This is a genomic window from Pseudomonas sp. GW823-FHT05G12 (assembly GCF_058795575.1).
Genome location: NZ_CM179501.1, coordinates 5911203 through 5965975, shown reverse-complemented (window position 1 = coordinate 5965975; position 54773 = coordinate 5911203). Strand labels below are relative to the sequence as shown.

Annotated in this window: 53 protein-coding genes and 1 pseudogene; 25 read left to right on the top strand and 29 right to left on the bottom strand. The window is 62.4% G+C overall.

Annotated elements, in window-relative coordinates; translation table 11 throughout:
* Positions 1 to 94 precede the first annotated feature (94 nt).
* Positions 95 to 991 (bottom strand): D-hexose-6-phosphate mutarotase, encoded by an 897-nt coding sequence (locus AC3RCM_RS27110; RefSeq protein WP_492629290.1) that lies wholly within the window; start codon positions 989 to 991, stop codon positions 95 to 97.
* 71 nt (positions 992 to 1062) lie between these two features.
* Complete coding sequence (locus tag AC3RCM_RS27105) at positions 1063 to 1461, bottom strand: acyl-CoA thioesterase (protein WP_003253317.1); 399 nt, start codon at positions 1459 to 1461, stop codon at positions 1063 to 1065.
* Between the two features lie 361 nt (positions 1462 to 1822).
* On the opposite strand from AC3RCM_RS27105, the gene AC3RCM_RS27100 reads away from it, so the two are divergent.
* From AC3RCM_RS27100 to AC3RCM_RS27065, 8 genes are all read left to right on the top strand, one after another.
* Positions 1823 to 3112 (top strand): MFS transporter, encoded by a 1290-nt coding sequence (locus tag AC3RCM_RS27100; protein WP_014754877.1) that lies wholly within the window; start codon positions 1823 to 1825, stop codon positions 3110 to 3112.
* Positions 3113 to 3348: 236 nt separating this feature from the next.
* Positions 3349 to 4347 (top strand): phosphate ABC transporter substrate-binding protein PstS, encoded by a 999-nt coding sequence (locus tag AC3RCM_RS27095; protein ID WP_014754876.1) that lies wholly within the window; start codon positions 3349 to 3351, stop codon positions 4345 to 4347.
* A 138-nt stretch (positions 4348 to 4485) separates the two neighbouring features.
* Positions 4486 to 6774, top strand: a complete 2289-nt coding sequence (locus AC3RCM_RS27090) for an ABC transporter permease subunit (protein WP_492629289.1) — start codon at positions 4486 to 4488, stop codon at positions 6772 to 6774.
* 71 nt (positions 6775 to 6845) lie between these two features.
* Positions 6846 to 8462 carry a phosphate ABC transporter permease PstA gene (gene pstA, locus AC3RCM_RS27085; RefSeq protein ID WP_177410036.1) on the top strand — a complete coding sequence of 539 codons (1617 nt, stop codon included), beginning with the start codon at positions 6846 to 6848 and terminating at the stop codon, positions 8460 to 8462.
* Positions 8463 to 8534: 72 nt separating this feature from the next.
* Positions 8535 to 9368 (top strand): phosphate ABC transporter ATP-binding protein PstB, encoded by an 834-nt coding sequence (pstB, locus tag AC3RCM_RS27080; RefSeq protein ID WP_003253327.1) that lies wholly within the window; start codon positions 8535 to 8537, stop codon positions 9366 to 9368.
* A 101-nt stretch (positions 9369 to 9469) separates the two neighbouring features.
* A complete protein-coding gene (gene phoU / locus AC3RCM_RS27075; RefSeq protein WP_003253329.1) occupies positions 9470 to 10240 on the top strand; it encodes a phosphate signaling complex protein PhoU in 771 nt (256 codons plus the stop codon).
* Between the two features lie 162 nt (positions 10241 to 10402).
* Positions 10403 to 11293, top strand: a complete 891-nt coding sequence (locus AC3RCM_RS27070) for a response regulator (RefSeq protein WP_010955816.1) — start codon at positions 10403 to 10405, stop codon at positions 11291 to 11293.
* A 146-nt stretch (positions 11294 to 11439) separates the two neighbouring features.
* The gene (locus tag AC3RCM_RS27065) at positions 11440 to 12336 is read left to right on the top strand and encodes a peptidoglycan DD-metalloendopeptidase family protein (RefSeq protein ID WP_010955815.1); all 897 of its coding nucleotides are present in this window, start codon (positions 11440 to 11442) and stop codon (positions 12334 to 12336) included.
* A gap of 12 nt (positions 12337 to 12348) precedes the next feature.
* Here AC3RCM_RS27065 and AC3RCM_RS27060 read toward each other — a convergent pair whose 3' ends face one another.
* From AC3RCM_RS27060 to phoB, 3 genes are all read right to left on the bottom strand, one after another.
* Positions 12349 to 13689, bottom strand: coding sequence for a hemolysin family protein (locus AC3RCM_RS27060; protein ID WP_064491880.1), 1341 nt, complete (start codon positions 13687 to 13689; stop codon positions 12349 to 12351).
* Positions 13690 to 13862: 173 nt separating this feature from the next.
* The gene (phoR, locus tag AC3RCM_RS27055) at positions 13863 to 15170 is read right to left on the bottom strand and encodes a phosphate regulon sensor histidine kinase PhoR (RefSeq protein WP_492629288.1); all 1308 of its coding nucleotides are present in this window, start codon (positions 15168 to 15170) and stop codon (positions 13863 to 13865) included.
* 48 nt (positions 15171 to 15218) lie between these two features.
* Positions 15219 to 15908, bottom strand: coding sequence for a phosphate regulon transcriptional regulator PhoB (phoB, locus tag AC3RCM_RS27050; RefSeq protein WP_003253341.1), 690 nt, complete (start codon positions 15906 to 15908; stop codon positions 15219 to 15221).
* A 174-nt stretch (positions 15909 to 16082) separates the two neighbouring features.
* Here phoB and AC3RCM_RS27045 point away from each other — a divergent pair, with 174 nt between their 5' ends.
* A complete protein-coding gene (locus tag AC3RCM_RS27045) occupies positions 16083 to 16454 on the top strand; it encodes a COG4315 family predicted lipoprotein (protein ID WP_020190123.1) in 372 nt (123 codons plus the stop codon).
* A 120-nt stretch (positions 16455 to 16574) separates the two neighbouring features.
* Here the strand turns inward: AC3RCM_RS27045 and ubiA are convergent, their stop codons facing one another.
* Entirely contained in the window at positions 16575 to 17465 is an 891-nt protein-coding gene (gene ubiA, locus AC3RCM_RS27040) for a 4-hydroxybenzoate octaprenyltransferase (protein WP_064491882.1), read from the bottom strand.
* Positions 17465 to 18022, bottom strand: coding sequence for a chorismate--pyruvate lyase family protein (locus tag AC3RCM_RS27035; protein WP_012054112.1), 558 nt, complete (start codon positions 18020 to 18022; stop codon positions 17465 to 17467). The genes ubiA and AC3RCM_RS27035 overlap by 1 nt, the downstream gene beginning before the upstream one ends.
* 225 nt (positions 18023 to 18247) lie before the next feature.
* Between AC3RCM_RS27035 and AC3RCM_RS27030 the strand changes: the two genes are divergently transcribed.
* The 4 genes from AC3RCM_RS27030 to AC3RCM_RS27015 all read left to right on the top strand — a co-directional run bounded on the left by AC3RCM_RS27030 (position 18248) and on the right by AC3RCM_RS27015 (position 20590).
* Positions 18248 to 18415 (top strand): rubredoxin, encoded by a 168-nt coding sequence (locus AC3RCM_RS27030; RefSeq protein WP_003253349.1) that lies wholly within the window; start codon positions 18248 to 18250, stop codon positions 18413 to 18415.
* A 16-nt stretch (positions 18416 to 18431) separates the two neighbouring features.
* Complete coding sequence (locus AC3RCM_RS27025) at positions 18432 to 19580, top strand: NAD(P)/FAD-dependent oxidoreductase (protein WP_492629287.1); 1149 nt, start codon at positions 18432 to 18434, stop codon at positions 19578 to 19580.
* Positions 19581 to 19767: 187 nt separating this feature from the next.
* A complete protein-coding gene (locus AC3RCM_RS27020; protein ID WP_003253355.1) occupies positions 19768 to 20067 on the top strand; it encodes an HU family DNA-binding protein in 300 nt (99 codons plus the stop codon).
* Positions 20068 to 20215: 148 nt separating this feature from the next.
* Positions 20216 to 20590, top strand: coding sequence for an SCP2 sterol-binding domain-containing protein (locus AC3RCM_RS27015; RefSeq protein WP_010955807.1), 375 nt, complete (start codon positions 20216 to 20218; stop codon positions 20588 to 20590).
* Positions 20591 to 20768: 178 nt separating this feature from the next.
* Here the strand turns inward: AC3RCM_RS27015 and AC3RCM_RS27010 are convergent, their stop codons facing one another.
* The 6 genes from AC3RCM_RS27010 to exbB all read right to left on the bottom strand — a co-directional run bounded on the left by AC3RCM_RS27010 (position 20769) and on the right by exbB (position 27476).
* A complete protein-coding gene (locus AC3RCM_RS27010) occupies positions 20769 to 22172 on the bottom strand; it encodes an aminoacyl-tRNA deacylase and HDOD domain-containing protein (RefSeq protein WP_492629286.1) in 1404 nt (467 codons plus the stop codon).
* A 78-nt stretch (positions 22173 to 22250) separates the two neighbouring features.
* Entirely contained in the window at positions 22251 to 24329 is a 2079-nt protein-coding gene (gene recG, locus AC3RCM_RS27005; RefSeq protein WP_492629285.1) for an ATP-dependent DNA helicase RecG, read from the bottom strand.
* A gap of 3 nt (positions 24330 to 24332) precedes the next feature.
* Positions 24333 to 25259 carry a hydrogen peroxide-inducible genes activator gene (locus AC3RCM_RS27000; protein ID WP_003253362.1) on the bottom strand — a complete coding sequence of 309 codons (927 nt, stop codon included), beginning with the start codon at positions 25257 to 25259 and terminating at the stop codon, positions 24333 to 24335.
* A gap of 94 nt (positions 25260 to 25353) precedes the next feature.
* Positions 25354 to 26085 (bottom strand): energy transducer TonB, encoded by a 732-nt coding sequence (locus tag AC3RCM_RS26995; protein WP_010955804.1) that lies wholly within the window; start codon positions 26083 to 26085, stop codon positions 25354 to 25356.
* Positions 26082 to 26510 (bottom strand): TonB system transport protein ExbD, encoded by a 429-nt coding sequence (gene exbD, locus AC3RCM_RS26990; protein WP_003253367.1) that lies wholly within the window; start codon positions 26508 to 26510, stop codon positions 26082 to 26084. The genes AC3RCM_RS26995 and exbD overlap by 4 nt, the downstream gene beginning before the upstream one ends.
* 3 nt (positions 26511 to 26513) lie before the next feature.
* Positions 26514 to 27476: a tonB-system energizer ExbB gene (gene exbB, locus AC3RCM_RS26985; protein ID WP_020192139.1), complete on the bottom strand. Its 963-nt coding sequence runs from the start codon at positions 27474 to 27476 to the stop codon at positions 26514 to 26516.
* A gap of 189 nt (positions 27477 to 27665) precedes the next feature.
* On the opposite strand from exbB, the gene AC3RCM_RS26980 reads away from it, so the two are divergent.
* Positions 27666 to 28523, top strand: a complete 858-nt coding sequence (locus AC3RCM_RS26980; RefSeq protein ID WP_492629284.1) for an NAD-dependent epimerase/dehydratase family protein — start codon at positions 27666 to 27668, stop codon at positions 28521 to 28523.
* A 169-nt stretch (positions 28524 to 28692) separates the two neighbouring features.
* Here the strand turns inward: AC3RCM_RS26980 and AC3RCM_RS26975 are convergent, their stop codons facing one another.
* From AC3RCM_RS26975 to AC3RCM_RS26955, 5 genes are all read right to left on the bottom strand, one after another.
* Positions 28693 to 29424 (bottom strand): lipoprotein, encoded by a 732-nt coding sequence (locus AC3RCM_RS26975; RefSeq protein WP_010955801.1) that lies wholly within the window; start codon positions 29422 to 29424, stop codon positions 28693 to 28695.
* Between the two features lie 56 nt (positions 29425 to 29480).
* Entirely contained in the window at positions 29481 to 29861 is a 381-nt protein-coding gene (locus tag AC3RCM_RS26970) for a RidA family protein (RefSeq protein WP_009684531.1), read from the bottom strand.
* Positions 29862 to 29884: 23 nt separating this feature from the next.
* Positions 29885 to 31993: a bifunctional GTP diphosphokinase/guanosine-3',5'-bis pyrophosphate 3'-pyrophosphohydrolase gene (spoT, locus tag AC3RCM_RS26965; protein WP_010955800.1), complete on the bottom strand. Its 2109-nt coding sequence runs from the start codon at positions 31991 to 31993 to the stop codon at positions 29885 to 29887.
* Between the two features lie 59 nt (positions 31994 to 32052).
* The gene (gene rpoZ, locus AC3RCM_RS26960; protein ID WP_003253383.1) at positions 32053 to 32316 is read right to left on the bottom strand and encodes a DNA-directed RNA polymerase subunit omega; all 264 of its coding nucleotides are present in this window, start codon (positions 32314 to 32316) and stop codon (positions 32053 to 32055) included.
* 240 nt (positions 32317 to 32556) lie between these two features.
* Positions 32557 to 33429: a LysR family transcriptional regulator gene (locus tag AC3RCM_RS26955; RefSeq protein WP_003253385.1), complete on the bottom strand. Its 873-nt coding sequence runs from the start codon at positions 33427 to 33429 to the stop codon at positions 32557 to 32559.
* 205 nt (positions 33430 to 33634) lie between these two features.
* Here AC3RCM_RS26955 and AC3RCM_RS26950 point away from each other — a divergent pair, with 205 nt between their 5' ends.
* From AC3RCM_RS26950 to AC3RCM_RS26940, 3 genes are all read left to right on the top strand, one after another.
* A complete protein-coding gene (locus AC3RCM_RS26950; protein ID WP_064493085.1) occupies positions 33635 to 35017 on the top strand; it encodes a glutamine synthetase family protein in 1383 nt (460 codons plus the stop codon).
* 4 nt (positions 35018 to 35021) lie between these two features.
* Entirely contained in the window at positions 35022 to 35789 is a 768-nt protein-coding gene (locus tag AC3RCM_RS26945) for a gamma-glutamyl-gamma-aminobutyrate hydrolase family protein (protein WP_020192234.1), read from the top strand.
* A gap of 119 nt (positions 35790 to 35908) precedes the next feature.
* Positions 35909 to 37450: an APC family permease gene (locus AC3RCM_RS26940; protein ID WP_014592854.1), complete on the top strand. Its 1542-nt coding sequence runs from the start codon at positions 35909 to 35911 to the stop codon at positions 37448 to 37450.
* Positions 37451 to 37581: 131 nt separating this feature from the next.
* Here the strand turns inward: AC3RCM_RS26940 and gmk are convergent, their stop codons facing one another.
* Positions 37582 to 38202, bottom strand: coding sequence for a guanylate kinase (gmk, locus tag AC3RCM_RS26935; protein ID WP_010955795.1), 621 nt, complete (start codon positions 38200 to 38202; stop codon positions 37582 to 37584).
* Between the two features lie 13 nt (positions 38203 to 38215).
* Positions 38216 to 39079, bottom strand: a complete 864-nt coding sequence (locus AC3RCM_RS26930) for a YicC/YloC family endoribonuclease (protein ID WP_064493084.1) — start codon at positions 39077 to 39079, stop codon at positions 38216 to 38218.
* A 227-nt stretch (positions 39080 to 39306) separates the two neighbouring features.
* On the opposite strand from AC3RCM_RS26930, the gene rph reads away from it, so the two are divergent.
* Positions 39307 to 40029, top strand: coding sequence for a ribonuclease PH (gene rph / locus AC3RCM_RS26925; protein WP_003253397.1), 723 nt, complete (start codon positions 39307 to 39309; stop codon positions 40027 to 40029).
* A 23-nt stretch (positions 40030 to 40052) separates the two neighbouring features.
* Positions 40053 to 40421, top strand: a complete 369-nt coding sequence (locus AC3RCM_RS26920; protein WP_003253399.1) for a DUF4870 domain-containing protein — start codon at positions 40053 to 40055, stop codon at positions 40419 to 40421.
* 33 nt (positions 40422 to 40454) lie between these two features.
* On the opposite strand, the gene crc is transcribed toward AC3RCM_RS26920, so the two are convergent.
* A complete protein-coding gene (crc, locus tag AC3RCM_RS26915) occupies positions 40455 to 41234 on the bottom strand; it encodes a catabolite repression control protein Crc (RefSeq protein WP_003253401.1) in 780 nt (259 codons plus the stop codon).
* A gap of 80 nt (positions 41235 to 41314) precedes the next feature.
* On the opposite strand from crc, the gene pyrE reads away from it, so the two are divergent.
* On the top strand, positions 41315 to 41956 hold the full coding sequence (pyrE, locus tag AC3RCM_RS26910; RefSeq protein ID WP_003253405.1) for an orotate phosphoribosyltransferase: 642 nt from the start codon (positions 41315 to 41317) through the stop codon (positions 41954 to 41956).
* A 159-nt stretch (positions 41957 to 42115) separates the two neighbouring features.
* On the opposite strand, the gene argB is transcribed toward pyrE, so the two are convergent.
* The 4 genes and pseudogenes from argB to coaBC form a co-directional block, all read right to left on the bottom strand.
* Positions 42116 to 43021 (bottom strand): acetylglutamate kinase, encoded by a 906-nt coding sequence (gene argB, locus AC3RCM_RS26905; RefSeq protein ID WP_004575216.1) that lies wholly within the window; start codon positions 43019 to 43021, stop codon positions 42116 to 42118.
* Positions 43022 to 43051: 30 nt separating this feature from the next.
* Positions 43052 to 44419: pseudogene (locus AC3RCM_RS26900) on the bottom strand (phosphomannomutase/phosphoglucomutase); the annotation flags it as partial.
* 144 nt (positions 44420 to 44563) lie between these two features.
* The gene (gene dut / locus AC3RCM_RS26895) at positions 44564 to 45019 is read right to left on the bottom strand and encodes a dUTP diphosphatase (protein WP_064493082.1); all 456 of its coding nucleotides are present in this window, start codon (positions 45017 to 45019) and stop codon (positions 44564 to 44566) included.
* Between the two features lie 5 nt (positions 45020 to 45024).
* Positions 45025 to 46236 (bottom strand): bifunctional phosphopantothenoylcysteine decarboxylase/phosphopantothenate--cysteine ligase CoaBC, encoded by a 1212-nt coding sequence (gene coaBC / locus AC3RCM_RS26890; RefSeq protein ID WP_003253409.1) that lies wholly within the window; start codon positions 46234 to 46236, stop codon positions 45025 to 45027.
* Between the two features lie 125 nt (positions 46237 to 46361).
* Between coaBC and radC the strand changes: the two genes are divergently transcribed.
* The gene (gene radC, locus AC3RCM_RS26885) at positions 46362 to 47042 is read left to right on the top strand and encodes a RadC family protein (RefSeq protein ID WP_020190327.1); all 681 of its coding nucleotides are present in this window, start codon (positions 46362 to 46364) and stop codon (positions 47040 to 47042) included.
* Between the two features lie 134 nt (positions 47043 to 47176).
* Here the strand turns inward: radC and AC3RCM_RS26880 are convergent, their stop codons facing one another.
* The gene (locus tag AC3RCM_RS26880) at positions 47177 to 48766 is read right to left on the bottom strand and encodes an ABC transporter substrate-binding protein (RefSeq protein ID WP_064493080.1); all 1590 of its coding nucleotides are present in this window, start codon (positions 48764 to 48766) and stop codon (positions 47177 to 47179) included.
* Between the two features lie 361 nt (positions 48767 to 49127).
* On the opposite strand from AC3RCM_RS26880, the gene rpmB reads away from it, so the two are divergent.
* A complete protein-coding gene (rpmB, locus tag AC3RCM_RS26875; RefSeq protein WP_003253504.1) occupies positions 49128 to 49364 on the top strand; it encodes a 50S ribosomal protein L28 in 237 nt (78 codons plus the stop codon).
* Positions 49365 to 49375: 11 nt separating this feature from the next.
* Complete coding sequence (gene rpmG / locus AC3RCM_RS26870; RefSeq protein ID WP_003253507.1) at positions 49376 to 49531, top strand: 50S ribosomal protein L33; 156 nt, start codon at positions 49376 to 49378, stop codon at positions 49529 to 49531.
* 67 nt (positions 49532 to 49598) lie between these two features.
* Here the strand turns inward: rpmG and AC3RCM_RS26865 are convergent, their stop codons facing one another.
* Positions 49599 to 49802 carry a hypothetical protein gene (locus AC3RCM_RS26865; protein ID WP_064493079.1) on the bottom strand — a complete coding sequence of 68 codons (204 nt, stop codon included), beginning with the start codon at positions 49800 to 49802 and terminating at the stop codon, positions 49599 to 49601.
* Between the two features lie 83 nt (positions 49803 to 49885).
* Positions 49886 to 50245, bottom strand: a complete 360-nt coding sequence (locus AC3RCM_RS26860) for a cupin domain-containing protein (protein WP_492629283.1) — start codon at positions 50243 to 50245, stop codon at positions 49886 to 49888.
* A gap of 196 nt (positions 50246 to 50441) precedes the next feature.
* Here AC3RCM_RS26860 and AC3RCM_RS26855 point away from each other — a divergent pair, with 196 nt between their 5' ends.
* Complete coding sequence (locus AC3RCM_RS26855) at positions 50442 to 51935, top strand: aldehyde dehydrogenase (RefSeq protein ID WP_010955785.1); 1494 nt, start codon at positions 50442 to 50444, stop codon at positions 51933 to 51935.
* 110 nt (positions 51936 to 52045) lie between these two features.
* Entirely contained in the window at positions 52046 to 53185 is a 1140-nt protein-coding gene (locus tag AC3RCM_RS26850) for an MFS transporter (RefSeq protein ID WP_492629282.1), read from the top strand.
* Between the two features lie 34 nt (positions 53186 to 53219).
* On the opposite strand, the gene AC3RCM_RS26845 is transcribed toward AC3RCM_RS26850, so the two are convergent.
* On the bottom strand, positions 53220 to 54773 hold the full coding sequence (locus AC3RCM_RS26845) for a phospholipase D family protein (protein WP_064493077.1): 1554 nt from the start codon (positions 54771 to 54773) through the stop codon (positions 53220 to 53222).

Here is a 54773-nt window from a genome sequence, read left to right as displayed (position 1 = left end):
CCGCTCCCACAGGTAACCCACAATTTTCGAGGCTTGTGGAGAACCTGTGGGAGCGGGCAAGCCCGCGAAGAGGCCGGTAATAAAAGAGCAGGGCTCAGATATTTTCACAACCGATCTGGACGCCCAGCGAATGACTCGCCCCAGGCTTCAACTCCACCAGGTCATCCCACACATTCGCTGTCTCGATGCACAGCATCCGCTGCCATCCATCGTCAGCCATGTCCGCCAGCTCCTTGGCCCGCTCGGTCCACGGGTTCCAGATCACCGCCGAGCGCGAGCCGCTGCTGGTCAAGGTAATCCGCCGATTCCAATGCGGGTCGACGATGCTGAGGGTCTGCGGGGTGTTCAGGTAGATCCGGTCCGTCTCCCCGGCAAACATCAGTGCCCCTTGCTGCTGGCGCTGTTCCCAGTTCGCCAGGGTCTCGATATAACCCAGCCCGTCGACACCCTCGACCCGCGTCTGGCGCACATCGCTGACCGCGAAGTAGCTATGCAGGGCCTGGCTGATGGTCACGGGGGTATTGCCCATGTTGCGGCTGGTCAGGCTCAGTGTCAGGTCTGCGCCCATCTCCACCACCAGTTTCAGCTCGACATCATGGGGCCAACCGGGCAGGTCGCCCCGCGCTTCAGGCAGTTCGAACTCGATCCGCAGGGTTTCGCCCACTTCCTCGATACCCAGCAATTGCCAGTCACGCGTGCGCGCAAGCCCGTGGGCAGGCGCCGGTGTTCCCTGGTACATGGCCTGGACGGCTTGAGGGTTGCGCTGCAGGTTGCCAAACCATGGCCAGCACACCGGTACCCCGGCGCGTACCGACTTGCCCTGGCGGAAGATGGCCTGGTCGCTCAGCCACAGCAGCGGCGGTTCGCCTACCTGCTGGTAGCTGAGGACCTGTGCGCCCTGCTGGGCGATCAGGAGTTCGGCACGGTCACTGCTGATACGCCAGCAGTTGAGTTCGCCATGTTGCTCGGTTACGACCTGAAAGGTAGCCATTGCGTTCTTCTCATTGATTGCCAGTGGGCCTTGGACCCGGGCAGATGCAATGAGTTTACCGCCAGCGTGGCTCAGCGACGAGGCACCGAGCGGGTACGACCACTGCCGTCGATGGCGACGAAGACGAATACCGCTTCGGTGACCTTGCGCCATTCGCTGGACAGCGGGTCGTCGCTCCACACCTCGACCATCATCTGGATCGAGCTGCGGCCGATTTCCAGGGTCTGGGTATAGAAAGACAGCTGTGCGCCGACCGCGACGGGCACCAGGAAAGCCATGCGGTCGATGGCGACGGTGGCTACGCGGCCGCCGGCGACACGGCTGGCCATGGCCGTGCCTGCCAGGTCCATCTGCGCAACCAGCCAACCGCCGAAAATATCGCCAAACCCGTTGGTTTCTCGCGGCAATGCGGTGATTTGCAAGGCCAGGTCGCCTTGCGGGATTGGATCTTCTTGTTCGAGCTCAATCATGCGATGGGGCCTCTGACCCGTGACGCTTTTCGTTGGTGTGGCGCAAAGGCCGGGTAAACGATTCAGCTTGAAACATACTACGCCGATTTCGTTTCACTGGGCGGCCGTAGGGAAACTCTGCGAAACCGCCTGACAATAGTGACCGGCGTTTTCGCACAACATCCCACGTTAGGAGCAACATAATCCTACGAATTGCCAGTATATAGGGCATAACGGCCAGCGACGACCGCGCATTCACGAATATCTGTGTGGATTTTGTATCGCTTTCGGCGTAGCTCGGCAATTTGCTATCTTCGCCTGTCTCCAATCCAGAAGCCGCGCGCCAAGCGGCCTGCATGCCCTACAAAGAGAACAACGAGCGATGACTTCCGTGCCCAGCAGTATCGAGCAGCCCTCGCGGCCGCTGACCCGCAGCGACTACAAGACCCTCTCACTGTCCGCCCTGGGCGGTGCGCTGGAGTTCTACGATTTCATCATCTTCGTGTTCTTCGCCACGGTGGTGGGCAAGTTGTTCTTCCCGGCCGACATGCCCGAGTGGCTGCGGCTGATGCAAACGTTCGGCATCTTCGCCGCCGGCTACCTGGCGCGGCCGCTGGGCGGCATCATCATGGCCCATTTCGGCGACTTGCTCGGGCGCAAGAAGATGTTCACCCTGAGCATCTTCATGATGGCCCTGCCGACTTTGATCATGGGCCTGCTGCCGACGTATGCGCAGATCGGCATGTGGGCACCGATCCTGCTGTTGCTGATGCGTGTGATCCAGGGCGCGGCAATCGGCGGCGAAGTACCGGGCGCATGGGTGTTCGTCTCTGAACACGTGCCGGCTCGCAACACCGGCTATGCCTGCGGCACCCTGACCGCCGGCCTGACCGCCGGCATTCTGCTGGGCTCGCTGGTAGCGACCCTGATCAACAGCGTGTACAGCGCGGAAGAAGTGGCTGACTACGCCTGGCGTATCCCGTTCCTGCTTGGCGGTGTGTTCGGCCTGTTCTCGGTGTACCTGCGCCGCTGGCTGCACGAAACCCCGGTGTTCGCCGAAATGCAGCAACGCAAGGCACTGGCCGAGGAGTTGCCACTGCGCGCCGTGCTGCGTGACCACCGTGGTCCGATCATCCTGTCGATGCTGCTGACCTGGATGCTTTCGGCCGGCATCGTGGTGGTCATCCTGATGACCCCGGCGCTGCTGCAGAGCTTCTACCACATCAGCCCGACCGACTCGCTCAAAGCCAACAGCCTGGCCATCGTGTTGCTCAGCTTCGGCTGTATTGGTGCCGGCAGCCTGGCCGACCGCTATGGTGCGGGCCGGGTATTCGTGATCGGTAGCCTGCTTTTGCTGGCCAGCTCCTGGAGCTTCTACCACAGCCTGCCGACCCGCCCCGAGTTGCTGTTCCCACTGTATGCCGTGACCGGCCTGTGCGTGGGTGTGATTGGCGCGGTGCCTTATGTGATGGTCAAGGCATTCCCGGCGGTGGTGCGTTTCAGCGGGTTGTCGTTCTCGTACAACGTGGCCTACGCCATCTTTGGCGGCCTGACGCCGATGGTGGTGACCGCACTGCTGAAGGTGAGCCCGATGGCGCCTGCCTACTACGTGGCAGGCCTGTGCGCCGTCGGTCTGGCCGTGGGCCTGTACCTGCTCGCCAACAAGCGCTGATCTGCGCTTCGGCTACTGGCCTCTTCGCGGCTAAAGCCGCTCCTACAGGGTTTTGCACAAGCCTCAAGGCCGACACCAAACCTGTAGGAGCGGCTTTAGCCGCGAAGAGGCCAGACCTGCTTCCCGTGATGGCCTTTCATCCAATTGTCACAATGAAGTCATATCGTATTCATGCGGCCTGCCGATACTTGGGCCCGTTCCATCCAACACCCCAATATTCCTGCTAGGAGCAAGGCATGAAACTGAAGCGTTTGATGGCGGCCCTTACCTTTGCCGCCGCTGGCGTTGCAACCGCCAACGCGGTAGCCGCTGTCGATCCTGCGATCCCGACCTACACCAAGACCACCGGTGTTTCGGGCAACCTCTCCAGCGTTGGTTCCGACACCCTCGCGAACCTCATGACTCTGTGGGCCGAGGCCTACAAAAAGGAATATCCGAACGTAAACATCCAGATCCAGGCTGCCGGCTCCTCTACCGCGCCACCCGCGCTGACCGAAGGCACCGCCAACCTCGGCCCGATGAGCCGCAAGATGAAGGACGTCGAGCTGCAAGCCTTCGAGCAGAAGTACGGCTACAAGCCGACCGCCATCCCGGTCGCCGTCGACGCTCTGGCCGTGTTCGTGCACAAGGACAACCCAATCAAGGGCCTGACCATGGCTCAGGTCGACGCCATCTTCTCCTCCACTCGCCTGTGCGGTGGCAAGGCCGAGATCAAGACTTGGGGCGACGTCGGTGTGACCGGCGACCTGGCCAACAAGCCAATCCAGCTGTTCGGCCGCAACTCGGTATCGGGCACCTACGGCTACTTCAAGGAAGAAGCCCTGTGCAAAGGCGACTTCAAGCCTAACGTCAACGAACAGCCTGGCTCGGCTTCGGTCGTGCAGTCGATCAGCTCCTCGCTGAACGGCATCGGCTACTCGGGTATTGGTTACAAGACCGCCAGCGTCAAGACCGTAGCCCTGGCCAAGAAAGAAGGCGGCGAGTTTGTTGAAGACAACGAAGCCAACGCCCTGAACGGCACCTACCCGCTGTCGCGCTTCCTGTACGTCTACGTCAACAAGGCGCCGAACAAGCCTCTGGCTCCGCTGGAAGCCGAGTTCGTCAAGCTGGTGCTGTCGCAAGCGGGCCAGCAGGTGGTGGTGAAGGATGGCTACATCCCGCTGCCGGCCAAAGTCGTCGACAAGACCCTGGCTGACCTGGGCCTGTCGCACGCCGGTAACGTTGCAAAGAAGTAAGTAATTAAGAGGAGGCCGGTGCCACAGCCCGGCCTCTTCCACGAATTTCCAGTCCGAAGCCAGGTTCCCTGTGCGGCGGGCTTTCGCGCGTCACCACTTTGTAATGTTTTTGTCACACGGGACCGCTAGGGTGTGCGCATGAATGATCTGGCCAATTCCAACATGACCCAAAACTCCCAGCCCGTGCGCATTGATTTCAATACGCCCGAGTTGCAACGCAAGCGCCGCATGCGCGCGCTCAAGGACCGCCTGACCCGCTGGTATGTGCTGGTAGGCGGGCTTGCCGTATTGGCGGCAATCACGTTGATCTTCTTCTACCTGGCTTATGTGGTGTTGCCACTGTTCCAGGGCGCCGAGCTGACCAGCAAGAAAGCCCTGGAGCCGACATGGCTGCAGCAGGATGCCGGTAAGCCACTGATGATCGCGCTTGAAGAGCAGAATCAGGTGGGGATGCGTGTTTCGGACAAGGGCCAGGCATTGTTCTTCGATACCAAGACCGGTAACGAACTCAAGCGTGTCGAGCTACCCGTGCCGGCAGACACCCAGGTCACGTCCATCAGTACTGACCAGCCGGGCAGCGCGCTGGTGGTGCTGGGCCTGTCCAATGGCCAGGCGCTGGTTTTCCAGCACACCTACAAGATCACCTACCCGGACAACAAGAAAACCATCACCCCTGGCATCGACTACCCTTACGGCGAGCAATCGTTCGTGCTCGACGAACAGGGGCGTGCGCTGGACCACGTCAGCGTCAACGTCAATGGCGACACCCTGCTGCTGGCCGGTTCTACTGGTGCTCACCTGCAGGTGGTCGAGCTGACCCGCACGGAAAACATGATGACCGAAGAGGTCACCACCGAGCAGAACCGCATCGAACTGCCGCAAATGACCGAGACGGTGAAGAATATCTTCATCGACCCACGCCAGCACTGGCTGTACGTGATCAACGGCCGTGCCACGGCCGACGTGTTCAGCCTGCGCGACAAGAGCCTCAACGGCCGTTACAAGTTGTCTGATAGCGCCGACACCGACATCACTGCCACAGCCCAGCTGGTTGGCGGCATTTCGCTGATCATCGGTGATTCCAAGGGGGGGCTGGCCCAGTGGTTCATGGCCCGCGACCCGGATGGCGAATCGCGCTTCAAGCAGATCCGTACCTTCCAGATGGGCAAGGCGCCGATCGTGCAGATCGACGCCGAAGAGCGCCGCAAGGGCTTCATCGCCCTGGACGCCGAAGGCAAACTGGGCGTGTTCCACAGCACTGCACACCGAACCCTGCTGGTAGAGCCGGCTGCCGAAGGCCCTGGTACGCTGGCCCTGTCGCCACGCGCCAACCGCATCATCATCGAAGAAGGCGGCAAGTTGTTGCCGTTGAGCCTGCGCAACCCGCACCCGGAAATTTCGTTCAGCGCGCTATGGGGCAAGGTGTGGTACGAGAACTACGACGAGCCGAAATACGTCTGGCAATCGACCGCGTCAAACACTGACTTCGAGCCCAAACTGAGCCTGTCGCCGCTGACCTTCGGAACCCTGAAGGCCGCGTTCTACGCCATGATCCTGGCCGCCCCGCTGGCCATTGCCGCAGCCATCTACACCGCCTACTTCATGGCCCCGCGCATGCGCCGCAAGGTCAAGCCGGTGATCGAGCTGATGGAAGCGATGCCGACGGTGATCCTCGGCTTCTTCGCCGGCCTGTTCCTGGCCCCGTACCTGGAAGGCCACCTGCCCGGTGTGTTCAGCCTGTTCCTGCTGATGCCGATCGGTATCCTGCTGGCCGGCTTCTTCTGGAGCCGGTTGCCGGAGTCGATCCGCCTGCGTGTACCGGATGGTTGGGAAGCGGCGATCCTGATTCCGGTCATCCTGTTCACCGGCTGGTTCGCCCTGACCATGAGCCCGCATCTGGAAAGCTGGTTCTTCGGCGGCGACATGCGCCTGTGGATCACTAACGATTTAGGCATCACCTACGACCAGCGCAACGCCCTGGTAGTCGGTATCGCCATGGGCTTCGCGGTCATCCCGAACATCTACTCGATTGCCGAAGATGCCGTGTTCAGTGTGCCGCGCAGTCTGACCCTGGGCTCGCTGGCACTGGGCGCGACGCCTTGGCAGACCCTGACTCGCGTGGTCATCCTCACTGCCAGCCCGGGCATCTTCTCGGCGTTGATGATCGGCTTGGGCCGTGCGGTCGGCGAGACCATGATCGTGCTGATGGCCACCGGCAACACACCGGTGATGGAGATGAACCTGTTCGAGGGCATGCGCACCCTGGCCGCCAACGTGGCCGTGGAAATGCCGGAGTCGGAAGTCGGTGGCAGCCACTATCGCGTGCTGTTCCTGGCCGCCCTGGTGCTGCTGATGTTCACCTTCATCATGAATACCTTGGCCGAGCTGATTCGCCAGCGTCTGCGCAAGAAATACTCGTCGCTTTGATAGAAAGGTAGCGATCCGTGAAAAAGGATTCCCTCAAAGGCTGGTTCAAGAGCGGCGCCCCAGGCGTCTGGATGAGCGGCGGCGCGGTGGCCATGGCCGTGATCATGACCGTCGGCCTGCTGGCGGTGATCGCCGTGCGCGGCCTGGGCCACTTCTGGCCAGCCGATCTTGTCCAGGCCACCTACAAGGTGCCAGGCCAGGCCGATCACGTCGTCATTGGCGAAGTGGTGCAGAAGGAGGAAGTACCCCGAGCTCGTCTGAAGGGGGCTGGCCTGCCAGTGCCTGACCAGGGCCCGGAGTTCATGACCCGCGAGCTGATCAAGGTGGGTAACCGCGACCTCTACGGCAGCGACTTTACCTGGGTGGTCGGCGACTGGCTGGTCGACGAACAGCGCCCGGCTGACCTGATGGCCCTTGAGCGCCGCGAGTGGGGCAACTTCTATGGCTACCTGGTCAGCGTCAAGGAACAAGGCCGCGTGGTTGCCGAAGGCCCCGCTGCCTGGAACGAACTGCAGGCCCGCCTCAAGCGTGCCAACCAGCTCAACAGCGAGCTGCAGCAGCTGGAGAAAAAGGACATCGGTGCCATCAACCATGGCCTTGAGCGCCTGCGCTTGCAAGCGCGCAAGCTGGAGCTGGACGGCAAGCTGGACGCCGCCGCCCAGGCCGACATGGACGCCGACCGTGCCGAACTCAACAGCCGCTACAAGGCTATCGAAGACCGCCTGACCGGCCTGCACCAGGCGTTCTCCCGCGACAGCCTGGTGGCCCGGGATGGCAACGGCCGTGAAGTGGAAATCAACCTGAGCAAGGTGGTGCATGCCGTTCAGCCGAACGGCATGTCGGCGCTCACCAAGTTGGGCACCTACTTCGGCAAGGTCTGGGAGTTCCTCAGCGACGACCCGCGTGAAGCCAACACCGAGGGCGGTATCTTCCCGGCCATCTTCGGTACCGTGATGATGACCCTGATCATGGCCGTGATCGTTACCCCGTTCGGCGTGCTGGCTGCCGTGTACCTGCGTGAATACGCCAGGCAGGGCCCGGTCACCCGGCTTATCCGCATTGCGGTGAACAACCTGGCCGGTGTTCCTGCGATCGTCTACGGTGTGTTCGGTCTGGGCTTCTTCGTCTATGTGCTGGGCGGCTCGATCGACCGCCTGTTCTTCCCCGAAGCGCTGCCGGCGCCGACCCTGGGTACCCCGGGCCTGCTGTGGGCATCGCTGACCCTGGCATTGCTGGCGGTGCCGGTGGTGATCGTGGCCACCGAAGAAGGCCTGGCGCGAATCCCGCGCACCGTGCGTGAAGGCTCGCTGGCGTTGGGCGCAACCAAGGCCGAGACCCTGTGGAAAATCGTCCTGCCCATGGCCAGCCCGGCCATGATGACCGGCATGATCCTCGCCGTGGCCCGTGCCGCCGGCGAAGTGGCGCCGCTGATGCTGGTCGGTGTGGTGAAGCTGGCGCCGTCGCTGCCGGTGGATGGAAACTACCCGTACCTGCACCTGGACCAGAAGATCATGCACCTGGGCTTCCACATCTATGACGTCGGCTTCCAGAGCCCGAACGTCGAAGCCGCGCGGCCGCTGGTTTATGCCACTGCGCTGCTGCTGGTGCTGGTGATCGCGACCCTCAACCTCTCTGCCGTGTGGATTCGCAACCACCTGCGCGAGAAGTACAAGGCGCTGGACGGCTGACCCTGATTGCAAGCGTGCCGCCCGTAAGCCGGGCGGCCCTTTGAAACGACTTGATAGCGTATGGAGTTGACCATGCAGCAAGATTCCCACACCCATGGCATCGACATGTCTGCCCTGGGCCGCAACAAGCAGAGCCTGCGGATGGCTGAAGAAACCGTGGCCATCGAAGTGCCGGGCCTGAGCCTGTTCTATGGCGACAAGCAAGCGCTGTTCGACGTGCAGATGAACATCCCGAAGCAGCGCGTGACCGCCTTCATCGGCCCATCCGGCTGCGGCAAGTCGACCCTGCTGCGCACCTTCAACCGGATGAACGACCTGGTTGACGGTTGCCGTGTGGAAGGTGCCATCAACCTGTACGGCAACAATATCTACCGCAAGGGCGAAGACGTTGCCGAACTGCGCCGGCGTGTGGGCATGGTGTTCCAGAAGCCGAACCCGTTCCCCAAGACCATCTACGAGAACGTGGTCTACGGCCTGCGCATCCAGGGCATCAACAAGAAGCGCGTGCTCGATGAAGCCGTCGAGTGGGCGTTGAAGGGCGCGGCCTTGTGGGATGAGGTCAAGGACCGCCTGCACGAGTCGGCGCTGGGCCTGTCCGGTGGCCAGCAGCAGCGTCTGGTCATCGCCCGCACCATTGCCGTTGAACCGGAGGTGCTGCTGCTTGACGAACCCTGCTCGGCGCTGGACCCGATCTCGACCTTGAAGGTCGAAGAACTGATCTATGAATTGAAATCCAAGTACACCATCGTCATCGTGACCCACAACATGCAGCAAGCGGCGCGTGTTTCGGATTACACCGCGTTCATGTACATGGGCAAACTGGTCGAATTCGGTGATACCGATACCCTGTTCACCAACCCGGCGAAGAAGCAGACGGAAGACTACATCACCGGTCGCTACGGCTAAGCGCCGCTCGCGAAACAGGCACCTCGGTGTCTGGCACCGGCGTTGCCGGTGTTCGCGGGTGAACCCGCTCCTACAGGGCCGCGCTACCAAAGGACAAAACGATGATCAACAAAGAAAGCCTTACCCATCACATTTCCCAGCAGTTCAACGCCGAGCTCGAAGAGGTGCGCAGCCACCTGCTGGCCATGGGCGGGCTGGTGGAAAAGCAGGTCAACGACGCGGTTACCGCGCTGATCGAAGCCGACTCTGGTCTGGCCCAGCAGGTGCGCGAGGTTGACGAGCAGATCAACCAGATGGAGCGCAACATCGACGAGGAGTGCTTGCGCATCCTCGCCCGCCGCCAGCCAGCGGCCTCGGACCTGCGCCTGATCATCAGCATTTCCAAGTCGGTGATCGACCTGGAACGCATCGGTGACGAGTCGACCAAGATCGCCCGCCGCGCCATCCAGCTGTGCGAAGAGGGCGAGTCGCCGCGTGGTTATGTCGAGGTTCGCCACATTGGCGACCAGGTGCGCAACATGGTCCGGGATGCGCTGGATGCCTTTGCCCGCTTCGACGCCGACCTGGCGCTGTCGGTGGCCCAGTACGACAAGACCATCGACCGCGAATACAAGACCGCGCTGCGTGAGCTGGTGACCTACATGATGGAAGACCCGCGCTCTATCTCGCGGGTGCTGAGCGTGATCTGGGTGCTGCGCTCGCTGGAGCGTATTGGCGACCATGCGCGCAACATCTCCGAACTGGTGATCTACCTGGTGCGCGGCACCGACGTGCGCCACATGGGCCTCAAGCGCATGACGGCAGAAGTGCAGGGCACTGCTGTCGCCAACGGCGAAAAGGCTAATGTTCCGGGTGAATCTGACGATAAGTAAGGTTGCTCCCGAGCATCGACGCCCGGCCTTGGCCGGGCGTTTTCGTTTGCGGTCGAGAGCCGGCAGGCACCCGCGAACGATGTGAAGAAGTCCCGGCGTGACCAGGTTGTAGCAAGTGGCCATCATTGGCAGTAGGCTAGTCGGGATTCAAAAGGAGTATCGATGAGTAAAGTGAATGTGCTGGTCGTGGATGACGCCCCGTTTATCCGTGATCTGGTCCGCAAGTGTCTGCGTAATGCCTTCCCGGGTATGGCCATCGACGACGCTATCAACGGTCGCAAGGCCATGGCCATGCTCGGCAAGGAAGCGTTCGACCTGGTCCTGTGCGACTGGGAAATGCCGGAAATGTCTGGCTTGGAATTGCTGACCTGGTGCCGTCAGCAGCCTGCACTGAAGAACCTGCAGTTCATCATGGTGACCAGCCGTGGCGACAAGGAGAACGTCATTCAGGCGATCCAGGCGGGTGTTTCCGATTTTGTAGGCAAGCCGTTCACCAACGAGCAACTGCTGACCAAGGTAAAGAAAGCCCTGACCAAGATCGGTAAGCTCGACAGCCTGATGGCCATCGGCCCGGCGCGAGCCAACCCGGCGTTTGCCAACGACTCGTTGAACGCGCTGACTGCGGGCAAGCCCGAAGCGGTCAAGGTGGCGGCGCCGACACCGGCACCGGCCAAGCCTTTGGTCGCGGCGCCCGCACCTGCCGCCCCCGCGCCGAGCGGCCGTGGCCAGGGCCAGCTGCGCCTGGCCAGTGGCATGCAGCCATGCGTGATCAAGGCGTTGAGCCTGAAAGAGGCACTGCTGGTGGTACGCCGCAGCGAAGCGCTGCCACAGGTGCTGGAAGGTGCGGTGCTGGACCTGGAGCAGGGCGAAAGTGCCGAAGTCGCTCGCCTGAACGGCTACCTGCATGCTGTCGCGGCGCTGGAGCCAAAACCTGACAGTGACTGGTTGCAGTTGACGTTCAAGTTTGTCGACCAGGATGCCCAGAAGCTCGACTACCTGTCTCGGTTGATTGCCCGCGGCACAGCGCAGAAGCACTTCACCCCCGGTGCCTGACCCCGGCCCCGCGCCATGCTTTGGGCAGGAGCAGCACAAGGCTGCTTCTGCCCAAGCCCGAGTTGCCCCATCCGACCAACTGCAATACCTACCGTAAAACCCGCTGCTAGGCTTCGACAGATCATAACTGTCAAAAAGCCACTATCATGCCCGCGCGCCTGCTGCTGTTCTGTGCATTGCTCATGGCCTCAGCGTCGAGCCAGGGCGTGACCCTCTACAAGATCACCGACGATTCCGGTGTCATCTCCTATTCCGATCGACCTGGCCCCGGCGCCAAGCCCTTGGTGTTGCTCGAGCCCATGGTCGAAACGCTCGAAGGCCAGGTACTGCTGAACGCGAAAACCTTCGACGGTGGCGTGAGCTTTTCGGCACGAAACGAGCTGCATGTGCCGGTAGAGGTAGAGTTGCGGCTGGACAACCTGGTCAACGCACAAGGCGGCGATGCCCCGCGCATCGTGCGCCGGCTGCTGCCGCCGCGCACCACGCAGATGCTAAGTGTGCTCAGGGGGCGGCCCGGGCTGCTGCTGAACTACCGTTCGACCCTGCTGCAGGCCATGGGTGACCCGGGTAAACGGCCCCAGGGCTTCCGCTATGCGTTCCCGTGGATTGGCGGGCCGTTCCGCGTCACTCAGGGCCCCAATGGCCGCGTCAGCCATTTTGGACCCAAAGGGCGCTACGCCATGGATATCGCCATGCCCGAAGGCACGCCCATCATCGCAGCGCGGGAAGGGGTGGTGGTGAAGACGCAGAACAGCCAGAGCGGGCGCGGCCCCAACCCCTCGGGTAACTTTGTCAGGATTTTGCACCCGGATGGCACCATGGGCGTATACCTTCACCTGATGCGTGGTTCGGTGGTGGTGGCGGAGGGGCAACGGGTACGGCAGGGCCAGATGCTGGCCAAGTCGGGAAATACCGGCAACAGCACTGGGCCGCACCTGCATTTTGTGGTGCAGCGCAATGTGGGGTTGGCGCTGGAATCGATACCTTACCGCTTCGACAGACCGATCAGCGGATTGCCGGATTTCACTGCCGGCAACCCCTGACCGATTTGGCCATCAATCCAGCTTCAGCACTTTGGCCAGGACGATCTTGGGCCCTTTCATCTTCTTGATGATGATGCGCAGCCCTTCGACCTCCAGCACTTCCTCTTCTTCAGGCACGCGCTTGAGCGTCTCGTAGATCAACCCGGCCAGGGTTTCGGCCTCGATGTGGTCAAGGTCGATACCCAGCAGGCGCTCGACCTTGAACAGTGGGGTGTCGCCACGCACCAGCAGCTTGCCCGGCTGGTAGGCGAGAATGCCACGCTCGGTCTTGCGGTGCTCGTCCTGGATGTCGCCTACCAGCACTTCCAGCACGTCTTCCATGGTCAGGTAGCCGATCACCTTGCCATCGGCTTCCTCGACCAGCACGAAGTGCGCGCCGCCCTTACGGAACTGCTCCAGCAACTGTGCCAGCGGCATGTGCCGCGACACGCGTTCGAGTGGCCGGGCAAGGTCCTCCAGGTCGATGGTCTCTGGCAAGTGCTCCAGCTCAGCCAGCTCCAGCAGCAGGTCCTTGATGTGCAGCAGGCCGGTGAATTCTTCGCGCTCGGCGTCGTACACCGGGTAGCGGCTGAACTTGTGGCGGCGCACCAGGCCCAGGATCTGCTTCAGAGGCGCATGGGCGTCGATGCTGATCATGTCCTCACGCGAGTTGGCCCAGTCGACCACTTCCAGCTCGCCCATTTCCACGGCCGAGGCCAGCACGCGCATGCCTTGGTCGCTTGGGTCCTGACCACGGCTGGAGTGCAGGATCAGCTTGAGTTCTTCGCGGCTGTAGTGGTGCTCGTGGTGCGGGCCAGGCTCGCCCTGGCCAGCAATGCGCAGGATGGTGTTGGCGCTGGCATTGAGCAGGTAGATGGCCGGGTACATCGCCCAGTAGAACAGGTAAAGCGGCACGGCGGTCCACAGCGACAGCAGCTCTGGCTTGCGGATAGCCCAGGACTTGGGGGCCAGCTCGCCGACGACGATGTGCAGGTACGAGATGACGAAGAAGGCGACGAAGAACGAGATCGCCTTGACCAGCTCGGCGCTGTCCACGCCGAAATAGGCCAGCAATGGTTCCAGCAGGTGGGCGAAGGCGGGCTCACCCACCCAGCCCAGGCCCAGCGAGGCGAGGGTAATGCCCAATTGGCATGCCGACAGGTAGGCGTCGAGCTGGTTGTGAACCTTGCGCAGGATGTTGCCACGCCAGCCGTGCTTTTCGGCGATGGCCTCTACGCGTGTAGCGCGCAGCTTGACCATGGCGAACTCCGCAGCAACGAAGAAGCCGTTGAGCAGCACCAGCAGGAAGGCAAAGATGATCATGCCGAAGTCGGCGAATAACGAGGTGAGGCTAATACCAGAGGAAGGGTCCATGATGGAGTTTTTACGGGGTCCGTCTTTGAGATAGAGAGAAAAAAAGTGCCAGCTTTTGCTGGCACAGGGGATCCAATGTAGCGGCTGGGGCCGTAAAAGCAAAGGGCAGCGGACTCATGGCAGTCCCTGTGGGAGCAGGCATGCCCGCGAAGGCCCGCGCAGCAGCCCCAATCTCAAGCCTTTTCGTTGGCCAATTGTGCTGGCGGAAAGTGACAGGTAAAGGTGCTGCCATGCCCCGGTACACTGCTGATTTCCAGCTTGCCGCGGTGGCGCATCAGCACATGCTTGACGATTGCCAGCCCCAGCCCGGTACCGCCGGTATTCGATGCACGGCTGGAGTCTACCCGGTAGAAGCGCTCGGTCAGGCGTGGCAAGTGCTTGGCATCGATGCCCACCCCCGAGTCCTGCACCGACAGGTGTGCGCCCTGGGCATCGGCCCACCAGCGGATGCGGATGTTGCCTTCGTCCTGGGTGTACTTGACTGCATTGAACACCAGATTGGAAAAGGCACTGCGCAGTTCCGACTCGCTGCCCTTCAGCTTGATGCCAGGCGCAGCTTCCAGGCTGATGCGCTGGTTGCGCGGCCCGGACAGGGCCTGGGCGTCGTTCTTGATGGCGGCGAGCAGGGCATCGACTGCCACCGGCTGGTTGTCCGATGGGTAATCGGTGGCTTCCAGTTTGGCCAGTAGCAACAAATCGTTGAGCAGGGTTTGCATGCGCGAGCCTTGCTGGCTCATCTGCTGCAGGGCGCGGCTCCACCGCGGGTTCACGTCCTCGACGTTGTCCAGCAGGGTTTCCAGGTAGCCGGTGATTACCGTCAGCGGCGTGCGCAGCTCGTGGGACACGTTGGCGACGAAGTCCTTGCGCATCTGTTCCAGCTGGTGAATGCGGGTGACATCGCGCACCAGCATCAGGTGTTCATTGTTGCCGTAGCGGGTGATGTGCAACTGCACTCGCATGCGGTCATTGATCGGCGAAGGGATTTCCAGCGGTTCGAGGTAGTTTTCTGCCTCGAAGTACTCTTTGAAGAGCGGGTGGCGCACCAGATTGGTCACTTGCTGGCCGCCGTCCTGTGGGGTCTTGAAGCCCAGCAGAGTCTCGGCGGCGCGGTTCCACCATTCCAGGTTGCCGTCGCTGTCGAGCATGATCACCGCGTCACGCAGCGCAGCGGTGGACTCCTGCACCCGGTCGATCACTGCCTGCAGGCGGCCCCGTACGCGCTGGTCGCGGCGTTGCAGGTGGTAGATGCTATCGAATACCTCGCCCCACAGGCCGTAGCCATCGGGCGGTGCTTCGTCGGGTTGGTGATTGCGCAGCCAGTCGTGCAAGCGCAGCAGTTGCTTGAGGGTCCAGCCCAGATAGAGCGCCAGGCCAATGGCCAGGCTCCAGCCGTAGTAGCCGCTGACCAGCCCGCCGATCAGGCAGACGGTAATCAGCAACAGCAGATGGCGAATCAGGGTTGCGTGCCAGTTCTGGTTCAATTGACGGTCCTTGTACAACGACGTGCAGCTTGGCGCTCGGGAACTCGATCAGCTCTTGGTCGAGAAACGGTAGCCAGTGCCCCGGACGGTTTGTACCAGATTCTCGTAAGCTTCACCCAATGCCTTGCGCAGGCGACGGATGTGCACGTCGACGGTACGTTCCTCGACATAGACGTTGCCGCCCCACACCTGGTCCAGCAGTTGGCCGCGGGTATAGGCGCGCTCCTGGTGGGTCATGAAAAACTGCAGCAGGCGGTATTCGGTAGGGCCCATCTCGGCCGGCTTACCGTCGATGGTCACACGGTGGCTGATCGGGTCGAGCAGCAGGCCGCCGACCTCGATCGGCGCCTCGCTGTCGCTCGGGCCGGTGCGGCGCAGCACGGCTTTCAGTCGCGCTACCAGTTCACGCGGCGAGAACGGCTTGGTGATGTAGTCGTCGGCGCCCACTTCCAGGCCCTGGATCTTGTTGTCTTCTTCACCCTTGGCGGTGAGCATGATGATCGGAATATCACCGGTCAGCTCGTCGCGCTTCAGGCGGCGGGCCAGCTCGATGCCGGAGGTGCCCGGCAGCATCCAGTCGAGCAGGATCAGGTCCGGTTTGCGGTCGACGATGATCGCGTGGGCCTGTTGGGAGTTTTCCGCTTCCAGGCAGTCATAGCCGGCCATTTCCAGGGCAACGGCGATCATCTCGCGAATGGGCGCTTCGTCGTCGACGATCAGAATGTTCCTGCCTACCATGCTCAAAACCTCTCCTGGATTCGGTGTCTTGGCCCGCATTAGATAACGGAATTATTGCAGCTGTGTGACAGGGTGTTGGCCGTTCTGGCGACATTCCGTGACTGAACTAGGCTACAGAGGGCCGCTTTGATGGCAACCCGAACTCATTTCCCCCCCGAAACAATGGTGAATCCAATGACACGACATACGCTGAGCTGGATGGCCCTTTTCACTGCGTTGGCGCTGCCGGGGGTGGCGTTGGCCCACCATGCCATGGAGAAGGATGGCATGTGGGTCGATCATGCCGGCATGACCCTGTACACCTTTGACAAGGATGCGGGTGGCAAGTCGATGTGCAATGGCGAGTGCGCCAAGAACTGGCCACCGTTGATGGTCAAGAAAGAAGACGAAGCACCGAAGGATAAATGGACCCATGTAACGCGTGACGACGGTTCGATGCAGTGGGCTTACGACGGCAAGCCGCTGTATACCTTCATCAAGGACAAGAAGGCCGGTGACATGACCGGTGACGGCATGAAAGACGTCTGGCACGTTGCCAAGCCTTGAGATAGCCGGGGCCGCTGTGCGGCCCATCGCGACACAAGGCCGCTCCCACATGGTTCGACGTACGCCGATCAATGTGTGCGGCCTTGTGTCGCGATGGGCTGCGCAGCAGCCCCAAACTACTCAGCGCAACGCGTAATCCAGCACCACCCCGATAAACACCAGCATCCCCGCCCAGTGGTTGTGCAGAAACGCCTTGAAGCACGATTCCCGGTCCAGCTTGCGCGTTGACCAGTATTCCCAGGCAAAGCAAGCCGCCGCACCCAGCAACCCAAGGTGGAACCAGCCACCCAGGTCGAAGCGGCTACCGGCCAGCAACAGGCAGCCCAGCGACAGCAACTGCAGGGTCAGGATGATGCTGCGATCAGCGTCGCCGAACAGGATCGCAGTGGATTTCACACCAATTTTCAGGTCGTCATCGCGGTCGACCATGGCGTAATAGGTGTCATAACCCACCGTCCACAGCAGGTTGGCGATATACAGCAGCCAGGCGCCGGCCGGCAACTCACCGCCAGCGGCTGTGAAAGCCATGGGAATGCCCCACGAATACGCCGCCCCCAGCACCACCTGCGGGTAGTAGGTGTAGCGCTTCATGAACGGGTAGCAGAACGCCAAGGCCACCGCCCCGAACGACAGCCAGACGGTGCGGTTGTTGGTGCACAGCACCAGCAGGAAACTCACCCCGACCAGAATCGCGAACAGTGTCAGCGCCTCGCGTGGCCGCACCCGGCCACTGGCCAGGGGGCGGTCGGCGGTCCGCTTGACGTGGCCGTCAACCTTGCGGTCGGCAAAGTCGTTGATGCAGCAGCCGGCCGCGCGCATCAGCACCACACCAAGGCCGAAGATGAGCACATTGGCCAGGGTGGGTGACCCATTGCCGGCAATCCACACTGCCGACAGGGTCGGCCACAACAGCAGGTAGATGCCTATCGGCCGGTCCATGCGGCTGAGTTGGACGAAGTCCCAGGCCCGTGGGTGCAGGCGGTTGAGCGACTTTAGCAGTTGCAGGTACATCAGCGGTTTTCCTCCTTGGCCGCTTGCCACAATGCCGGCAGAAACACTTCTGCCACCAGCAGGTCCAGGCCGTTGCGCTCGAAGCGCGAGCGGCGGCCCCAAAGCGCCGCATGTGCAGCTTCGGACGGCAGCCAGGCCTGTGGATAAGTGCACACTTCGAGTGGATGACGGATGAACGCCTGGTCGCAGAACAGCAGCTCGCCCAGCGAGCGGCTGCCCAAGGATTCCAGGTCCAGACCGCCACGTTCCAGGGCGCTGCGGCTGGCCACGCTGCGGGCGAACACCCAAGGTTGGCCATGGCCGCGCAGGTACACTTCGCGCACCCAGCCTTCGGCGCCAGCAGCGATGCCCAGCGCCTGGCATTCGTCATCGCGCAGCGGTTGCCAGCCCTCGAACAGCGGGGTGACGGAAAAGTGATCGATGGACAGACGGGTCAGGCGGCGGGTCAGCGAGCCCTCGTCGAACAGCCAGTCAAGGGTGGGCTGGTCGATGTCGGTCGCCAGCTGTGAATACGGCAGCCACGCGACAGCGGCTGCTTGCGGGGATTCGTACGACACGTCGATATGCTTTGTTACAGCCAGAGAGGCGGCGAGCTTAGCATGATTGCCCCAACTGCTTGCATACTGCCGGCAGGGCCGCTACAAAGCCCCCACGCATTGCGCGCTGGCCCTGTTCGCGGGCAAGCCCGCCAGGCCTGCGCGGTCACTGTAGGCGCGGGCTTGCCCGCCAAGAGGCCATCAGCCGCAACACAAGCCCCAGCCTGAACCGAGGAAATAGACCTGATGAAAAAGTGGCAATGTATTGTCTGTGGCCTGATCTACGACGAAGCCGAAGGCTGGCCCGACGACGGCATCGCCCCCGGCACCCGTTGGGAGGATGTGCCTGAAGACTGGCTGTGCCCCGACTGCGGTGTCGGCAAAAGCGACTTTGAAATGATCTCCATCGGTTAATCGAGGAAAGCACGACATGACGTCCCCTGTGGTAATCATCGGTACCGGCCTTGCGGGCTACAACCTGGCCCGTGAATTTCGCAAGCTCGATGCGCAGACGCCGCTGTTGCTGATCACCGCCGACGATGGTCGTTCGTACTCCAAGCCGATGCTTTCCATGGGCTTTGCCAAGCAGAAGGACGCCGACGGCCTGTGCATGGCCGAGGCGGGCGCCATGGCCGAGCAATTGAACGCCGAGATCCGTACCCATACCCGCATCAGCGGCATCGACCCGGGCCACAAGCGGCTGTGGATCGGCGAAGAGGCCGTGGAATACCGCGACCTGGTGCTGGCCTGGGGGGCGCAGACCGTGCAGGTGCCGATCGAGGGTGACGGCGGCAATCTGGTATTCCCGATCAACGACCTGGAAGACTACGCACGCTTCCGTGCTGCCGCCGCTGGCAAGCAGCGAGTCCTGATCCTCGGCGCCGGCCTGATCGGCTGCGAATTCGCAAACGACATGAGCCTGGGCGGCTTCAAGGTCGACGTTGTGGCGCCGTGCGAACAGATCATGCCGACCCTGCTGCACCCGGCCGCTGCGGCGGCTGTGCAGGGTGGGCTGGAGGGCTTGGGTGTACGCTTCCACCTGGGGCCGGTGCTGACCCGTCTTCAGCAGGTGACTCAAGGCCTGGAGGCGCACCTGTCGGACGGCAGCGTGATCGCCTGCGACCTGGTGGTTTCGGCCATCGGCCTGCGCCCACGTACCGACCTGGCTGCCGCGGCCGGCCTGCAGACCAACCGTGGCGTAAGCGTAGACCGCGAGCTGCGTACTTCACACGCCAACATCTTTGCCCTTGGCGACTGTGCCGAAGTCGATGGCATCAACCTGCTGTACGTGATGCCGCTGATGAGCTGTGCCCGGGCGCTGGCGCAAACCCTGGCCGGCAAGCCGACGGCAGTTTCCTACGGGCCGATGCCTATCACCGTGAAAACCCCGGCCTGTCCGCTGGTGGTCTCGCCAGCGCCACAGGGCTGCGAAGGCATCTGGCAGGTAGAGGGGCAGGGCACTGACCTCAAGGTGCTCTGCCTTGATGCCGACGGCAAGTTGCTGGGCTACGCCCTGACCGGAGCGGCGGTGATGGAGAAGCTGGCGCTGAATCGTCAGTTGCCACCGGCTATGGCGTAAATAGCGCGCGTTCTGTCGGATTTATCCTGTTGTTGCCTGCACAATGGCCGCCCAGATACTGGCGCGGCCCCTGAGCTCGTGCCATTCTCACTCCCGTCTGCCGCAGATTAGAGCCTGCGGTGCCTTGAGCGCTGCTCCCAGAGGCAGCACGGCATAACAACAAGAATTCCGTCAAAGAGGCTTCACTATGCGCAAACCAGAACTCGCCGCCGTCATCGCCGATAAGGCTGATCTGACCAAGGAAAAGGCCAATCAGGTTTTGAACGCGATTCTCGACAGCATCACCGGTGCCCTGGACAAGGACACTGTGACCCTGGTCGGTTTCGGCACCTTCGAAAAACGTCATCGCGGTGCGCGTACCGGCAAGAACCCGCAAACTGGGGAACCGGTCAAGATCAAGGCCAGCAATACAGTGGCCTTCAAGCCTGGCAAGAACCTGCGTGACAGCGTTAACGCCCCCGCCAAGCCAGCCAAGAAAGGCAAGTGATCGCTCTCTGACAACCCCAGTGTCGGCCAAGCGGGCGCCCCAAGGCGCCCGTTGTGCTTTCTGCAGGCAAAATGTCTCGAACTTGCATAAATAGTTCTGGAAAAGGATAAACTGCGCGCCTTAGTCACTTTTCATTCGAGGCGCGTTGATGAAGTTCCGTTTTCTTCTCTGGGCCATGGGGCTGTTGATGGCCAGGGCCAGCCGTAATAACCCCGCATTCCAGCAGCAGCTCAAGGGCAAGGACCTGGTGTTCCAGATGCAGACCCTGGACGGCAAGGTCGCCCGGCACTTCATCGTCAACAACGAGCGCATCAGCAGCAAGGGCGGCGCGCACCCACAGCCGGCATTCGCCATTGCCTTCAAGGACGCCGCCTATGGCTTCGCCACCATGCAGGCGGGTAACAAGCAGCTGGCGTTCATGCAGGGGATTCAGGACAAGCACATCCAGATCAAGGGCAACCCGGCGCTGGTGATGTGGTTCCAGGGGTTGATGAAATACCTGAAACCGAAGAAGAAAGGCTGAAACCCAACGGGGATGCCGATGCTTTACCTGTGGGAGCGGGCGTGCCCGCGAAACAAGCGACGCGGTGCATGGCACCGGCTTTGCCGGTGTTCGCGGGCAAGCCCGCTCCCACAGTCCAATCGCGCCAGCTTTTAGAAATTGAGCAAGACAGTTGCTCCCACAGGCTATGTGTTAATGCTTAATGCGGTGCATGGAACTGCGAAGCCAGCTCACGCAACAGGTTCTCGGCTTCGAGCACCTTGTTCACCACATCCTCGGCCTTGTCCCGGGTAATGCTCAGGCGTTCCAGCAGTTCGTCAGGTATCTCTTCCTGCGGCCCTGAGCCTATACCTCGCGAGCGCAGCAGGCGGGTGGCCAGGCACACCAAGTTGGGGAACGCGAAATGTTCGCCGTCGTAGGCCGGATCGTGCTGGAAGCGCAAGGCAGTCGACAGCTCTTCTGGCATGTCCCACAGCTTCATCAGCCAGGCACCGATCTGTTCGCGGCTGATGCCCAGCAAGTGTTGCTCCACATAGGTGTGGTTCAAATGCGGGTTGACCTCAAGGTGGCGGCAAATCAGCGAGAAGTGCGGCGGGAACACGTGCGCCAGCAGCAGGTAGCCAAAGTTGTGCAGTAGCCCGGCCAGGTAAGTCAGCCCGGCCTCGGGGCGTTCTGCGCGCGGCATGGCGCGGGTCAGGCCTTCGATGATCGCGGCGGTGTAGATCGATTGTTGCCAGTAGGGCGTGGCCTGCTGCGGTTGGTCTTTGGGTAGGCTCAAGGTCTTGCCCAGCGCCAGGCCCAGGGCCAGGTTGATCACCAGGTCGAAACCCAGCACACGCACGATGGCGTCTTCCACCGAGCGGATCTTGCCCGGCGAACCATAGTAGGGCGATGCAGCCCAGCTCACCACCTGTGCCGCCAGCGCCGGGTCGGTTTCGACCACGCCGGTGATGTCGTCGATGCTGGCGTTGGGATCTACCCGCAGCTTGATGATCTTCTGCGCGGTGTCGGCGAGCGGTGGAATTTCGATGGTTTCTTCCAGGCGTTTCTGAATGCGCCGGGCAGTGAAGGCCTGGACCGCATCGGTGATTTCCCGGGTGTCGTCATCGGGGCGGTCGAGATTGGGACTGATCGCTTCGACTTGCTGGCCGAAGCTGCTGGCGCTGGCCTTGGCCAGCATGCGCTTGAAATGTGCGCGTTCGATTTCCAGCAACAGGCCGGCTTCGCCTGACTGGATAAAGACAGTTTCAGCGTCGAGCAGGCTCTTTTCGTACTGACATGGCGAGCTGGTCAGCGCCGGGATGCCCGGCAGGGCCTTGAGGTGGTGCTTGTCGAGCATCTGCTTCAGGCGCGGCACCGACACGGCGGTCAGCTTGCGCCCGGTCAGCTCGGCCAGCCGGTTGAGGTCCAGCAGGTGGCTCTGCGGGAACAGCACCATGAGGGCGCCGACCTCGTCGTCGAGAAGGACAGCCTGCACCCGCGAAGCCGCAGGCAGGTGCGAGTGTTCGACCACCTGGCGGTAGGGCACGCCGAGTTTGTCGAGCAGCAGCCTGATGACGGAGGGGGCGTGTGGGGTTGCGGTGTCCAGGGCAACTTCAGTCATGGTCCGTATCCACTGTATCTTTTAAACGCGAAGTATAACCAGCCTGCGAGCAAATCTGGATCCATTCTGGGACTAGCGTCACACTTGGCCATATTGTTGGCCGTGGCGCAGCCAGCGGTCCAGCAGCGGGCTGACGTGTTCCGGCCAGCGTGATACCAGAGCCTGGGCCGCATCGCGCACGGCCGGCAGCAGGTCGGCGTCGCGCATCAGGTCGGCGACCTTGAACTGCAGTAGACCGGTCTGGCGGGTGCCGAGCATCTCGCCCGGGCCACGCAGTTCAAGGTCTTTTTCGGCGATGATGAAGCCGTCGTTGGTCTCTCGCATGATCCCCAAGCGCTCGCGGCCGATCTGCGACAGCGGCGGGTGGTACAGCAGCACGCAATGGCTCACGGCGCTGCCCCGGCCAACCCTGCCTCGCAGCTGGTGCAACTGTGCAAGGCCCAGGCGCTCGGGGTTCTCGATGATCATCAGGCTGGCGTTGGGCACGTCCACGCCCACCTCGATGACCGTGGTGGCGACCAGAAGCTGCAGGTTGCCAGCCTTGAACTCGGCCATGATCTCGGCTTTTTCTGCCGGTTTCATGCGCCCATGGATCAACCCCACCTTCAGTTCACCCAGCGCACTGCCAAGCTCCTCATAGGTGCTTTCGGCGGCCTGGCAGGTGAGTTCTTCGGACTCTTCGATCAGCGTGCATACCCAATAGGCCTGGCGCCCCTCGGCGCAGGCGGCGCGTACCCGCTCGACCACTTCGAAGCGGCGGCTGTCGGCCACCAGCACGGTGTTCACCGGCGTACGCCCTGGCGGCAATTCGTCGAGCACCGAGGTGTCCAGGTCGGCGTAGGCGCTCATGGCCAGGGTGCGCGGAATAGGCGTGGCGGTCATGATCAATTGGTGCGGGCAAAGCTCGCCGGCCACGCCCTTCTTGCGCAGGGCCAGGCGTTGCTGTACGCCGAACCTGTGCTGTTCGTCGATGATCGCAAGGGCCAGGTGCTTGAACCTTACCTCTTCCTGGAACAGTGCGTGGGTGCCGACCACCATGGGTGCGCCGTTGGCGATCTGCTCCAGGGAGGCTGCCCGGGCCTTGCCCTTGAGTTTTCCGGCTAGCCAGGCGACTTCGATGCCCAGCGGTTCCAGCCAGCGCTTGAAGGTAATGTAGTGCTGCTCGGCGAGGATCTCGGTGGGTGCCATCAATGCCACCTGGTAGCCCGCCTCCAGCGCCTGCAACGCCGCCAGTGCAGCGACCACGGTCTTGCCGGCACCCACGTCGCCCTGCACCAGACGCATCATCGGTTCGTGCTGGCTAAGGTCGTAGGCAATTTCGTTGGCTACCCGCTGCTGCGCGCCGGTCGGCTGGAAGCCCAGGTTAGCCAGGTATTGCGCCTGCAGGCGCGTGGCCCTGGGCAGTACCGGCGCACGCAGGTTGCGCAGGCTTTCGCGCAGGCGTTGCTGCGACAGCTGATGGGTCAGCAATTCTTCGAAAGCCAGGCGATGCTGGGCCCAGTGCTGGCCTTCGGCAAGCTCTTCGAGGTCGGCGTCGGCCGGCGGGTTGTGCAGGTAGCGGATGGCTTCGTCCAGGGGTGCCAGCTGGTAGTCCCGGGCAAGTTCGTCAGGCAGCCAGTCGGGCAGGCTACGCGGGCCAAGCAGCGCAAGGCTCTGCTGGCACAACAGGCGCAGGCGTTGCTGGGTAAGGCCTTCGGTGGACGGGTAAATTGGCGTCAGGGTCTGCTCCACCGGTGGTGGTGGCTCGTTGCCGTTCAGCGCACGGTACTCCGGGTGGTAGATTTCCAGGCCCGAAGCGCCGGGGCGGGCTTCTCCGTAGCAGCGCAGGTGGGTGCCCCGCTTCAGGCCCTCTTTCTGCGCGTTGCTGAAGTGGTAGAAGCGCAATGTCAGCACACCGCTGCCGTCGCCCAGGCGCACCACCAGGCTGCGGCGCTTGCCCATGGTCACATCGGCACCACTGACCACACCCTCGATAACCGCATCCTGGCCGGGACGCAGCTGGCCGATTGGCACCACGCGCGTGCGGTCCTGGTAGCGCAGGGGCAGGTGGAACAACACGTCCTGCAGGTTTTCCAGGCCGACCTTGGCGAGTTTCTCCGCCATCGCCTCGCCCACACCTTTCAGTACTGTGACCGGGACCTTCGACAGCTCACTCATGACTCAGGCCGGTTGTTCCGCAGGGTTTTTGGCGACCGAGCAAAGGCGGATCGAATCGGCTAGGATCTCGATGGCCTTTGGCCGCGGGAAGCTGGCGCGCCAGGCGATGGCTACCGTGCGGAACGGTGCCGGTGCCGTCAGCGGGCGCACTTCGATGACGCCGGGGGCATAGTGATGGCTGTGCACTGCCGACAGCGGCAGGATCGATACGCCAAGGCCGGAAGCCACCATGTGACGGATGGTTTCCAGCGAGCTGGATTCGACCGTGGTGTGCCTTGAGCCTTCACCCCCCTTGTTCAGGGTAGGGCAGGCTTCCAGTACCTGGTCACGGAAGCAGTGGCCCTCACCAAGCAGCAACAGGCTCTTGTCATTGAGCATGGCGGTGTCGATGGTCTTTTTCGCCGTCCATGGGTGGTCGGCAGGCATCAGGGCGCAGAACGGTTCGTCGTATAGCGGTAGCGTCAGCACGTCGGCTTCGTTGAACGGCAGGGCGATGATCACCGCGTCCAGTTCGCCGTTGCGCAGCTTTTCGCGCAGTACGTGGGTGAAGTTTTCTTCGATGTACAGCGGCATTTGCGGCGCCACGCGGTGCAGTTGCGGGATCAGGTGCGGGAACAGGTAGGGGCCGACGGTGTAGATGGCGCCGACCTTGAGCGGAGCGGTCAGCTGATTCTTGCCGGCCTGGGCCAGCTCGCGAATGCCCTGGGCCTGCTCCAGTACCTTCTGCGCTTGGGCGACGATGTTTTCGCCGACCGGGGTCAGGCGTACTGCGCTTTTGCTGCGCTCGAAGATCAGAACGCCAAGCTCGTCCTCGAGCTTCTTCACACCGACCGACAGGGTGGGTTGGCTCACGTGACAGCGCTCGGCGGCATGGCCGAAGTGCTGTTCCTGGGCGAGTGTGACGATGTAGCGTAATTCTGTAAGGGTCATAACGTGCGTCCATGAAGTTGCGGGCCCAGCATAGCGGCTGCAATCGATAGACGCACGTTATCAGACTTGCCGAATTGTGACAGAAGCAAAAGTCTTAGCGGCGGTCCAGTGAGTAGACGAACGGTGCCACGACTTCAATCGTGCCATTGTTCAGCAACTCGGGTGGCGGCTTGGGTACCGTGCCGGCCCGACGGATCATTTCCAGGGTCGCCCGGTCCAGTGCGGCACTGCCTGAGCCACCGGCCATGGAGTACGACACGACCTTGCCTTCGGCGTCGACCACGAAGCGCAGGCGGTTCATGCCTTGCAGGCCGCGACGGCGCGCGTCTTCCGGGTAACGCTTGTACTTGGCAAGGTGGCGCAGCAGGTCGCTCTGCCAGGTTGGCAAGGCGTTGCTGTTGGACGCAATGCTCGGTGCCGGTGCCGCGGACTTCTGCGGTGGCGAGTTGCTGGGCGGTGCGTCCACCGTTTGCTCGGTGGGTGGTGCTTCCTTCGGCGGCTCAGGCTTTTTCTCGGGCTTGGGCGGCTGGGGCTTGGCCTTCGGCTTGGGCGGCTTGGGGATGGCGATCTTGGGCTTGGGCGCTTCTGCCAGCTTCGGCAACGGTGGTTCCTCGACCGGGGCCGGTGGCTGCGGAGCTGCCTTTGGGGGTGGTGGTGGCGCAGGCTCCGGCAACGGTGCCAGTTCGACCATCATCGCTGCCGGGGGCAGCTCGATGGCCTGTGGCACCGACCAGTTGAGCGTCAGCAGCACGGCGACCACGTGCACACCCAGCACGATCGCCAGGCTGCCACCGTAGCGCGCCATGTTAGAGCGCGTTTTCATCATTTCTTGGCTGCCGTCTCGAGACCTACCAGACCGACTTTCAGGTAGCCGGCCGCGCGCATGTTGTTCATCACTTCCATCAGGTCGCCGTAATCCACGCCTTTGTCAGCCTGGAAGAAGATGGTGGTTTCCTTGTCACCCTTGGTCTTGGCGTCGAGCATCGGGCCAAGCTGATCGGGTGCAGCAACCTGATCGTCGCCGACATACAGCTTCTGGTCGGCCTTGACGCTGACGAACACCGGTTTCTCCGGCCTTGGCGCCGGTTTGGCGGTTGAGGCCGGCAGGTCGACCTTGATGTCGACCGTAGCCAAGGGGGCGGCGACCATGAAGATGATCAGCAGCACCAGCATCACGTCGATGAACGGCGTAACGTTGATTTCGTGGTTTTCGGCGAGGTCGTCGCCACCTTCGTTGAGATGCAGGCCCATGGCTTACCCCACTTTCACCATGTGCGGGGCGGCGCGCTCGCTACCCTGGTGGTCCAGATCACGGCTGACCAGCAGCAGTACCTGGGCGGAGGCATCGGACACCTGCGCCTTGTAACCGGCAATGGAGCGGGCGAAGACGTTGTAGATGACCACGGCCGGGATTGCCGCGACCAGGCCCAGAGCAGTGGCCAGCAGCGCTTCGGCGATACCTGGGGCAACGACGGCCAGGTTGGTGGTCTGGGTCTTGGCGATGCCGATGAAGCTGTTCATGATGCCCCATACGGTACCGAACAGGCCGACGAACGGCGCGGTGGAGCCGATGGTCGCGAGGACGCCGGTGCCGCTGCTCATGGTGCGGCCGCTGGCATGCACCAGTCGCTCCAGACGGAAGCTGACGCGTTCCTTGATACCTTCTTTTTCGCGAGCGTTAGCCGAAAGACGCATCTCTTCGAGGGCGTCGTGGACCAGGGTGTGGGCCAGGGTGCCTTCCTTGTTGGTGACCTCGCTGGCTTCTTTCAGGGTGGTGGACTTCTTCAGCTGGGCGATTTCACCACGCAGGCGACGCTTGGCGCCCATCAGCTCGAAGCCTTTGGCAATCCAGATGGTCCAGGTGATGATGGAGGCGATGGCCAGGCCGATCATGACGATCTTCACCACGATGTCGGCGTTCTTGTACATGCCCCATGGGGACAGGTCATGGGCCATGCCCAGCGAGGTGTCTTCGACCAGGGCTTGAACGCTCGGGTCTGCTGCGGCCGGGTTGCTGGCAGTGGCATCAGGCGCCGGTGCATCCGCCGGGGCAGCAGCAGGTGCGGCCGGGGCAGTGGCAGCAGCAGGTGTGGCGGCGTTGGTGGTTGGCTCATCGGCCATGGCCACCGGGGCCAGCACCAGGCTGAGTGTCAGCGCGGCGATGGCGCGCCAGGCGCGCGACGGGGTTGGCGAAGCGGAAGGTTGAGTACGTGTCATGCTGGCCGGACCTGATGAAGAAAAAGTGAACGTTCTCCAAGGCCTCGATGTAGGCCGAGAACAATTTGGCCGCCATTATTGCAAGTAATTCTTGTTAACAAAAGTAATATTGTAGCTTTTTTCGCCTATGGTCTAGCCGCCCATCGTGTAGCGTGGCCAGGCTGATCTATTGGTCTAGGGAGTTTAGAGATGTCAGACCTTTCCGTGATGGTGGTGGGTTGTGGTGATGTGGGTGGGCGTCTGGCCAGGCAGATGTTGGCTAAAGGCTGGCAGGTGAGCGGCCTGCGCCGTTCTGTTGGTCAGCTGCCCGCAGGGGTTCAGCCGGTTGCCGCAGATTTGGCCGAACCGTCGATACCGCAGGCCTGGCCACAGGGCCCGCTGGACTACCTTGTGTACTGCGTGGCGGCCAGCCAGCACGATGAGGCGGGTTACCAAGCAGCCTATGTCGATGGTTTGCGCCATGTGTTGGCCTGGTTGGCCAAGCGTGGCCAACGCCCGCGCCGGCTATTGTTCGTCTCCAGCAGCAGCGTGTATGCGCAGAAGGACGGCGAGTGGATAGCTGAGGGCGCTGCCACCGAGCCCGAGGGCTATTCCGGGCGTGTGATGCTGGAGGCTGAACGGTTGGCACTGGCCAGCGGCATCCCGGCGAGCGTGGTCCGCCTGACCGGTATCTATGGCCCAGGGCGCGAGTGGTTGCTGAGCCAGGTGCGTCAGGGTTACCGCGTTTCCGAGGAGCCGCCGCTGTATGGCAACCGCATTCATGCCGAAGATGCCGCCAGCCTGCTGGCGTTTCTGCTGCAGGCCGATGCTGATGGCAAGGCTCTGGACGACTGCTACATTGGCGTCGATGATGACCCGGCGCCGCTGGCCGATGTTGTGGCCTGGCTGCGGGCGTATATGGGCGTTACCGAATGGTCCGATGAGCAGCGGGTGCGGCGTACTGGCAGCAAGCGCTGCAGCAATGCCCGGGCGCGGGCGCTGGGCTGGGCGCCGGTATATCCGAGCTACAAGGAAGGCTACGCCGCGATACTGGCAGGAAAAGCCTAGCTGGCAACTGGCGCGATGCCTTGTGGGAGCAACTGTCTTGCTCAATTTCTAAAAGCTGGCGCGATCCCTGTGGGAGCGGGCTTGCCCGCGAACACGGGCGAAGCCCGTGCCATCCACCGCGGTGTCTTCTTCGCGGGTAAACCCGATCCTACAGGGACCGCGCATCATCTCAGCTGCGCTCCAGCGTCCACTGACGCTTGCCCGCTGCCAGCTCTGGCATTTCATCCGGCTGTGCACGGTTCACTGCCTGGAAAATCTCCAGCTTGTCACCATCGCGCTTGATGATGAACGGTGCACCACGCTGGTTGCGCTCCAGCCACAGGCTGTCATTGTTGCCACCCATGGTCGCGCAATCACCTGCCAGGCACAGGGCGAAGCGGTCCGGTCCGGGTAGGCCGGTGACGTTGCCGGTGTCGCTGAAGCGCACGCTGGCGCCCTTGCCTTGGCCTTCGACGATCTTCCAGTTACCACCCAGGTAGGCTTGGTAAAGCGCTTTCTCGAAGCTGCTGCCCAGTGGTGCATTGGCTGCAGCCTGCGCCTTGGCGCGCACAAAGGTTTGCTTGGTGCCGTTCTGGTCGACGGCCAGCAGCTCGTCGCCATCGAGCGAAAGCTGCTCGGTCTGGCCGCCTTGGAAACGGGCCTGCCATTGCTTTTCATTGGCGCTCAGCTGGCCGTCAGCGGCCTCGAAACCATTGCTATAGCTAGCTTGCTGATTGGCCACGTCGAGCTTCCACTCGAACACTGGGCCGTGCTCATTCAGCGCCTGGCGCAGGCTGCCGGCTTTGACCGCCGCAGTGATGGCTTCCTGGTTGATCCAGATGCCGTTGAAATCTTCGGGTTTGTGGCTGGTGCAGCCGCCCAGTAGCAGGGCTGCCAGCGCGAAGGGCAGTGCTTGACGCATGACGGGGTAACCTTGCAGAGGAAGGAGGGTGACGGGCAGGGCCCGTCACCAGGGCATCATTCGATGACCAGGATGGCGTCCATTTCGACCTGGGCGCCTTTCGGCAGTGCGGCAACGCCGATGGCGGCGCGGGCCGGGTAGGGCTGTTCGAAGTAGCGGCCCATCACCTCGTTTACCTTGGCGAAGTGGCTCAGGTCGGTGAGGAAGATGTTCAGTTTCACGATGTCCTTGAACGAACCGCCAGCAGCTTCAGCCACGGCCTTGAGGTTCTCGAACACCTGCACGGTCTGGGCTTCGAAGCCTTCGACCAGCTCCATGGTCTTCGGGTCCAGAGGGATCTGGCCCGACATGTACACGGTGTTGCCGGCCTTGATCGCCTGCGAGTAGGTGCCGATGGCGGCAGGGGCCTTGTCGCTGTTGATGACGGTTTTGCTCATGATGACTCCTTGCGGTTGGCGGACTACGTACGCATGCGGGTGATGCGGACCACACCGGTCAGGGTACGCAGCTTCTTGATCACACGCGCCAGGTGCACGCGGTCGTGCACGCTGACCACCAGTTGGACCACGCTGATACGGCCGTCGCGTTCGTCCATGCTGATCTTCTCAATGTTGCCGTCGGCGGCGTTGACGCTGCTGGCCAGCAGGGCGATCAGCCCGCGCTGGTGTTCCAGTTCGACACGCAGTTCGACATTGAACTCGCCAGTGATGTCCTTGGCCCAGGAGAGTTGCACGCACTTTTCGGGGTTGTGGCGGATTTCACTGATGTTGCGGCAGTTCTCCAGGTGCACGACCATGCCCTTGCCTGCTGACAGGTGGCCGACAATCGGGTCGCCCGGGATCGGCGTGCAGCACTTGGCGTAGCTGAGCACCAGGCCTTCGGTGCCGCGGATCGCCAGCGGGCCTTCTGGCGCCGGCAGCTGTTCGCCTTCGGCCGACAGCAGGCGGCGCGCGACCACGTAGGCCATGCGGTTGCCCAGGCCGATGTCTTCGAGCAGGTCTTCTATCAGCTCCAGGCGGTACTCGGCGAGAATAGACTGGATGCGTTCCTGGGGGATTTTCTCCAGGCTGCTGTCGAAGCCAGTGAGTACCTTGTTCAGCAAGCGTTCGCCCAGGCTGATGGACTCCGAGCGGCGCTGTTGCTTGAGCGCGTGGCGGATATTCGTGCGCGCCTTGCCCGAGACCACAAAGTTGAGCCAGGCCGGGTTTGGCCGAGCGCCCGGGGCGCTGACGATTTCCACTGTCGAGCCGCTTTGTAGCGGTTCGGACAGCGGCGCCAGGCGGCGGTTGATGCGGCACGCGATGCAACTGTTGCCGACGTCGGTGTGCACCGCGTAGGCGAAGTCGACGGCCGTGGAGCCTTTGGGCAACTCCATGATCCGGCCTTTGGGCGTGAACACGTAGACCTCGTCCGGGAACAGGTCGATCTTCACGCTCTCGATGAATTCCAGGGAGTTGCCGGCACGTTGCTGCAGTTCAAGGATACCCTTGACCCACTGGCGGGCGCGCGCGTGGCTGCCCTTGGGCTGCTCGTCGTCGTTTGACTTGTATAGCCAGTGCGCGGCGATGCCGTTGTTGGCCATCTCTTCCATTTCGCGTGTGCGGATCTGGATTTCGATGGGCACGCCGTGCATGCCGAACAGAGTGGTGTGCAACGACTGGTAGCCGTTGGCCTTGGGGATCGCGATGTAATCCTTGAAGCGTCCGGGCAGCGGCTTGTACAGGTTGTGTACGGCGCCGAGCACGCGGTAACAGGTGTCAACCTTGTCGACGATGATGCGGAAGGCATACACGTCCATGATCTCGTTGAAGGCACGGCGCTTGCCGCGCATCTTCTTGTAGATGCCATAGAGGTGTTTCTGTCGACCGCTGACCTCGCCCTCGATGCCGTCGGCGGCCAGGCAGTTGGCCAGCGAGTGCTCGATCTTGGCGACGATCTCTTTGCGGTTGCCGCGCGCGCTCTTCACTGCTCGATGAATCAGCGACGAGCGCATCGGGTGCATGGCCTTGAAGCCAAGGTCTTCGAACTCTACGCGCACGGTGTGCATCCCCAGGCGGTTGGCGATGGGGGCGTAGATCTCGAGGGTTTCCTTGGCGATGCGCCGGCGTTTTTCGCCAGACAGCACTTCCAGGGTGCGCATGTTGTGCAGGCGGTCGGCCAGCTTGACCAGGATCACGCGGATATCGCGGGCCATGGCCATGGCCATCTTCTGGAAGTTTTCCGCCTGCGCCTCGGCCTTGGTCTCGAAATTCATCTGGGTCAGCTTGCTGACCCCATCGACCAGTTCGGCCACGGTCTCGCCAAACTGCTGGCTGAGGGCTTCCTTGGCGATGCCGGTGTCTTCGATCACATCGTGCAGCATGGCCGCCATCAGGCTCTGATGGTCCATGTGCATGTCGGCGAGGATGCTGGCCACGGCCAGCGGGTGGGTCACGTAGGGCTCGCCACTGCGGCGGCGTTGCCCATCGTGGGCCTGTTCGGCGTAGAAATAGGCGCGCCGGACCAGGTTGACCTGTTCGGGGCCAAGATAGGTCGAAAGCCGTTCGGCCAAGGCTTCTATACCCGGCATGGGTTCACCTCCTGCCGAGGAAGAGGGCCTTGCGCCGTACGACGTCGACCTGGCATCAATCAGACAGCCTCGTTGTTCTCGTCCTCGAACGCGGCGAACACCGGATCCTCGGTGACGATCTCTTCAGCGGCGATGAACTCGTTGGTGACGATGCCTTCGGCAATTTCACGCAGGGCAACAACGGTTGGCTTGTCGTTTTCCCACGCAACGCGTGGCTCTTTGCCGCCGGTCGCCAGCTGGCGAGCGCGCTTGGTCGAGAGCATGACCAGCTCAAAGCGGTTATCCACGTGTTCCAGGCAGTCTTCAACAGTTACGCGGGCCATGGTCTTCCTCAGTAGCAATTGCGGTGGGCGTGCAGCCCATTAATGGGCAGGCGGACTCGATAGTATAAAAATTCACCAGCCAATAGGGAAGCGCTGTTTTGCCGGGCGGTAGCTGCAAACCCTGCGCTGCCTTCTTCGCGGGTGAACCCGCTCCTACAGGGGCCGCGTAGCTTGTAGCGGCGGGTTTACCCGCGAAAGGGCCGGAACAGACACCCTCAGTGCATGAGCCTGACGATAACCTCAGAGCATCGCGTCACGCAACCGCGGGGTCAGCTCTTCGAACAAGGTTTGCACCGAGCGCAACGCCCGGCAATCCGGCCGGGTCAGCAACCACAACTGAGTGTCGCAGCCGGGCAGGGGGCCGCTGAGTGCATCCACCCCGGGCAGCGCATGCACCATGTAGTCCGGCAGTGCTGCCACGCCCAGGCCGGCCATTACCAACTGGGCGATGGTCGACATGCTGCTGCACTGGTAGCGCGGGCTCAGGCCCGGGTGTTGCTGGTTGCGCCAGACCACCGTAGGGTGGTCCTGCATCGAGTCGTCTGGTGCGATCCACGGCACGCTGGCGGGGGACTCGCTCAGGCGCTCGCGCCACTGTGGCTGGCCGCAGACCACATAGGAGGTCGAACCCAGGTTGCGGCCCACCAGGTGCTCCGGTGGCGTATTGGTCAGGCGCAGGGCGATGTCGGCGTCGCGCCGGCTGAGGTTGGCGAAGGTGTTGGAGGTGCCCATCTCCAGCGACAAGGCCGGGTAGTTGGACATGAACTCGGCCAGTGCGGGCAGCAACAGGCTGTGCATCACCGCCTCTGTGCAGGTCAGGCGCACCGTGCCGCTGACCACTTGCTCGCCACTGGTCATGGCAATGCGCGCTGCTTCCAGCGCCTGCTCGGCACGTTCGGCCTGCTCGGCCAAGGCCTGGGCGGTGTCAGTCGGCAGATAGCCCTTTCGGCTCTTGACGAACAAGGCGGTGCCCAGCGCCGACTCCAATCGGCGGATCGAGCGGAACACGGTCGAAACGTCGACTTTGAGCAGTTCGGCGGCTTTGGCCAGCGAGCGGCCACGTTCCAGTGCCAGGACCAGAGAGAGGTCTGCGTGGGTTATCTGATATTGCATTGATGCACGCTCTGCTTGCCAAATTGCCAATGTCTGTTGCGTCTGGGCCATTTTATAGTGAAACGGCCCCCCGGAATCAATGCGCCCGGTCGGGTAACCAGTCCCCACGATGGGAAAGTGAAAACAACAACAGCTGCAACCATCGTCGCCCGTGAGGCGCCAGCCGTATCCCCACATCGCCGCAGCACATCAAAGGATGTACACCATGACGTCGGTAACCCCGTGCGCCAGTTCTTCCAGCGAGATGAATGACTTCCTCCAGGCCCATCCGGACACGCAGTACGTAGACCTGCTGATCTCCGACATGAATGGCGTGGTACGTGGCAAGCGCATCGAGCGGGCCAGCCTGCACAAGGTGTACGAGAAGGGCATCAACCTGCCCGCATCGCTGTTCGCCCTTGATATCAACGGTTCCACTGTCGAAAGCACCGGCCTTGGCCTGGACATCGGCGACGCCGACCGCATCTGCTTCCCGATCCCCGGCACGCTGTCGGACGAGCCGTGGCAAAAGCGCCCCACCGCCCAGCTGCTGATGACCATGCACGAGCTGGATGGCCAGCCGTTCTTCGCCGACCCGCGTGAAGTGCTGCGCCAGGTGGTGAGCAAGTTCGACGACCTGGGCCTGGATATTTGCGCCGCGTTCGAACTGGAGTTCTACCTGATCGACCAGGACAACCTCAACGGCCGCCCGCAGCCGCCGCGCTCGCCGATCTCCGGCAAGCGCCCGCAGTCGACCCAGGTGTACCTGATCGACGACCTCGACGAGTACGCTGACTGCTTGCAGGACATGCTCGAAGCTGCCAAGGAACAGGGCCTGCCCGCCGACGCCATCGTCAAGGAAAGCGCCCCGGCGCAGTTCGAGGTCAACTTGCACCACGTGGCGGATCCGCTGAAGGCCTGCGATTACGCGATCCTGCTCAAGCGCCTGATCAAGAACATCGCCTACGACCATGAAATGGACACCACCTTCATGGCCAAGCCCTACCCGGGCCAGGCAGGCAACGGCCTGCATGTGCACATTTCATTGCTGGACAAGAAAACCGGCAAGAACATCTTCGCCAGTGACGATCCGCTGCAAAGCGATACGCTGCGCCACGCCATCGGTGGCGTGTTGGAAACCATGCCGGCGTCGATGGCCTTCCTGTGCCCCAACATCAACTCCTACCGCCGCTTCGGTGCGCAGTTCTACGTGCCCAATGCGCCGAGCTGGGGCCTGGACAACCGCACCGTGGCCGTACGCGTGCCCACCGACAGCAGCGAAAACGTGCGCCTTGAGCACCGTGTAGCCGGCGCCGATGCCAACCCGTACCTGATGCTCGCGGCGATCCTTGCCGGCGTTCACCATGGCCTGACCAACAAGGTCGAGCCCGAGGCGCCGATCGAAGGCAACTCCTACGAGCAGCTGGAGCAAAGCCTGCCGAACAACCTGCGCGATGCCCTGCGCGCGCTGGATGACAGCGAAGTCCTCAACCAATACATCAGCCCGGACTACATCGATATCTTCGTGGCCTGCAAGGAAAGCGAACTGGCCGAGTTCGAAGTGTCGATTTCCGATCTCGAGTACAACTGGTACCTGCACACGGTGTAAGCCCATGAGCGCAAATGCGGTCCCTTTGATCGGTGTCAGCGCCTGCCGTCAGCAGGTAGGGAAGAACTCCTCGCACACGGTCGGCGACAAGTATGTCGAGGCGGCCGGCTTTGCCGGCTTGCCACTGATCTTGCCGGCCCGTGATGGCGGCAGCGACACGCAAGCGCTGCTGGCTCGCCTGCACGGCATTGTTTTTACCGGCTCGCCTTCAAATATCGAGCCGCATCATTACAATGGCGCCCCCAGTGTGGCGGGTACCCGGCATGATCTGGCGCGTGATCGCCTGACCCTGCCGCTGCTGCAGGCAGCCATTGCCGTCGGTGTGCCCGTATTCTGCATCTGCCGAGGCTACCAGGAGCTGAACGTGGCCCTTGGCGGCAGCCTGCACCAGCGTGTGCAGGAGCTGCCTGGCTACCTTGACCACCGCGAACCTGAGGATGCCCCCCTGGAGGTGCAATACAGCCCTCGCCACTCGGTCAGTATCGAGCCTGGCGGGTTGTTCGAGCGCCTGGGCCTGGCGGCGCAGTTCGAGGTCAATTCGCTGCACAGCCAGGGCATCGACCGTCTGGCCCCGGGCCTGCGCGTCGAGGCACGGGCCCCGGATGGCCTGATCGAGGCGGTGTCCATGCCTGCGGCGCCGGGCTTTGTGCTTGGGGTGCAGTGGCACCCGGAGTGGCGCTTCAACGAAAACCCGGTTTCGCTGCGTCTGTTTCAGGCGTTTCGCGAGGCCTGCAATGCCTACGCAGCACGGGAGGGCTTACGGCAGGAATGATTCTGACGTCAGCCGAAGGTCTCGGATGACTCGTCCCCGATAGCAAGCTTTCAATGAGTGAAAGCGAGCCTTGTACCCAAGGCTTGTTAAAACAATTCCAAAATTTACGGCAAATACTCATGAGCAATTACACAGAAGCCGGCCGCCCACCCGATGTGGCGGCCGACGCGGGCAACACTCAGCGCAGCAAAGGCCTGGCCAAGGGTCGCTTGGGGCTGCTGGCCAGCGTGGTGCTGGGCATTTCCACCATCGCCCCGGTCTATACCCTGACCGGCGCCCTTGGCCCTACCGTGCGTGAGGTGGGCGCCCACCTGCCGGCCGTGTTCATCGTGGGCTTCTTGCCGATGCTGCTGGTGGCCCTGGGCTATCGCGAGCTGAACTCGGCGGAGCCTGACAGCGGTACTTCGTTTACCTGGTCGGCGCGTGCATTCGGCCCGATGATCGGCTGGATCGGCGGCTGGGGACTGGTGGTTGCCACCACGATCGTGCTGTCGAACCTGGCAGGTGTGGCGGTGGATTTCTTCTACCTGTTCCTTGGCCAGATCACCGGCAAGCATGAGCTGGCAGCGTTGGCCGACAATCTGTTGATCAACATCGTTACCTGTTGCGTGTTCATTGGCCTGGCAGTGTGGATCTGCTGTCGGGGTATCGCCACCACAATGACCGTGCAGTACGGCTTGGTGGCCCTGCAGCTGTTGGTGTTGATCGGCTTTGCGTTCGCCGCTTTCGGCGGCACCACCGCGCCGCCACCGCTGGCGTTCGATTTCGCCTGGTTCAACCCATTCGGTGTCGAGTCGTTCTCGGCCTTTGCCGCTGGCCTGTCATTGTCGATCTTCATCTTCTGGGGCTGGGACACTTGTCTGACCGTCAGTGAAGAGTCGGTGGGCAGCGAAGAGGTGCCGGGCAAGGCCGCTACCTGGACCGTGATGTTGATTCTCGGCCTGTACCTGTTCACCGCGATCGCCACCCTGCAGTTTGCCGGTATCAGCGAAACGGGTCTGGGCCTGAACAACCCGCGCATCCAGGAGAACGTCTTTGCCCACCTGGCCGGCCCGGTCATGGGGCCGCTGGCGATCCTGATGTCCATCGCCGTGCTGGCCAGTACGGCGGCGTCGCTGCAGTCCACCTTCGTGGCGCCGGCGCGCACCCTGTTGGCCATGGGTTATTACGGTGCGGTACCGCAGAAGTTCGCCAGCGTCTGCCCGCGCTCGCAAACGCCGCGCTATGCCACCATCTGCGCCGGCCTGGCCGCAGGCCTGTTCTACGTGACCATGCGTACGCTGAGCGAGAACGTGCTGGCAGATACCATCACGGCGTTGGGCATGATGATCTGCTTCTACTATTCGCTGACCGCGTTTGCCTGCGTCTGGTATTTCCGCGGCAGCCTGTTCGACAGCCTGCGCCACTTCATCATGCGCGGCCTGTGCCCGCTGGTGGGGGGTGTTATCTTGTCGGTGATCTTCGTGCGCACCGCCATCGACAGTGCTTCGCCGGACTTTGGCAGCGGCTCGCATGTGGGCGGGTTGGGGCTGGTGTTCGTGATTGCCGCGATCATCTCGGTGCTTGGCATCGGCCTGATGATGCTGTCGCGCATGCGTGCGCCGGCGTACTTCCTCGGGGCTACCCTGCGTCAGCAGGCTACCTTGCCGCTGCAGGACTAAACCATTGGGGCCGCTCTGCGGCCCTTCGCGGGCACGCCCGCTCCCACAGGTGCGGCACAAGCCTCAAGGCAGTGATCAATCCGTGGGAGCGGGCGTGCCCGCGAAGGGCTGCAATGCAGCCCCATCGATCTTCAGCCGATCATTTGCTTGAGCAATGCCGCATGACGCTGCTGCTGCTTCTTCAGCAGCAGCCGATTCGAGCGGAACACTGCTTTCAAGTCTGCCAGCGCCGTGTCGAAATCATCATTGATGATGACGTAGTCATACTCGTCGTAGTGCACCATCTCGCTGACCGCTTCCTTCATGCGCCCGGCAATGATCTCTTCGCTGTCCTGCCCGCGTCCGTCCAGGCGGTGGCGAAGCGCCTCCTGGCTTGGAGGCAGGATGAACACCGACAGCGCCTGTGGCATCAGCTTGCGCACTTGCTGTGCACCTTGCCAGTCGATTTCCAGAATCAGGTCGTAGCCCTGGTCCAGGGTCTGCTGCAGCGCGCTGCGTGAAGTGCCGTAGAAGTTGCCGAACACTTCGGCATGCTCCAGAAAGTCACCTTGCGCGATCAGCGCCTTGAATTCCTCGTGGACGACGAAGTGATAGTTCACCCCGTGCTGCTCGCCCGGGCGCATGGCGCGAGTGGTGTGCGAGACCGAGACGCGGATCTGCTGGTCGTCTTTGGTCAGGGCGGTGACCAGGCTGGTCTTGCCGGCACCCGAAGGGGCCGAAACGATGTAGAGGGTGCCGCTGCTGTGGTTCATGGTCGGGGTGGCCTTACTCGATGTTCTGTACTTGTTCACGCATCTGTTCGATCAATACCTTCAGGTTGACCGCCGCTTGCGTGCTGCGTGGGTCGAAGGCCTTGGAGCCGAGGGTGTTGGCCTCGCGGTTGAGTTCCTGCATCAGGAAGTCCAGGCGCCGGCCTGCGGCGCCGCCACCCTTGAGCACGCGGCGCACTTCGGTGACGTGGGTGCTGAGGCGGTCGAGTTCCTCTGCCACGTCGCTTTTCTGGGCCAGCAGTACCATCTCCTGCTCCAGGCGCTGTGGGTCCAGCTCGGCTTGCATGTCGCCGAAGCGGTCGAGAATCTTCTGCCGCTGCGCCGCCAGCATCTGCGGCACCAGGGCGCGCAGGGTAGTGACTTCGCTGGCCATGTTGTCCAGGCGTTCGTTGATCAGCCGGGCCAGTTCCTGGCCTTCGCGCTGGCGCCCGGCCTTGAGTTCGGCCAGCGCTTCGTCGAACAGCGCCATGGCTTCGGCGTTCAGTGCCTGGGGGTCGCTGGTGTCGGCCACCAGCACGCCTGGCCATGACAGCACTTCCAGCGGGTTCAGGGGGGCCGGCTGCTTGATCAGGCCAGCCACTTCCTCGGCGGCGGCAACCAGATGCGCGGCGCGCTCATGGTCCACTTTCAGCGGTTTGCCATTGCTGTCTTCGTTGAGGCGCAAGGTGCATTCCACCTTGCCGCGTGACAGGCCCTGGCGCAGGCCTTCACGTACACCGCCTTCGAGGTCGCGCAGGGCCTCGGGCAGGCGTAGGTGCGGCTCCAGGTAACGGTGGTTGACCGAACGCAGCTCCCAGACCAGGGTGCCTTGGCTGCCGGCGCGCTCGACACGAGCAAAAGCGGTCATGCTGTGCACCATGGGGAGTACCTCGCGTAATGAATGAACGGTGGGAGCCTCTCGGCTGCAAGGCGCAGGATTGTAGCGCAGTGTCGCCGTGGCGCCCAATCCGCCTATGTTACTGACGGGTGGCTACTGCGGTAGGAAAAGGCGACGGGCTGTGCCGGGCGCGACAATAGGCATGTCTTCCCCGGGCTGCGGGCTCTATAATGCTCGGCAGATTCAAAGTCCCAGTACAGGTATCCCAGATGAAACGTCCAAGTGGTCGCGTTGCCGATCAGCTCCGCTCGATCCGCATCACCCGCAACTACACCAAGCACGCCGAAGGGTCGGTACTGGTCGAGTTCGGTGACACCAAAGTCATCTGCACGGTCAGCGTTGAAAACGGTGTACCGCGCTTCCTCAAAGGCCAGGGCCAAGGCTGGCTGACCGCCGAGTATGGCATGCTGCCGCGCTCCACCGGCGAACGTAACCAGCGCGAAGCCAGCCGTGGCAAGCAGGGTGGCCGCACCCTGGAAATCCAGCGCCTGATCGGCCGTTCGCTGCGCGCCGCGCTGGACATGAGCAAGCTCGGTGACATCACCCTGTACGTCGATTGCGACGTGATCCAGGCCGATGGCGGTACCCGTACCGCGTCCATCACCGGCGCCATGGTTGCCTTGTGCGACGCTTTGGCAGTGATCAAGAAGCGCGGCGGCCTCAAGGGCGGCAACCCGCTCAAGCACATGATCGCTGCCGTGTCGGTAGGCATGTACCAGGGCGAAGCGGTGCTCGACCTGGACTACCTGGAAGACTCCGCAGCCGAAACCGACCTGAATGTGGTCATGACCAGCGCTGGTGGTTTCATCGAAGTGCAGGGTACTGCCGAAGGCGCACCGTTCCAGCCGGAAGATTTCAACGCCATGCTCGCTTTGGCGCAGAAGGGCATGAACGAGATTTTCGAACTGCAGCAGGCAGCACTGGCTGACTGAAACCAGCCAAGGAGGTGCGGGGCATGAGCGATTCGAACCTGTCGATCACCCCGCCCAATGCCGAAATCCGGCAATGGGCGATGTTCTGCCACCTCTCCGCGCTGTTGGGCCTGGTAGTGCCGCTTGGGCACCTGCTGGGCCCGCTGGTGCTATGGCACCTCAAGCGCGAGCAAGACCCTTTTATCGACGCCCAGGGCAAAGAGGCGCTGAACTTTCAGATCAGCGTGACCATTGCCGGGTTCATCTGCTTCCTGCTGATGTTCGTGTTTATCGGGCTGGTGCTGTTTGCCATGCTCACGGTGGCAGTGATGATATTGATCATCATTGCGGCGGTGCGGGCGAATGAGGGCAAGCCTTATCGCTACCCGATGATCTGGCGGCCGATCAAATAACCATTGGGGCTGCAACGCAGCCCCAATGGCCTTTTAGATGGTCAGCGTCCAGTCATAGTCGACGATCAGCGGCGCATGCTGGGAGAAGCGTGGCTGACGCGGCAGGCGAGCGTTGCGCACGAAGCGGCGCAGGCCCGGGGTCAGGATCTGGTAGTCGAACCGATACCCCAGGTTGAGCATCTCGGCCTGCTCGTTGTCCGGCCACCAGCTGTACTGGTCGCCTTCACGGCTGACTTCGCGCAAGGCATCGACATACCCCATCTCGCCAGTGATCGCATCCATCCAGGCGCGTTCTGGCGCCAGGAAGCCCGGCGACTGCTGGCTGTCACGCCAATTCTTGATGTCGAGCTTCTGCTGCGCCACGTAGAACGAGCCGCAATAGATGTATTCGCGACGCTTGCGACGCTGCTTGTCCAGGTACTTGGCGAAGTCGTCCATCAACTTGAACTTCTGGTTCAAGTCTTCGTCGCCGTTCATGCCCGAAGGCAGCAGCAGGCTGGCAATACTGACTTTGTCGAAATCTGCTTGCAGGTAACGCCCGTAGCGGTCGGCTGTCTCGAAGCCCAGGCCGGTGATGACTGCCTTGGGCTGCATGCGCGAGTAAAGGGCCACACCACCTTGGGCAGGCACCTCCGCGTCGCAGGCATAAAGGAAATAGCCATCGAGCTGGAAAGCTGGGTCGTCGAGTTCAAAGGCCGAGGCGCGGGTATCCTGAAGGCAGATGACGTCGGCATTCTGGGCTTGCAGCCAGCTGAGCAAACCACGCTCGGCCGCAGCCTGAATGCCATTTACGTTCACACTGATGATCCGCATAAATGGCCCCAAAAATCTCGTGCGTGTATGATACCCGAGCTCAACCCATTTAGCTAAATCCGTGGTGTCCGGGACTATTCATGCAGCCGTATCAGCGCGACTTTATCCGTTTTGCCATCGATCGCGGGGTACTGCGTTTCGGTGAATTCACCCTGAAATCGGGGCGTACCAGCCCGTATTTCTTCAATGCCGGCTTGTTCAACACCGGCTCCGCACTGGCTGAGCTGGGGCGTTGCTACGCCGCCGCCATCGTCGACAGCAAGATCCCGTTCGATGTGCTGTTCGGCCCGGCCTACAAGGGTATCCCTTTGGCGGCGACTACCGCCGTGGCCCTTGCCGACCAGCATCAGCTGGACGTGCCATGGTGCTTCAACCGCAAGGAAGCCAAGGACCATGGCGAAGGTGGCAGCCTGGTCGGCGCGCCGCTGGCCGGTGACGTGCTGATCATCGACGACGTGATTACTGCCGGTACCGCCATTCGTGAGGTCATGCAGATCATCAACGCCCAGCAGGCCAAGGCCGCTGGTGTACTGATCGCGCTGAACCGTGAAGAGCGCGGCAATGGCGAACTGTCGGCGATCCAGGAAGTGGAACGCGACTTCGGTATCCCGGTGGTCAGCATTGTTTCGCTGACCCAGGTGCTGGAGTTCCTGGCTGACGATCCACAGCTGAAACAGCATCTGCCGGCTGTCGAGGCCTACCGGGCGCAGTACGGGATCTGATCCTGGCCCAGGAATGAAAAAGGCGACCTTCTTCAGAGGGTCGCCTTTTTTTGTGCCGCCTGATCTGGCCCTTTCGCGGGTAAACCCGCTCCTACATGGGGATTTCCTTTGTAGGAGCGGGTTTACCCGCGAAGAGGCCAGTGCAGGCTAACCGATCAATCAGCGCGGCTTGCGGTTGGTAATCAGGGTGCCCACGCCGCTGTCGGTGAAGATCTCCAGCAGCACTGCATTCGGCACGCGGCCATCGATGATGTGCGAGCTGTTCACGCCGCCCTGCACCGCATCCAGCGCGCACTTGATCTTCGGCAGCATGCCGCCATAAATGGTGCCGTCAGCGATCAGTTCGTTGACCTGCTCGGTGGTCAGGCCAGTCAGCACCTGACCCTGTTTGTCCATCAGGCCGGCGATGTTGGTCAGCAGCATCAGCTTCTCGGCCTTCAGCGCTTCGGCCACCTTGCCCGCCACCAGGTCGGCGTTGATGTTGTACGACTCGCCGTTGGCACCCACGCCGATTGGCGCGATGACAGGGATGAAGTCGCCCTTCACCAGCATGTTCAACAGGTCGGTGTTCACGCTCACCACTTCGCCCACGTGGCCGATGTCGATGATTTCCGGAGTGGTCATCTCAGGCGTCTGGCGGCTGACAGTCAGCTTGCGGGCGCGAATCAGCTCCGCGTCCTTGCCGGTCAGGCCGATGGCGCTGCCGCCGTGGCGGTTGATCAGGTTGACGATGTCCTTGTTGACCTGGCCGCCCAGCACCATCTCCACAACGTCCATGGTCGCCGAATCGGTGACGCGCATGCCGTCGATGAAGTGGCTTTCGATCGACAGGCGCTTGAGCAGGTCACCGATCTGCGGGCCACCGCCGTGGACTACCACCGGGTTGATGCCCACAGCCTTCATCAGCACGATGTCACGGGCGAAGCCCGTCTTGAGCTCCTCGCTCTCCATCGCGTTGCCGCCGTACTTGATCACCAGGGTCTTGCCGACAAAGCGGCGAATGTAAGGCAGTGCTTCGGACAAAACCTCGGCTACATGGGAAGCGGCATCGCGATCGAGGGTCATGCAGGGCTCCTGTAAGGAACAGATAGTCGGTCAGAACGGCAGTTGCAGCTCAGGCTCTACCCGCAGCAACTGGGTGCGGAAAACATCCTTGATACGTTGCAATTCGGCGTCGCTGTCGGCCTCGAAACGCAGCACCAGCACCGGGGTGGTGTTGGAGGCGCGAACCAGGCCCCAGCCGTTGGCGTAGTCGACCCGCACACCGTCGATGGTGGTCAGGTTGGCTTCGCCCCAGTCGGCGTCGCGTTGCAGTGCATCAATGATGCTGAATTTACCCTCGTCGGTCACATCAATATTGATTTCCGGCGTGGAAATGTCGTTCGGGAAGGCGGCAAACAGGTTTTCGGCGCTCTGCTCGGTCTTGCTGAGGATCTCCAGCAGGCGCGCGGCGCTATAGATGCCGTCGTCAAAACCGTACCAGCGTTCCTTGATGAAGATGTGACCGCTCATCTCGCCTGCCAGCAGCGAACCGGTCTGCTTCATCTTCTTCTTGATCAGCGAATGGCCGGTTTTCCACATCAAGGCGCGGCCACCGTGCTGTTCGATCAACGGGGTCAGGCGGCGGGTGCATTTGACGTCGAAGATGATCTCGGCGCCCGGGTTGCGCGACAGCACGTCCTGGGCAAACAGCATCAGCAGGCGGTCGGGGTAGACGATGCTGCCGGTGTTGGTCACCACGCCGACGCGGTCGCCGTCACCGTCGAAGGCCAGACCGATATCGGCACCGGTTTCCTTGACCTTGGCGATCAGGTCCTCGAGGTTTTCCGGCTTGCCCGGGTCCGGGTGGTGGTTGGGGAAGTTGCCGTCGACCTCGCAGAACAGCGGGATCACTTCGCAGCCCAGGGCTTCGATCAGTTGCGGTGCAACCACGCCAGCGGCGCCGTTGCCGCAGTCCACCACCACCTTGAGCTTTTTTGCCAGCTTCACGTCGCCGACAATCTGCTTGAAGTAGCGGTCGAGGATCTCGACCTTTTCCACGCGGCCTTGGGCCAGGGTCAGGTCGTTGGTTTTCAGGCGGGCCAGCAGGGCCTGGATCTGTTCGTTGGCCAGGGTGTCACCGGCGATGACGATCTTGAAACCGTTGTAGTCCGACGGGTTGTGGCTGCCGGTCAGCATCACACCGGACTTGCCGGCCAGCACGTTGGCTGCGTAGTACAGCGCCGGGGTAGGCACCAGGCCGACGTCGCTGACGTGGCAGCCCGCATCGACCAGGCCTTTGATCAGCTGTTCCACCAGCATCGGGCCCGACAGGCGGCCATCGCGCCCTACCGAAACCTGCGGTTCGCCCTGGGCCAGGCTTTGCGCGCCGATGGCGCGGCCGATCCAGTAGGCGGTTTCGGCGTGAAGGGTCTTGCCGACCACGCCGCGGATGTCATATGCGCGGAAAATGCTGTCGGGCAATGCGGCGGGGACCAGGTGGGCCATGTCGTTCATCTCTGGAAGCTCCATTAGTCAAAGGCTTTCTGGGCAGGCGCAAACTGAACGCTTGGACGGTGGTTTCGCAAGAGAGTTCGCCATCCTTGGCCTGAACGGTCATTTGCCGGCTCAGTGGCTGCCGGAGTGACCGAAGCCGCCAGCGCCACGCTGGCTTTCGTCGAACGCTTCGACGATTTCGAAGTGAGCCTGCACCACCGGCACCAGCACCAGCTGGGCGATGCGCTCGCCAACCGCGATGGTGAACGGTGTGTTGCCGCGGTTCCAGCACGACACCATCAGCTCGCCCTGGTAGTCCGAATCGATCAGGCCGACCAGGTTGCCCAGCACGATGCCGTGTTTATGGCCCAGGCCCGAGCGCGGCAGGATGACTGCCGCCAGGCCCGGGTCGCCGATGTAGATCGACAGGCCGGTAGGAATCAGGATGGTCTGGCCCGGTTCGAGGATGGTGTCTTCCTTGAGCAGGGCGCGCAGGTCGAGGCCGGCGGAGCCGGGGGTAGCGTATGCGGGTAGCGGGAATTCGCTGCCCAGGCGTGGGTCGAGGATCTTGGCTTGAAGAGCGTGCATGTAACTTATTGAACCTGGTTGAGCCGTTCGGCGATGAAGGCGACCAGTTGCCGGGCGATCTTGCCCTTGCTGGTCTGCGCGAAGAGGGTCTGGTGCTGCTGGCGGTCGATCACGGTCAAGGCGTTTTCTTCGCTGTTGAAGCCGATGCTGGGGTTGGCCACATCATTGGCGACAATCAGGTCGAGGTTCTTGTCCTTGAGCTTGCGCGTGGCGTAATCGAGCAGGTGCTCGGTTTCGGCGGCAAAGCCGACGCTGAACGGGCGGTCGGCGCGGCCAGCAATGGTGGCAAGGATATCGGGATTACGCACCATCTGCAGCAGCATGCCGTCGCCGGTCGTAGGATCTTTCTTCAGTTTTTGTGTGGCAACCACTTCGGGGCGGTAGTCCGCAACCGCTGCCGAGGCGATGAACAGGTCGCACGGCATGGCCGCTTCACAGGCTGCGAGCATGTCCCGCGCGCTGACGACGTCGATGCGGCTGACCCGGTCAGGGGTTGGCAAGTGCACAGGGCCTGTGACGAGGGTCACCCGAGCCCCTGCTTCGGCGGCCGCTTCGGCCAGGGCGAAGCCCATCTTGCCGGAGCTATGATTGGTGATGTAGCGCACCGGGTCGATGTTTTCCTGGGTCGGCCCGGCGGTGATCAGCACGTGCTTGCCGGTCAGTGCCTGGCGCTTGAAGCTTTCCGCGGCGCACCAGGCCAGGTCGGTGGCTTCGAGCATGCGCCCCAGGCCGACGTCGCCACAGGCCTGGCTGCCGGATGCCGGGCCGAACACCTGAATGCCACGGCTCTTGAGCAGCTCGAGGTTGGCTTGGGTGGCCGGGTCACGCCACATGGCCTGGTTCATCGCCGGCGCCACGGCGACGGTGGCGTCAGTGGCCAGCACCAGCGTGGTCAGCAGGTCGTCTGCCATGCCCTGGGCCATGCGTGCCATGAGGTCGGCGGTAGCTGGGGCGATCAGCACCAGGTCCGCCCACTTGGCCAGTTCGATATGGCCCATGGCAGCTTCGGCGGCCGGGTCGAGCAGGTCCATGTGTACGGGGTGGCCCGACAGCGCCTGCAGGGTCAGCGGGGTGATGAATTCTGCACCACCCCGGGTCATGACGACGCGCACCTGCGCGCCGTGCTCCAGGAGACGGCGAATCAGCTCGGCGCTTTTGTAGGCGGCAATGCCGCCACCCACGCCGAGAACGATGCGCTTGCGATACAGCCGCTGCATAGGCTTGCCTTTTTCCAGTGAGAGCGGGCGACGACGTTTGAAATGCCTGCGGCGGAACGTCGCATGTACGAGGCGAAATAGATTAACACAGGGCCGAAATGGGCCGCAGCAAAGGCAGGGGTGGAATGAACATCAGGGAGTGGCCGGCGGAAGAACGGCCTAGGGAGAAGTTGTTGCAGCGAGGGGCAGGGAGCCTGACAGATACGGAGCTGCTGGCCGTTTTTCTCGGCTCAGGCGTACGTGGGCGTAATGTCGTGGAGCTTTCGCGAGGCTTGTTGGTGAAGTTCGGCAGCTTGCGCCGGTTGCTGGAGGCTGACCGCGAGGCCTTCGTCGGCGAGCTTGGGTTGGGCCCGGTGAGGTACAGCCAGCTGCAGGCACTGCTTGAGATCGGCCGCAGGCACCTTGCAACGTCGATTGAGCGGGAGTCTGCCATGGACAGCCCGGCAGCGGTGCGACGCTACTTGAAAGCCATGCTCAGGCATGAGGCCAGCGAGGTGTTCGGGTGTCTGTTTCTCGATACCAAGCACCGGCCACTGGCATTTGAGATCCTGTTCAGGGGCACGATAGATCGGGCGAGTGTCTATCCGCGAGAGGTGGTGCGGCGGGCGTTGGTGCACAACGCTGCGGCATTGATCCTGTGCCACAACCATCCTTCAGGGATCAGTGAACCGAGTCAGGACGATGTGCATTTGACCCTGTCGTTGAAGCGGGGATTGGCGTTGATCGACGTGCGGGTGCTGGACCACATCATCATCGGTGACGGGGAGCCATTGTCGATGGTCGAGCATGGGTGGATTGTGGCCTGAGGGAGTACTGAGAGCCTTATAGGGTCAGTACGGGCCCTTTCGCGGGTAAACCCGCTCCTACAGGGGTAGCGTCAACTGCCAGGCTGGCGCTGTCCTGTAGGAGCGGGTTTACCCGCGAAGAGGCCGGTACAGGCTTACTTGGTCACCGTCACCTTGCTGAAATCCAGCCGCCCGAACGGGCTCACCTGGTACCCCTCGACGCCTTGGCGCAGCAAGGTCGCCGCCGTTGGGTGCGCCAGTGGCACCCACAGCGCCTGCTGCTGGATCAGTGTCTGCGCCTGCTGGTACAGCCGGCTGCGCACGCTCTGGTCGTTGGTGGTGCGCCCGGCGCTGATCAGCTGGTCGAGGCGGCTGTCGCAGAAGCGTGCGAAGTTGGTCCCTGACTCGACCGCCGCACAGGAAAACTGCGGGCTGAGGAAGTTGTCCGGATCGCCGTTGTCGCCCGCCCAGCCCATGAACAGCAAGTCATGCTCGCCGGCCTTGGCGCGGCGGATAAGCTCGCCCCATTCGATCACGCGGATTTCAGCCTTGATACCAATCTTGGCCAGGTCGGCTTGCAGCATCTGCGCGCCAAGGCTGGGGTTGGGGTTGAGCAGGCTACCCGAGGGCCGGGTCCAGATGGTGGTACTGAAGCCTTCGGCCAGGCCGGCCTTGGCCAGCAGGGCCTTGGCTTTCTTCAGGTCCAGCGGGTAGCCGGGCAGGTCCTTGGCGTAGCTCCAGGTATTGGGCGGGTAGGGGCCATTGGCAGCCACCGCAGAGTCTTCGAACACGGCCTTGAGGTAGGCTTGCTTGTCGAAGGCCAGGTTGATCGCCTGACGCACTTCCGGCTTGTCCAGCGGCGGGTGCTGGCTGTTGATGGCGACGAAGGCAGTCATGAATGCCGGGGTGGTAGCCACCTTGAGGTTACCGTCCTGGCCCGCTTCGGCAATGTCCAATGGCTTGGGCGACAGGGCAACCTGGCACTCGCCACGCTTGAGCTTCTGCAGGCGCACATTGGCATCGGTGGTGATGGCGAAGATCAGCGGGTCGACCGCCGGCTTGCCGGCGAAGTAGTCCGGGTTGGCGCGGTAGCGCACCACGGCGTCTTTCTGGAAACGCTGGAACACGAACGGCCCGGTGCCGATCGGTTGGTTGTTGAGCTTCTCCGGCGTACCGGCCTTGAGCAGCTTGTCGGCGTATTCGGCGGAGTAGATCGAGGCGAAGCCCATGCTCAGGGTGGCCAGGAAGGTGGCGTCCGGGTGGCTGAGGGTGAAGCGCACGGTGTTCGGCGACGGTGCCTCGATCGCTTTGATCAGGCTGCCCAGCTGTAGCGATTGGGCATGCGGGTAGCCGCCCGGCGCAGTCTTGTGCCAGGCATGGGCCGGGTAGAGCATGCGCTGGAAGCTGAACAGCACGTCGTCGGCATTCAGCTTGCGGCTTGGCTTGAAGTAGGGGGTGCTGTGAAACTTGACGTCATCGCGCAGGGTGAAGTCATACACCAGGCCGTCGGCCGATACCGTCCAGCTGGTCGCCAGGCTCGGCACCACCTTGCCTTGTGCCGCATCGAACTCCACCAGGCGGTTCATCAGCACGTCGGCGGTGGCGTTGGTGGTGGTGAGCGAATTGTACTGCACCACGTCGAAGCCTTCGGGGCTGGCCTCGCTGCAAACGCTCAGCGGAGCGGCCTGGGCAGCGCCAGCGGCGAACAGGGTGGTGAACAATAAGGAAAGTGCGGCGACACGCATGGTGGCTCCTTGGCTGTCAGTGGCCCATCTGCCAGTGCAGTCTGGAAAAGGCTTACCCTAGTGCGCCCGCCGGCAAATGACCACACCCTTTTTTGCAAATCTTGCGACGAGCGGTCGACGACTGGCGGGGCCTGCCGCTATGCTGGCCCGGCGCGTTCTGGCTAGCGGTAATGTGCATCTACTGTTGTTGCAGCCAAGTCTTTCTGGTATAAAGCAGCGCTCTTTTCTAGGGGCTCGGCCTGTCGCATAAGCGGATCCGGTCGATAAGGCCTCCAGAATCACGGCGCCCAGGCGCCAAAGACTGAGAGATTAAGCGGCCAACCCATGCCGGGTTGGGCATGTGGTTTTAGAGGGCTGAGTCATGTCGAGAGTCTGTCAAGTTACTGGTAAGGGTCCAGTAACCGGGAACAACATTTCCCACGCAAACAACAAAACCCGTCGTCGTTTCCTGCCGAACCTGCAGCACCACCGTTTCTGGGTTGAATCCGAGAAGCGTTTCGTGCGTCTGCGCGTTTCCGCCAAAGGCATGCGTATCATCGACAAGCGCGGCATCGACGCCGTTCTGGTTGACATCCGTAAAGCTGGCGCCAAGGTTTAAGGGAGAGCATCATGCGTGAATTGATCCGTCTGGTTTCGAGTGCCGGTACCGGCCACTTCTACACCACCGACAAGAACAAGCGCACCACCCCGGACAAAATCGAGATCAAGAAATATGATCCGGTTGTTCGCAAGCACGTGGTGTACAAGGAAGCCAAGATCAAGTAATTGATCGGCGACCTGAAAAAAACCCGCATCCGAAAGGAAGCGGGTTTTTTTTTAGCTACTGTCAGGGTCAGTTGAAGCTGAAGCTCTGGATCATCAGGTCGGCGTCGGCCTTGATCTGGATGCGCGCGGCGTCGTAGTCGCGGGTGGATATCTCGTTGGGGCCTACAACGCGAGCGCGCCCTGTGAGGGCGCGGATGGTTTCTTTCAGCTCCGGCACGTAGCGGGTGCCGACCAGGTGGGCGAGGGTTTGCAGAACTTCTTCGTTGGTCATGCTGATTTTCCTTGTGAGGCTGAATGGCCCGAAACGGGCAGGGTCATCCTCACGCATGCCTGCAAACTCCCTGCGCTACATAGTTACTTCTGCTCGAACATCACATAGATCTTGCGGCACGGCTCCAGCACCTCCCAAGTGCCTTTGAAGCCGGCGGGGATGACGAACCGATCGCCGGCACGCAGGGTTTTCGCCCCACCGTCCTGGGCGCGCAGCACCGAAACGCCCTGAACGATCTCGCAGTATTCGTGCTCGGTGTAGTTCACTGTCCACTGGCCCACCTCACCTTCCCATACGCCAGCGGCAAACTGCCCGCACGGGCTGGAATAGTGGTTGTAGACCGCCTGGTCCGGCTCGCCCTTGAGGATTTTCTCTGCAGCCGGGCGGTAGCGTTCGGCCTCGGTGATGGCCTGCGCGAAGTCGATGATGCTATCAATACTCATGGTTCGGCTCCTGTTGTTGTTTAATAAAATTAACATCAGTAGGCTTTTGAGCCTCTCGTGTCAAATATATTGATAGTTTACACCGGCTGGTTTAGGGTATCGCTTGCCAGTGTGCGCGTGGCGCCCGGCCAGAATTCTGACAACGCCTGTGAGTCCTCAGTGCGGCGTTGCACCTAAACAAGAGGAGGAGTTTCGTATGACCACCCTGACCCGTGCGGACTGGGAACAACGTGCCCAGCAACTGAAGATCGAAGGCCGTGCCTTCATCAACGGCGAATACACCGATGCCGTATCCGGTGAAACCTTCGAGTGCCTGAGCCCGGTCGACGGACGCTTCCTGGCCAAGGTTGCCAGCTGCGACCTGGCCGATGCCAACCGCGCTGTTGAAAACGCCCGTGCCACCTTCAACTCCGGCGTGTGGTCGCAGCTGGCCCCCGCCAAGCGCAAGGCCAAGCTGATCCGCTTCGCCGACCTGCTGCGCAAGAACGTTGAAGAGCTGGCGCTGTTGGAAACGCTGGACATGGGCAAGCCGATCGGCGACTCCTCCAGCATCGACATCCCAGGTGCGGCCCAAGCCATTCACTGGACTGCCGAAGCCATCGACAAGGTCTACGACGAAGTTGCCCCGACCCCGCATGACCAGCTTGGCCTGGTTACCCGCGAACCCGTGGGTGTGGTTGGTGCCATCGTGCCGTGGAACTTCCCGCTGCTGATGGCCTGCTGGAAACTCGGCCCTGCACTGGCCACCGGTAACTCGGTCGTGCTCAAACCGTCCGAAAAATCGCCGCTGACTGCCATCCGCATCGCCCAACTGGCGATCGAAGCCGGTATCCCGGCTGGCGTGCTGAACGTGCTGCCAGGCTATGGCCACACCGTGGGCAAGGCACTGGCCCTGCACATGGACGTGGACACCCTGGTGTTCACCGGTTCGACCAAGATCGCCAAGCAGCTGATGGTTTACGCGGGCGAATCGAACATGAAACGCATCTGGCTGGAAGCCGGTGGCAAGAGCCCGAACATCGTCTTTGCCGACGCCCCGGACCTGCAAGCTGCCGCCGAGGCCGCCGCCAGCGCCATCGCCTTCAACCAGGGCGAAGTGTGCACTGCAGGTTCCCGCCTGCTGGTCGAGCGTTCGATCAAGGACAAGTTCCTGCCGATGGTGGTAGAGGCCCTGAAGGGCTGGAAGCCAGGCAACCCGCTGGACCCGCAGACCACTGTCGGTGCCTTGGTCGATACCCAGCAGATGAACACCGTGCTGTCGTACATCGAGGCTGGCCACAAGGACGGCGCCAAGCTGCTGGCCGGCGGCAAGCGCACCCTGGAAGAGACCGGCGGCACCTACGTCGAGCCGACCATCTTCGACGGCGTGACTAACGCCATGCGCATTGCCCAGGAAGAAATCTTCGGCCCGGTGCTGTCGGTGATTGCATTCGACACCGCCGAAGAAGCCGTGGCCATTGCCAACGACACCCCGTATGGCCTGGCCGCTGGTATCTGGACTTCGGACATTTCCAAAGCCCACAAGACCGCCCGTGCCGTGCGTGCAGGCAGCGTCTGGGTCAACCAGTACGATGGTGGCGACATGACCGCGCCGTTCGGTGGCTTCAAACAGTCGGGCAACGGCCGTGACAAGTCGCTGCACGCACTGGAGAAGTACACCGAGCTGAAGGCGACCTGGATCAAGCTGTAACCCGGTAGGTCCTTTTCGCGGGCAAGCCCGCTCCTGCAGGTCTTCGCGACCGTTGCAGGAGCGGGCTTGCCCGCAAATGGGCCCCTGGAAATATTGGCTGGGAGGCTGTAATGCGTTGGGGTACCTACTTCGCCGTACTGGCATCGGTGCTCAGTGTCGGGCTGGCGCTTGGCGTGAGCATGCCGCTGGTGTCCCTGCGCCTGGAGGCCTGGGGCTACGGCAGCTTCGCCATCGGCGTGATGGCGGCAATGCCGGCGTTGGGCGTACTGGCCGGCGCCAGCCTGGCCAGCCGCCTGGCAGGTTGGGTTGGCGTACCTTCGGCGATGCGCCTGTGCCTGTGGGGCGGGGCGCTGTCGATTGGCCTACTCGCGCTGCTGCCTAATTACCCGTTATGGCTGCTGCTGCGGCTGATGATCGGCATGTCTCTGACCGTGGTGTTCATCCTCGGCGAAAGCTGGATCAACCAACTGGTGGTCGAACAGTGGCGTGGCCGGTTGGTGGCGCTGTATGGCAGCAGCTACGCCCTGAGCCAGTTGGCCGGGCCGTTGGTGCTGGGTTTCCTCGGCTCTGATGACGACTTCGGCTTCTGGGCGGCGACCGGCCTGCTGCTGGCCGCCCCGCTGGTTCTGCTGGGGCGTGGTGGAGCGCCGAGCACGGAAGCCTGCAGTGTCACCTTTGGCGACCTGTTCGGCTTCTGCCGACGCTTGCCGGTAATTGCCTGGGCCATTGCCCTGTTCGCCTCGTTCGAGGCGATGATCCTCACCTTGCTGCCGGTGTATTGCCTGCAGCAGGGTTTCAGCACCGAAATCGCCTTGTTCATGGTGAGTACCGTGGTGGTGGGTGATGCGGTGCTGCAATTGCCCATCGGCGCGCTGGCCGACCATATGTCGCGACGTACCCTGTTCACTGGCTGTGCGGTGACCCTGCTGGTGTCCAGCCTGGCGATCCCGCTGCTGTTGCACACCCCGGTTATCTGGCCGTTGTGGGTGTTGTTCGGCGCCAGTGCCGGCGGCTTGTTCACCTTGTCGCTGGTGCTGATCGGTGAGCGCTACCGCGATGATGAGTTGGTACGGGCCAATGCCCACGTGGCCCAGCTGTGGGGCATTGGCTGTTTGCTCGGTCCGTTGTTGGCGGGAGCGGGGAGCCAGTGGATCAGCGGGCATGCGTTGCTGTTCCTGATGGCGGCCGGGGCTGCGGGGTTGGTGGTATTGACCCGGCGGCGCGGAGCCTTTGAGCCGGTTTCTGCCTGATGATTTTGGGGGCCGCAAGGCCCCGGAATCGCCGCTATAGCATCTTCTCCAAGCCAACCGCCTTGCTGATCCAGGCATTGAACCGCCGCCAGACCCCACCCGGCTCAGACGTCAGCACGTGCCGTTGGCCATTGTCCTCGGTCGCCCACACCAGCTTGTTGCCTATCAGTTTCACCTGATAGCTCAGCGCAGGCGCCATACCCTGCTGGGCCAGCTCGCGGGTGTATTCGGCCAGCTCCGGGCTGTCCACCAGTACCCCGACCTCGGTGTTCCACAATACCGAGCGCGGGTCGAAGTTGAACGAGCCGATAAAGGTCTTGCGCCGGTCGAACACGATCGCCTTGGTGTGAAGGCTCGAATCCGAGCTGCCACGAAAACTCAATCGCCCCGCGCTGGGGTCGCCTGGCTGGCGGCGAAGCTCGTAAAGCTGCACCCCGTGCTCAAGCAAGGCTCGACGATAGGGGGCATAGCCGCCATGCACTGCCGGCACGTCGGTGGCTTCAAGCGAGTTGGTCAGCAACTTCACCGAAACGCCAGCGTCGGCGCGGCCGGTCAGGTACAGCAGCCCCGGTTCGCCCGGTACAAAGTAGGCCGATGCCAGGACCAACTCGCGGCGCACGTTAGCCAGGTCCGGAGCCAGTTGCTGGCTCAGCAGTAATTGCGGGTCCGGTTCGTCTTCGGCCAACACCTTGCTGGGCGCATCCCAGAGCGCCTGTGCGTGAGCCCAGATCAACTCGTTGCGCCACACATCCAGACGCGGCTGCGACTGATAGGCCATCAAGCGGTCGTACAGGGCCTTGCGCTGGGTCCTGGCTTTGGCCAGCGACACTTCCAGGCGCTGGCGGCTGGCCCGCAGGTCGTTGGCATCCGGGTCATGCCAGAGGAAATCGGTGATCGGCCGGCTGAGGGCGCTGTTCCAGTACTGGTCGAAGCTGTGCCCCAGCTGCTCGGCCACCGGGCCCACGCCCAGCAGGTCGATGTCGGTGAAGTTGAGGTTGGGCTCGGCATCGAAATACTCGTCGCCCAGGTTGCGACCGCCGACGATGGCCATGCTGTTGTCCACCAGGAACAGCTTGTTGTGCATGCGTCGGTGCTGGCGCGACAAGTTGAACAGCCGGCCCACGGCGCGCGTAACGCCGGTACTGCGCCCCAGATGCAGTGGGTTGAACACGCGAATGTGGATGTTCGGGTGGGCATCGAGGGTGCCCATGACGGTGTCCAGGCCGTCGCTGGTGGTGTCGTCGAGCAGGATGCGCACGCGCACGCCACGGTCGGCGGCGCGCAGCAGTTCATGCACAAGGGCGCGGGTACTGAGGCCGTCGTGGACGATGTAGTACTGCAGGTCGATGCTCGCCTGGGCGTTGCGTATCAGTTCGGCGCGGGCGCGAAATGCCTCGTTGCTGTTGGGCAGCAGGCGAAAGCCCGAGCGGCCGCCATAGGGCGCGGCCTGGCGCAGCACCGAGCGGCCAAAGGCCGATTCGTGGGCAGGCAACGCCTGGCTGGTTTCCCGGGGCGCGCTGATGCTTGTGCAACCGGCAAGGCCGAGCAACAACACCAGCAGCAGAGGCAAGGCTCGCTGGAGTCTCAA

What these genes read in the sequence shown, in the direction of transcription:
- AC3RCM_RS27110 (WP_492629290.1), bottom strand. Translation starts at nt 991, where the DNA reads ATGGCTACCTTTCAGGTCGTAACCGAGCAACATGGCGAACTCAACTGC.
- AC3RCM_RS27105 (WP_003253317.1), bottom strand. Translation starts at nt 1,461, where the DNA reads ATGATTGAGCTCGAACAAGAAGATCCAATCCCGCAAGGCGACCTGGCC.
- AC3RCM_RS27100 (WP_014754877.1), top strand. Translation starts at nt 1,823, where the DNA reads ATGACTTCCGTGCCCAGCAGTATCGAGCAGCCCTCGCGGCCGCTGACC.
- AC3RCM_RS27095 (WP_014754876.1), top strand. Translation starts at nt 3,349, where the DNA reads ATGAAACTGAAGCGTTTGATGGCGGCCCTTACCTTTGCCGCCGCTGGC.
- AC3RCM_RS27090 (WP_492629289.1), top strand. Translation starts at nt 4,486, where the DNA reads ATGAATGATCTGGCCAATTCCAACATGACCCAAAACTCCCAGCCCGTG.
- pstA (WP_177410036.1), top strand. Translation starts at nt 6,846, where the DNA reads ATGAGCGGCGGCGCGGTGGCCATGGCCGTGATCATGACCGTCGGCCTG.
- pstB (WP_003253327.1), top strand. Translation starts at nt 8,535, where the DNA reads ATGCAGCAAGATTCCCACACCCATGGCATCGACATGTCTGCCCTGGGC.
- phoU (WP_003253329.1), top strand. Translation starts at nt 9,470, where the DNA reads ATGATCAACAAAGAAAGCCTTACCCATCACATTTCCCAGCAGTTCAAC.
- AC3RCM_RS27070 (WP_010955816.1), top strand. Translation starts at nt 10,403, where the DNA reads ATGAGTAAAGTGAATGTGCTGGTCGTGGATGACGCCCCGTTTATCCGT.
- AC3RCM_RS27065 (WP_010955815.1), top strand. Translation starts at nt 11,440, where the DNA reads ATGCCCGCGCGCCTGCTGCTGTTCTGTGCATTGCTCATGGCCTCAGCG.
- AC3RCM_RS27060 (WP_064491880.1), bottom strand. Translation starts at nt 13,689, where the DNA reads ATGGACCCTTCCTCTGGTATTAGCCTCACCTCGTTATTCGCCGACTTC.
- phoB (WP_003253341.1), bottom strand. Translation starts at nt 15,908, where the DNA reads ATGGTAGGCAGGAACATTCTGATCGTCGACGACGAAGCGCCCATTCGC.
- AC3RCM_RS27045 (WP_020190123.1), top strand. Translation starts at nt 16,083, where the DNA reads ATGACACGACATACGCTGAGCTGGATGGCCCTTTTCACTGCGTTGGCG.
- ubiA (WP_064491882.1), bottom strand. Translation starts at nt 17,465, where the DNA reads ATGTACCTGCAACTGCTAAAGTCGCTCAACCGCCTGCACCCACGGGCC.
- AC3RCM_RS27030 (WP_003253349.1), top strand. Translation starts at nt 18,248, where the DNA reads ATGAAAAAGTGGCAATGTATTGTCTGTGGCCTGATCTACGACGAAGCC.
- AC3RCM_RS27025 (WP_492629287.1), top strand. Translation starts at nt 18,432, where the DNA reads ATGACGTCCCCTGTGGTAATCATCGGTACCGGCCTTGCGGGCTACAAC.
- AC3RCM_RS27020 (WP_003253355.1), top strand. Translation starts at nt 19,768, where the DNA reads ATGCGCAAACCAGAACTCGCCGCCGTCATCGCCGATAAGGCTGATCTG.
- AC3RCM_RS27015 (WP_010955807.1), top strand. Translation starts at nt 20,216, where the DNA reads ATGAAGTTCCGTTTTCTTCTCTGGGCCATGGGGCTGTTGATGGCCAGG.
- AC3RCM_RS27010 (WP_492629286.1), bottom strand. Translation starts at nt 22,172, where the DNA reads ATGACTGAAGTTGCCCTGGACACCGCAACCCCACACGCCCCCTCCGTC.
- recG (WP_492629285.1), bottom strand. Translation starts at nt 24,329, where the DNA reads ATGAGTGAGCTGTCGAAGGTCCCGGTCACAGTACTGAAAGGTGTGGGC.
- AC3RCM_RS27000 (WP_003253362.1), bottom strand. Translation starts at nt 25,259, where the DNA reads ATGACCCTTACAGAATTACGCTACATCGTCACACTCGCCCAGGAACAG.
- AC3RCM_RS26995 (WP_010955804.1), bottom strand. Translation starts at nt 26,085, where the DNA reads ATGATGAAAACGCGCTCTAACATGGCGCGCTACGGTGGCAGCCTGGCG.
- exbD (WP_003253367.1), bottom strand. Translation starts at nt 26,510, where the DNA reads ATGGGCCTGCATCTCAACGAAGGTGGCGACGACCTCGCCGAAAACCAC.
- exbB (WP_020192139.1), bottom strand. Translation starts at nt 27,476, where the DNA reads ATGACACGTACTCAACCTTCCGCTTCGCCAACCCCGTCGCGCGCCTGG.
- AC3RCM_RS26980 (WP_492629284.1), top strand. Translation starts at nt 27,666, where the DNA reads ATGTCAGACCTTTCCGTGATGGTGGTGGGTTGTGGTGATGTGGGTGGG.
- AC3RCM_RS26975 (WP_010955801.1), bottom strand. Translation starts at nt 29,424, where the DNA reads ATGCGTCAAGCACTGCCCTTCGCGCTGGCAGCCCTGCTACTGGGCGGC.
- AC3RCM_RS26970 (WP_009684531.1), bottom strand. Translation starts at nt 29,861, where the DNA reads ATGAGCAAAACCGTCATCAACAGCGACAAGGCCCCTGCCGCCATCGGC.
- spoT (WP_010955800.1), bottom strand. Translation starts at nt 31,993, where the DNA reads ATGCCGGGTATAGAAGCCTTGGCCGAACGGCTTTCGACCTATCTTGGC.
- rpoZ (WP_003253383.1), bottom strand. Translation starts at nt 32,316, where the DNA reads ATGGCCCGCGTAACTGTTGAAGACTGCCTGGAACACGTGGATAACCGC.
- AC3RCM_RS26955 (WP_003253385.1), bottom strand. Translation starts at nt 33,429, where the DNA reads ATGCAATATCAGATAACCCACGCAGACCTCTCTCTGGTCCTGGCACTG.
- AC3RCM_RS26950 (WP_064493085.1), top strand. Translation starts at nt 33,635, where the DNA reads ATGACGTCGGTAACCCCGTGCGCCAGTTCTTCCAGCGAGATGAATGAC.
- AC3RCM_RS26945 (WP_020192234.1), top strand. Translation starts at nt 35,022, where the DNA reads ATGAGCGCAAATGCGGTCCCTTTGATCGGTGTCAGCGCCTGCCGTCAG.
- AC3RCM_RS26940 (WP_014592854.1), top strand. Translation starts at nt 35,909, where the DNA reads ATGAGCAATTACACAGAAGCCGGCCGCCCACCCGATGTGGCGGCCGAC.
- gmk (WP_010955795.1), bottom strand. Translation starts at nt 38,202, where the DNA reads ATGAACCACAGCAGCGGCACCCTCTACATCGTTTCGGCCCCTTCGGGT.
- AC3RCM_RS26930 (WP_064493084.1), bottom strand. Translation starts at nt 39,079, where the DNA reads ATGGTGCACAGCATGACCGCTTTTGCTCGTGTCGAGCGCGCCGGCAGC.
- rph (WP_003253397.1), top strand. Translation starts at nt 39,307, where the DNA reads ATGAAACGTCCAAGTGGTCGCGTTGCCGATCAGCTCCGCTCGATCCGC.
- AC3RCM_RS26920 (WP_003253399.1), top strand. Translation starts at nt 40,053, where the DNA reads ATGAGCGATTCGAACCTGTCGATCACCCCGCCCAATGCCGAAATCCGG.
- crc (WP_003253401.1), bottom strand. Translation starts at nt 41,234, where the DNA reads ATGCGGATCATCAGTGTGAACGTAAATGGCATTCAGGCTGCGGCCGAG.
- pyrE (WP_003253405.1), top strand. Translation starts at nt 41,315, where the DNA reads ATGCAGCCGTATCAGCGCGACTTTATCCGTTTTGCCATCGATCGCGGG.
- argB (WP_004575216.1), bottom strand. Translation starts at nt 43,021, where the DNA reads ATGACCCTCGATCGCGATGCCGCTTCCCATGTAGCCGAGGTTTTGTCC.
- dut (WP_064493082.1), bottom strand. Translation starts at nt 45,019, where the DNA reads ATGCACGCTCTTCAAGCCAAGATCCTCGACCCACGCCTGGGCAGCGAA.
- coaBC (WP_003253409.1), bottom strand. Translation starts at nt 46,236, where the DNA reads ATGCAGCGGCTGTATCGCAAGCGCATCGTTCTCGGCGTGGGTGGCGGC.
- radC (WP_020190327.1), top strand. Translation starts at nt 46,362, where the DNA reads ATGAACATCAGGGAGTGGCCGGCGGAAGAACGGCCTAGGGAGAAGTTG.
- AC3RCM_RS26880 (WP_064493080.1), bottom strand. Translation starts at nt 48,766, where the DNA reads ATGCGTGTCGCCGCACTTTCCTTATTGTTCACCACCCTGTTCGCCGCT.
- rpmB (WP_003253504.1), top strand. Translation starts at nt 49,128, where the DNA reads ATGTCGAGAGTCTGTCAAGTTACTGGTAAGGGTCCAGTAACCGGGAAC.
- rpmG (WP_003253507.1), top strand. Translation starts at nt 49,376, where the DNA reads ATGCGTGAATTGATCCGTCTGGTTTCGAGTGCCGGTACCGGCCACTTC.
- AC3RCM_RS26865 (WP_064493079.1), bottom strand. Translation starts at nt 49,802, where the DNA reads ATGACCAACGAAGAAGTTCTGCAAACCCTCGCCCACCTGGTCGGCACC.
- AC3RCM_RS26860 (WP_492629283.1), bottom strand. Translation starts at nt 50,245, where the DNA reads ATGAGTATTGATAGCATCATCGACTTCGCGCAGGCCATCACCGAGGCC.
- AC3RCM_RS26855 (WP_010955785.1), top strand. Translation starts at nt 50,442, where the DNA reads ATGACCACCCTGACCCGTGCGGACTGGGAACAACGTGCCCAGCAACTG.
- AC3RCM_RS26850 (WP_492629282.1), top strand. Translation starts at nt 52,046, where the DNA reads ATGCGTTGGGGTACCTACTTCGCCGTACTGGCATCGGTGCTCAGTGTC.